Here is a 57,671-nt window from a genome sequence, read left to right as displayed (position 1 = left end):
GTCCAAAGGCTATTTTATTAAAAATTCTAGCAAACATCTTTTAACCTCCTCCTATATGTAAAGATTCTTTAATAAGCGGTACATATTTTCTCGAAATATATTCTTTCATTCCATTAGAAAAATGGGCACACATACTGCCGCTAAAAGACATTTCAAAGCTTTTAACATGCCCTAAATTTGCAAGTATTGACTTAGAAAATCTAGCAAACCGCTTTCCAGCTAACTGTTCCTCTAATTCATACAAACGAGCCTTCACTTCAAGACTCCCTTTCTTTGTTTGTGCCATAACTTTTCTTCCTTCTGTATAAAACCAATAAATATCATATAAATTCAATAAATAATACTGATGATCTAACACACCGACAATTTGATTCACAGTTCCTCCTTCTATTATTTTTAAAAGCTGCTGAATTTCATCTGTTACTTCACCTGTATTTATAATAATTTCTACTTCTTTTTGTGATGGGTCCAATTCGATGCGAACTTTCATCTATTTCCCACCCCCTTTACAATTTCATTTTTACATAAACCTGGAAATAATAAATATAATCCTGCGTAAGTGGTTTTTGTTTCGTCATAACTGTCTCTTAATACAACATAAAAAAACCTTGCATACGCAAGGTTCATTCATCCGCTGACATCTTCCTATATAGTTCTACAAATTCACTCGCTAATTCCTTCACCGTAATTGCATTCATTAAATGATCTTGCGCGTGCACCATCAGAAGGGTAACTTCGGTCTTTTCACCACCAGCTTCTTTCTGTATGAGCTCCGTTTGTACACGGTGCGCCTCTTTTAATTCCTCTAACGCTTCTTGTAATTTCGCTTCTGCTTCTGTAAATTCTCCACGCTTTGCACAATCAATTGCTTCCATTGAACAACTTCGTGCATTTCCCCCATGCAAAATTAAATGAAAAGCCTTCGTTTCTATCGTATCCATTTTAGTTCTTTACTCCCCCTTTTCTTCCGCCAACTTTTGTTTATCCCATATTTTTAAGAACGGTAAATAAATGAAGAATGCCAGCGCAAAATTAACAAGTTGTAACACAACACCTGAAATTTTCCCGCCCGATCCTAAATATCCACTAAAAAGAATCGGTGTCGTCCAAGGTACAGCAGCTCCGCTCGGACGGGCAACTAACCCCCATTCCATCGCAAAGTAAGAAACTATCGTTAACACAACCGGAACCAATATAAATGGAATTAGTAAAATTGGGTTCATGACAATCGGCATACCAAAAGTTACCATCTCATTAATATTAAATATACCAGGTGCAATTGACAATCTACCTAAACTTTTTAATTGCTGACTTCGTGCAAACAATAACATTCCAATAACTAAAGCAAGTGTCGCACCAGATCCGCCCATATAAATCCATAAATCAAAAAACTGTGCAGTAATCGTATTTGGTATATCTTGCCCTGCTTGGTAAGCAACTCGGTTTTGATCCATTAACGACAACCAAACCGGACTCATTACACCACCAACAATAGTAGCTCCATGAATTCCACATGACCAAAGAACATGAACGAGAATAACAGCTATTATTGCGCCCCAAAGACTAGCACCAAGTACACTAAGTGGTTCCTGTAAAATTTGCCCCACAATATTATGGATACTGCCAAAAGAAGTATTTTCTATAATTAAGCGTAAAATCCAAATAACCGTTACAACAATAAATCCTGGAACAAGCGCGGCAAATGAACGTGTCACAGCTGGCGGAACTGTCTCTGGCATCTTTATAATTATCTTTTTTTGTACAATAAACCGATAAAGTTCAGTAGATATAAGTGCAATAATCATTGCTACAAATAACCCTTGGCTTCCCATTAATGCAGCTGGGATAGCACCTTCTACAAGTACACTCTCTTTTGTACTTGGTATAATATATGCAACTTGAAATGGCGTCGCAAGTAAAAACGTCACAAGCGACAATGCCCCGGATGCTAAAGCGTCCACTTTATAATATTCTCCAAGTCTGTAAGCGATTCCAAAAACAGCTATTAAAGCCATTATATTAAAAGTTGCACTAACTGGATACCCCAAAGCCCTCTGCCAATTCTCCCCAAACAAACCTGCCATAAAATCATTATAACCTGGTATTGGTAAAGCGCTAATGATGAGGAAAAATGATCCTATAATTAAGAAAGGCATCGTCAATACAAGTCCATCACGAATTGCTAGCAAATGCCTCTGTTCTGCAACCTTTCCCGCTACTGGCATTACATATTTCTCTAAAAACCGTATCATCTATCCCACTCTCCTCATGGTTTCATTGACAAAGCTGCTTGTAAGATAGCTTCTCCATTACAAAGCCCGTAATGGACAGATTGAATGACATCAACAGGTACTCCCTTCTCCTTACATAACTCTTTCATTTTCGGTAATAAATAACGTACTTGTGGTCCAAGTAAAAGTACATCAGCTTCATCTATGTGACTATTTACTTCAGAACCTGATACTGCCCAAATCTTTACCTCTATCCCTCTTGCCTCTGCTGCTTTCTCCATTTTTGTAACAATCAAACTGGAAGACATTCCCGCTGCACAGCAAAGTAAAATATTCATCCCTTTTCCCCTCCCCCTTTTTGCAAACCTAAGTTACGGCGCATCCTTTGCCACCACTAGGTTACAAATATATATGTCTAGATTTCCTGCTGTATGCCGAGCTTAAAAACAAAAATTTCTCGGTTTTCACGCTATTCCATCTATCATTATTCTCCTAGTAAAGAGGACTCTAACTCGCTATAATAATTCAGTATGATTTTTTTAATTGATAGGAGGATATATTTATGAAGGCATATCGCTTTCCGCTTATTTTATTATCTTCTATCCTAATTGGTGGTTTCATTGGTTATTTCATGGGTGCCGATGCCGTTGCTTTAAAGCCGCTTGGTGACATTTTCTTAAACTTAATGTTTACGATTGTTGTACCTTTAGTGTTCTTTAGCATCGCGTCATCTATTGCTAATATGGATGGATTAAAACGTTTCGGTAAAATTATGTCTAGTATGGCTGGAACTTTCTTATTTACAAGTATTTTAGCTGCTATTTTTATGATTATTGTCGTGAAAGTATTCCCGCCAGCACAAGGTGTTGTATTAGAACTAACGCAGCCCGATAAAGCTGAAAAAGCTGTTAGTGTTGCGGATCAAATTGTTGGTATTATAACAGTATCTGATTTCTCGAAGTTACTATCTCGTGAAAATATGTTAGCTCTTATTTTCTTCTCTATTTTAATGGGGGTTGCAACTTCAGCAGTTGGTGAAAAAGGAAAACCATTCGCTACATTCTTACAAGCTGGTGCAGAAATTTCAATGAAAGTTGTATCTTTCATTATGTACTACGCTCCAATCGGACTTGCTGCTTACTTCGCGGCATTAGTTGGTGAATTCGGACCACAACTTCTTGGAACTTATTTCCGAGCAGCAATGGTATACTATCCAGCGTCTCTAATTTACTTCTTTGTATTCTTCACGTTCTATGCATACCTTGCGGGTCGCAAGCAAGGTGTACAATTATTTTGGAAGAACATGGTCTCTCCTACAGTTACATCTCTTGCAACTTGTAGTAGTGCCGCAAGTATTCCAGCGAACTTAGAAGCAACGAAGAAAATGGGTATCTCTTCTGACGTTCGTGAAACAGTTGTCCTTCTTGGATCTACACTTCATAAAGACGGATCTGTTTTAGGTGGCGTATTAAAAATTGCTTTCTTATTTGGTATTTTCAACATGGAATTCGAAGGACCGAAAACATTAGCAATTGCACTTGTTGTTTCTCTATTAGTAGGAACAGTAATGGGCGCCATTCCAGGTGGTGGTATGATTGGTGAAATGTTAATCGTTTCTCTATACGGCTTCCCGCCAGAAGCATTGCCAATTATCGCAGCAATTAGTACAATCATTGATCCTCCTGCAACGATGTTAAACGTAACAGCAGATAACGCTTGTGCCGTAATGACAGCTCGCCTTGTAGAAGGTAAAAACTGGATCAAAAATAAATTTGCTTAATAAAATGGAAAGAGGATGCTCCAAACGAGCATCCTCTTTTTTGTTGTGATAAATATATCGAAATAATCCATTCCGCCACAAATTTGTTATAATCTTCACAAATATTCCACACCTATTATCCATTCTCCGTACTATAATCATGTATGGAAAAGGAGATGGACATAATGACTCAAAGCGCACCAGAATTTAAAATTTTGCAAAGCATTGCATTCCTTGCTGTTGTTTTGCAAAGTTCCTTATTATATACAATGAATCAAGGAAATGTCTTACTTGAGCAATCCCTCATTATGGGCATGCTATTCAACCTTGCAAAATTTTCAGCACCTGCATTCATATTTATCGTTGGCTTTCACTTAATTCGGCAATATACAAAGCAACTAGCCTACACAGAATATATTTATGAAAAAGCCGCACATTTACTCATTCCTTATTTCTTCTGGTCTATTCTTTACTTATTAACAACAAACGATATGATTACACTACAAAGCGGAATAAAAAGTTTATTACTCGGAACAGCCGCGCCCCATCTTTGGTACGTGATTATGATGTTCCAAATTCATTTATTGTTCCCTTTGCTGTGCACACTATTTTATTGGTTTCAAAAACGAACAAAAAATAAAAAAGACATATATAAATATATGACCATCTTTGCTTCTCTATATTTCCTCTTAATGTGGTATTCTTCTCACTACATTTTTAATGGAGAGAAATTGACTAGCTCAACCATTTTACATTATACAGATCGTTCCTTCTTCTTCTACTCATTCTATTTCGTCATGGGAGGAATCGCAGCTGTCGCACTAAAAACTTGGCGTTTATTTGTCATGAAACATATCCCGCTTATAACAATGTTATTTTTCGTCTTATTTCTATTCATCAATTATGAGTTATTTAGTTTTTACGGAGCAAACTCTATTCATTTAACCGTTTCGACTTATTTAAAACCGTCTATGTTTTTATATATTGTATGCGAAATTATCATACTTTACGTTCTGTCTATTACAATCGTACAGCGACGCGGTTTCTTGTATAAAGCTTTACGATTTATCGGGAATTACACATATGGTGCTTATTTAGCTCACTTTTTCTTCTTACAACTATGTACAAAATTTCTTTCTGTATTTACACTGCAAGAAAACACAATATTATATAGCCTATTATTATTTACAATAACGGCCACAATCTCGATTTCAGCAATGGTCATTTGCAGGACACTACCACTTCATACGTGGATTACAGGACCTTCCCCTACAACAAATGTAAAATGGGCGAAGGTTGTACTTCGGAAAAATCACGAAAAGGTATTCAAACCATATCTTTGATATAATAGAATTCCATACAAGAAAAGAAAGTAGGACACACCTATGATTAATCAAATTGGACAAATTATGTTATATGTAAATAATCAAGATGAAGCAGTACAATTTTGGACTGAGACAGTAGGATTCCAAATTATTGCGGAAGAAAATAACGGACAAGGATTTCGCTGGATTGAAATTGCACCAACGAAAGAAGCAGGCACAAGCATCGTCCTTCACGATAAAGCGTTAATTGCGAAGATGCAACCTGAATTAAATTTAAATACACCTTCACTTATGTTCTTCTCTAATAACTTAGATCAATTGTATAAAGATCTTTCTGAGAAAAATGTTACCGTTGGACAGGTTGTAGATTTACCTACAGGTAGAGCATTCAACTTTGCTGATAATGAAAACAATTACTTTGCGGTAATGGAAAAGAAATAAGAAAAAGCTATCCGGAAAAATCGGATAGCTTTTTTCATTTTAAGAAACTTGTTCCGCATTCGCTTCCCTATGTTGTATGTGACTCGTGATCCAAGCAATTCCGCCGGCAACAACGAGATAGCATAACAATATTAAAATTTGCATTTGTAATTGTGACCAATCTCCTAAAGAGATAACATCTTGTAATCCTCTAAGAGAATGGGACATTGGGAGAAACTGTCCAATTTTGCTAAGAACAGCTATATTTAATTCTCCTGGGAAAGTCCCCCCGCTCGTCGCTAATTGCAGGACGAGAAGCGTTACTGCTAAGAACTTTCCAACAAGACCAAATACCGTTACTAGCATAAGAATAAATGTCATGAACGTAAAGGAAATAACGATACTTGATAAAACAAAGAGTGGCACACTTGCAACTTCTAATTTCATAACTCCTAGCACAGCCACATCCACAAGTAATGCTTGAATAAGTCCAATTAAATATACTAATCCTAGTTTATTAATAAAATGTACTGTTCCGCTTACCTTCATATTCTGTCTACGGCCAAGAGGTAAAATATTCGATGCCATAATTCCGCCAACATAAAATGCCAGTGATAAAAAGTATGGTGCAATGCCTGAACCGTAGTTAGGCACGTCAGAAACTGTCGACTTCACTAATTGAACCGGTTCTGAGAACATCGTATTGCGTGCATCATCATTGCGAACATCCGCTATCTTCTCTACGCCCTCTCCTAATTCCGTAGAAAGTTCTTTCGCACCATCGTCAAGTTTAACAAGTCCGTTCGTTAACTGATCAGCCCCGTGATTCAGCTCTGTTCCGCCACTTGCAAGATGATTTACACCTTCTTGCAGGGATGTAAATCCATTTCCCCACTTCGTAAATCCATCTGCTACATTTGCTGCACCATCTGCTATCTTTTTCGTTCCAGCAGTAGCTTCGCTTAACTTAACTCCGAATGTATTCATACCTTCTTCAATCTTATTCTGACCGTCAGCAAGCTTCTTCGCACCTTGTGTCAATTGTTGTTGGCTATTATTTAAAGTGTTTGCTGCCTTAGCTAATCCGTTAGAAGTAGCAATGATTTTTTGAAAAGCAGGATCTTGCTGCACTTCCGGATGACTTTTCACGTACTCTTCTAATTGTTGTTTTACACTATTTGCTGCATTGTCCGCTTTCACTTGCCCTTCAGCAAGTTTCTCACTTCCGTTCACCCATTCATTTGTACCAGCACTTAATTCACTAACCCCTGATTGTAAAGTTTTTTCACCTTGAGCTAATAACGCCATACCACTATGAAGTGAGGTTGCCCCTTCACTCAGCTCATTTGCGCCGCCACTTAAGGCAGATTGGCTAGAAGCAAGTTTTTCACTTCCCTCTTTCACTTTTGATGCCCCGTCACTTAAACGATGAATACCATCTGCAAGCTGATTCGCCCCACTTTTCGCATCTGTCGTTCCTTCATGCAGCTTCTCAGCACCATTACTTGCATCACTCAATCCTTGTGCTAAGTCTTGAAACTTTGAAAAGACACCTTCTGTATAAGATTTCGTAATACTATTTGAGATTTTTGTTTTCATATTTTCCACAGCTGTCGTTCCAATTTGGGCTGCTACAAAGTTTTTACCTGGATTTACTTTGTACTGCAATTGGGCCGGCTCTGGTTTCTCATCCATAAGCGTACTTACCTTTTTAGAGAAATCCTCTGGAATCGTAACAACCATATAATACTTATCTTCTTTTAACCCTTCATCAGCATTTTTTTCTGATACGAAATGAAAAGCTAGTTCCTTGTTCTCTTTTAAATTTTTAACAAAATCGTCTCCTGCATGAATTGTTTTTTCATCCATCGCAGCGCCCTTATCTAAATTCACAACCGCAACCGGTAATTTATCTAATCGTCCGTATGGATCCCAATATCCCGCTAAAAAGAATCCTGAATAAATTAAAGGAACGATTAACAAAAAAATTAAAGCGATACGTCCATGTTTATGGTGCCACATCGCTTTCCAATCTTTAAATATAAGTTGAATTCCCTTCATGAAACATACTCCTTCTCCTAATTTAACACCATTAGAATGGTTTAACAGATTTACTATACACGTCACTTTTCATACTGTATAATACATCTTTAATTATCAATTCATTCCTTCCGGTCTATAGAAAGGAGATTCAAAATGGAACTTCTTCAATTAAAATACTTTCAGACAGTTGCACGATTAGAGCATATGACAAAAGCTGCTGAAGAATTGCATATCGCGCAACCTTCGCTCAGCAAAACAATCGCTAGATTAGAAAAGGACTTAGGCGTCCCTTTATTTGATCGCCAAGGTCGACAGATCACATTAAACTCTTTTGGGAAAGTATTTTTAAAACGAGTAGAGCGTATTTTTCATGAATTAAGTGAAGGCGAACGAGAAATTAAAGACTTAGCTGAATTACAACAACGCTCTATTACACTGGCAGTTTCTATCCCGAGAATATTACCAGAACTACTCGGTTCTTTTTTACTAGAACATCCTAACGTTCGATTCCAACAGTTTCTCGCATCTACTCCTTCTATGAAACGACAACTAGATAATATAGAAATCGACTTTTGCATTTCTTCTGTGCCAATTGAAGGCGAGGAAATTATGTGGGAACCACTTATTACAGAAGAAATTTTCTTAGTCGTCCCTTCAGGTCATCGTTTATCAGGACGTGAAAGTATCTATCTGCATGAAGTAAAAGACGAACCGTTTATTAGTATGAATACTGGTTACGGATTTCGGCACTTAACGGATGAATTTTGTAAAGAAGCTGGCTTCACTCCACATATCGCTTTTGAAGTAGATGAACCAACCGTGATTAGCGACCTTATTAAGCAAGGTCTCGGCATCGCCTTTGTCCCAAGTTTAACTTTATTAAAAAACTCTACTTTAGCATTAAATAAGTTACGTATTATTGAACCCAATTGCGAGCGAACTATCGGATTAAGTTGGTCGAAGAAACGCTACTTATCAAAAACCGCTCAGCAATTCCGTAAATTCGTAATTGACTACTTCTCCAATATTAGAACGTAAAATTATATCGACTTAGTAAAAAATAAAAGGTGCCACCTCCAGAGGATGGCACCTTCTATTTCTTACTCTTCTCCAATTCCATTTCCGCTAAAAGCGGCAATACGTTATCGAAAATATGCGTATTATTATTTTCACCTGTTACGTATCCACCGTAATATCTACTAAATATATTGTCATTTCGGAATGTGGCCATATGATCATATAATTCCTTTGCAAACTTTGTATCACCTGTTTGTAGTACGTACAAAATCGTTAGTCCGTACGCGGCTGGCGATTCATAATTCACAGTTTGTTTTCCCGTTTCTAAATTGTAACGACCGTATAGTTTTCCATCCTCCTGGAACTTCTTCTTGATAAATTCCAAATAAGCATCTGATGAAAGGCCACCTAAACTTCGATGATATGCAACGTATGATTGGTCAATAAGATTTACTTCTTTAGCGTACGTAAATGTACCATCTTCTTTATACTCTTTTGGGAATGCCCAACCATGCCTTGGATAATTCGCTAAAAATTGAACGACTTCCTGATATTGCTGAGCAGAAACTTTGCCGTATTTTTTCATATACGAGAATGCGTGTGGATTTATGTATGATGTAGTTGCAAAACTATTTTGTTTACCTGCATCTGCATCATAATAATCAACGTAATAATTATCTTTCTTATTATAACGAATTACAGCGTCACTCAATTGATCTGCCAAGTTTTTATAACGCTCTTCCTTATACATTTCATAAGCACGATATAATTGTTCTATAATACGAAGATCGTCTATAAGTGCATTTGTAGCTGACTGCATTTCTCCCTTTTCAGAGATTTTCCATATAACAATATGATCCTTATGTACAAAGCTATTTTGAATAACCTTAACTTGTTCATCGAATAACGCTTGATCGTCTTTATCCAATGTATATTGTAGCCATAGTCCTGCTGATTCCGATAAAGCTTCACGGCCTTTCGCTTCACCCGTACCTGCCTTTGTATCCGCTAAACGATATGTGGCAAGCGCCCCATTTTCATTCACCATATGTCTTAAAATAAAATGTTCTGTACGGTTTCCTTGTATAGCTGACCAAAATACAATGCCACCTAAAGCGATTAAGAGAATAACTCCAATCCCTATATATAAACGTTTCCGCAATCTTTTCACCTCCCTAATAAGGCTAGCCTTAATTTTACCAGAACATACGTAAAATTAAAAAAGACAATCTATTAGATTGTCTCCCGTGCCTCTATCCCTCACAAGCCTCTTTAGAAGGTCTATATAGCGATGCCACAAGTCGATCATATTCACGACGCGTAATCTCTTTATTATACAGCTTCAATAATAAATCTCTATGCTCTTTTGAAAATGCCATCTTTTTAATGACTTCAGGATACATAAAACATCCTCTCCATTTCACATAAACTTCTTCACCTCGAAAAACAGAACTTATGTTCGCATAAAAGATTATAAAATATTCCTTACTAAAAAACAAACAAAATATTATTAAAAATTAACTTCTTTCTATTTAGAATATTCAAACATTACATTACCATATCCACTTTTTAAATACATATATATTTTTGGTAGTTTTTTTGAATAAATCTTCCAATTCAATCAGAAAATAATGGCAAAAAGAAGAGGAGTTTACATATGGATACGGTAACATTAGCAAGAGCATTTTTTGGTTCTTCATTAGCATTCCACATTATCTTTGCAACACTTGGTGTCGGACTTTCATTAATGATTTTTATAAGTGAAATACTCTATCACTGGAAGAAAGATTCCGATTACGCCATTATGGCGAAAAGATGGACGAAGGCTTTTGCCATCCTTCTCGGTGTAGCAATTCCAACTGGAACAATTGTTGGTGTGCAAATCTCACTTCTTTGGCCTGGTTTTGCCAAAATTGTTGGGCAGGTTATTTCTGTTCCCTTTCAAATTGAGATTTTCGCCTTCTTTTTAGAGGCGTTATTCATGTCTATTTATGTATATGCAGCTGACAAACTACCTCCATTCATGAGATTAATCTCGCTATTCTTTGTCATGATTGGTGCCACGGCATCTGCCGTGCTTATTACATCAGCAAATACATGGATGAATACACCCGCAGGCTTTTCAATGGGGCCAGATGGATCAGTTTTTAACGTTGATCCATGGAAAGCTTTCTTTAATCCGAGTTTTGGCACAAGCGCATTCCACGTTGTGATTACAGCCTATACAACTGGAGCGGCCGTCATTGCCTCTATCGCTGGATTTAAATTATTAAAGAAGAATTTAAGTAAACGTGAAATTGCTTATCATAAAAAAGGACTACTGTTAGGACTCGTCGTGACATTTATTACAGGTGCTACGATGTGGCTTTCGGGACACGAATCGGCGATTGCCTTACATAAGCATTCCCCTGAAAAACTTGCATCTGCCGAAGCTTTATTTGAAACGACATCACATGCACCGTTATCAATTGGCGGAGTTGTAGATCCTAACACACTTGAACTAAACTATGCACTAGAAATTCCGAACATGCTTAGCCTACTAGTGGGACTCGATCCTAACACCGTCGTAAAAGGACTAAAGGAATTTCCACAAGAAACGTGGCCACCATTTTACACACATACACTATTCAACTTAATGGTCGGCACCGCTGCCTTTACTTTTGCAGTTGCAGCAATCGCCCTCTTATATTGGTACTTTGTTTACCGAAAAAAAGGTGCAGAATTACCGAAGTGGCTTCTTTGGGGAGCTGCCGCATGTGGACCAATTATGATGCTCGGTATTGAATTCGGGTGGATTTTCAGCTGTAGTGGTCGTCAACCGTGGACCATTTATGGTATGCAACGGACAGTCGACGCTTCTACACGCGCTGATTTTGTCGGTCCTTTATTTATTCTATTCATCATTTTATATATTGGACTCGGCATTTTAACAGTTTTTGTACTACGGACATTCTTTAAGAAACATCCGCTTACAAATGATTTACATCACGAAGGAGGCGATTCTCGTGCATGAGGAAAGTATTGCAATCATCATCTTATGGGCTCTTATTTTCGTATATAGTATATTAGGGTCCATCGATTTTGGAGCAGGTTTTTGGGGCATGGTATACGCAAAACATCCAACGCTCGCTGCCAAGCTTGCCAATCGATACTTATCACCAACTTGGGAAGTAACAAATACATTTCTCGTCTTTGTCGTTGTCGCTTTTCTCGGTTTCTTTCCGAAAGCTGCTTTCACCCTTGCGACAGTGATGTTCGTGCCAGTTATGTTAATTTTAATACTCATTGCAATTCGCAGTACATTCATGGTATTTGCTTACTCTCTGCCAAAGTATCAATTCCTCCTTCGGGTGATTTCAGGTATTACTGGGCTCTTAATTCCAGCCTTATTAATTACCGTTTTACCCGTTACAGAGGGGGCTTATATTACAATGTCTGAAGGAAAAGAAGTACTCCTGTATGGAAAACTTCTTTCTAGCCCGGTTATCTACTGCTATATGCTCTTTGGGCTAACTTCGGAACTATTTCTCTCCTCTCTCTTTCTTGCTGATTTTGCGAGAGAGCAAGGTTCAGAAGATTCGTATAGAATTTATAGAAGAAACGCCATCATCCTTGGTCCTGCAACACTCGTTACAGCAATTATCGCCCTCGTTGTAATGGATCCGGAAACACACTGGCTTATGCAAGGACTAATAAAGCAATTCCCATGGTTTACAGTTTCTATCGTTTTATTCGTTATCGGATACTCTTCTCTTTGGTGGACAAACAAGAAGTATGGCACACTAGGATACCCTCGCATCGCCGTTTTAGCAGTCGTCGCTCAATATGCATTTGCAAGTTACGCTTACGGTGTCGCGCATTTACCTTATATTATTTATCCTGATGTAACTGTATTTACAAGTTTTACAACGACAGAAACATTCTATGCATTGCTTATCCTATACGCAATTGGAATCGCAATTTTACTACCAGGATTTATTTTCTTCTGGAATTTATTCTTGAAGGATCGAACTTTTTTGAAGGAAAAATAATATATTCGGGGGAGTCTGTTCCAAAAGGCATTTTGGAACGGACTCCTTTTTTCATGTTTTGTCGATAAGTTGATATATTTCAATAATCGTTGATATATTTTGAGTTGCGTTGATATATTTCAATAATTGCTGATAAAAATTTCATTTACTATCTTACTGCTCAAGCAATTTATAGACTCCTCTCACAATAGTTATTTCACTATTAGTGACACTTGTCCTTTAGCTTAAAAAACACATATTCGCTTTATTCCATTATATGTCTAGTTCTTCTTATTTTTTGCTGAATATACTATCAATACAAACTTGAGACAAGCTACATTTGTTCAAAGGAAAATAGAAAGGTAGGCAAAATATGAGCATTGAAATATGGATTACTATTATTGTATTCTTCTTAACAATGATTGTTGTCTTTTGGCGACCTCGTGGCTTAAATGAGGCGTGGCCGGCAGCAATTGGTGCTGGCATTATCCTGATTACTGGACTTGTATCAAAGCCAGACGTCATAGACATTATTAGTAAAATTGGCGGTGCCTCCATAACAATATTAGCGACCATCGTTATGGCGGTTATATTAGAAAGCTTCGGCTTCTTCCACTGGTCCGCAGCAAAACTTGCAAACTTAGCAAAGGGCTCCGGTCGCCGTTTATACTGGTATATTCAATTATTATGTTTTCTTATGACTCTTTTATTTAATAACGACGGTAGTATTTTAATTACAACTCCAATCCTAATTTTACTACTGAGAAACCTTAAATTAAAACCTCATCAACAAATCCCTTATTTATTAAGTGGTGCTTTAATCGCCACTGCCTCTAGTGCCCCCATTGGTGTAAGTAATATCGTAAACTTAATCGCATTAAATATTGTGAATATGACTCTTTATATGCATACTGCTATGATGTTTGTACCTGCAACATTAGGATTATTATTTATGTCATGGCTTATGTACACAGTTTTAAAGAAAAAACTACCAGAGAAATTACCTGTTTCTTCATATGATATCGAAGAAATGTTCTTCACGAAAAACTTCCATCCGTTAAAAGGAAAAAATTCTGTTGATACGAAACAAAAACGTACAAAATTCATGCTAAAAGTATTAGGCTTCGTCTTCCTTATGCGCTGTCTACTTTTCGTTGCATCCTTCTTATCCATCCCAATCGAAATTGTTGCTGTACTCGGTTCACTCGTTCTTCTCATCTGGAGATGGTACTACTTACGAACAAACCCAGTCGATATTTTGAAAAAAACACCGTGGCACATTTTAATTTTCGCTTTCTCTATGTATGTAATTATTTACGGGCTTCACAACGCAGGATTAACAGCAGCACTTGTAAATTGGCTTGAGCCAGTTGTAAGTCAGCATCTACTCTATGCCAGCTTTGCAATGGGCGGACTCGTTTCTCTCCTCTCTAACGTCTTCAATAACCATCCTGCACTTATGATTGGTACAATCACATTAACAGAAATGGGACTAGACCCAGTCACATTAAAAACTATCTACCTGGCAAACATTATTGGCAGTGACATCGGTTCACTATTATTACCAATTGGTACGTTAGCTTCCCTCATTTGGATGTATATCCTGAAACAAAACAAAATTAAAGTAAAATGGAAAGACTATTTAAGTGTATCCCTTATCGTTATTCCTCTCACAACAGTCGTCACATTATTCCTCTTATACTACTGGGTACACCTCTTCTTCGCCCTATAAACAACAGAAGCCCCCTTTGCTACCGTCTTAGTAAAGGGGGCTTCTTCTATATTTAAGTTAGGTACTACAGTGTGATCAATCAAGTAAAGAGGTGTAACGTATTATTGGTATAAATGACTACCAGTGTCTTTAAATTCTCTCGCTTTCTCTTTCATCCCTTTTTCAATTGCTTCTTTCGTTTCTAAATCATTGTCTTTCGCATATTCACGAATATCATGTGAAATTCTCATACTACAAAACTTCGGTCCACACATTGAACAGAAATGAGCCGTTTTCGCACCTTCTGCTGGCAGTGTTTCATCGTGATATTCCATCGCACGTTCAGGGTCTAAAGATAAATTAAATTGATCGCGCCAACGGAATTCAAAGCGAGCTTTTGAAAGTGCATCATCACGCTGATGAGCCGTTTTGTGCCCTTTCGCAAGATCAGCTGCATGTGCAGCGATTTTGTACGTAATAACCCCCGTGCGAACATCATCTTTATTCGGTAAACCTAAATGTTCTTTCGGCGTTACATAACAAAGCATCGCCGTTCCAAACCAGCCAATCATCGCCGCTCCAATTGCCGATGTAATATGGTCATAACCTGGTGCAATATCTGTTGTTAACGGCCCAAGTGTATAGAACGGCGCGCCCTGACAAATATCAAGCTCTTTCTCCATATTCTCTTTAATTAAATGCATCGGTACATGCCCAGGTCCTTCAATCATCACTTGCACATCATGTTTCCAAGCAATCTTCGTTAATTCACCAAGTGTTTCAAGCTCAGAAAACTGTGCTTCGTCATTTGCATCTGCAATCGAACCTGGACGTAATCCATCTCCAAGAGAGAACGAAACATCATACTGCTTCATAATTTCACATATCTCTTCAAAATGAGTGTATAAGAAGTTTTCTTTATGATGGAATAAACACCACTGTGCCATAATTGAACCACCACGTGAAACGATACCTGTCGTACGCTTTGCAGTAATCGGAATGTAACGAAGTAATACGCCCGCGTGAATCGTAAAGTAATCAACACCTTGCTCAGCTTGCTCAATTAACGTATCACGATACACTTCCCACGTTAAATCTTCTGCAATTCCGTTTACTTTTTCCAGCGCTTGATAGATCGGTACAGTCCCAACTGGTACAGGCGCGTTACGAATAATCCACTCACGCGTCGTATGAATATTTTTACCTGTAGATAAATCCATAATCGTATCTGCGCCCCAGCGCGTTGCCCACGTCATCTTCTCTACTTCTTCTGCAATAGAAGAAGATACAGCAGAGTTTCCGATATTTGCATTGACCTTTACGTGAAAGTTACGGCCGATAATCATCGGTTCTGCTTCCGGATGGTTAATATTCGCTGGTAAAATGGCATGACCTTCCGCGATTTCCTTACGAACAAACTCAGGCTCTACTCCTTCACGAATCGCAACATATTCCATCTCAGACGTAATGATACCATTACGTGCATAATGCATTTGCGTAACATTTGCACCATGCCTTGCTCTAAGCGGCTGGCGATCCATTTGCGGGAAAACAGGCGTATGTTTCGAAGCCACTTTCACACCGTCATCCTCTGGTTTTACTTCGCGCCCTTCGTATGCTTCTACATCTCCGCGCTCCAGGATCCAAGAGTGGCGCGGCGCCTGCAACCCCTTTTCCAGTTCCACTTTATACGCAGGATCTGTATAAGGACCGCTCGTATCATATACACGAATTGGCGGATTCGGAATACCGTTCGTTTCGCTTTGTTCAATCTCGCGCATTGGCACTTTCATACCCGTGCGTGGTCCATCCACATACACTTTCTTACTTCCTGGTAAACTCGATTTCAATTCAATTTGCTCAGCTGAAACAGACTGTTTCATAACCTTTGTTGCCCCCCTGTACGTGACAAGGACGAGATATGGCCAGCGTATGCCAAAATAAAAAGAGCCAGGTCCATAAAAAAATAAGGACCTGGCTCATAAAGACATCATTATGTAAAGCCGTTAACTTCCCTACGCTGGTACGAGCCAGATCAGGTCCAAAGGGTTAAGAAGTTCACACGCTTCTCTCTCAGCCTACGCATACGTTAGGCACCCCTAGTTTATCACTGATTTAATTTTCAATACTTTCTCATCATACACGATAATCTGAAAAATGCAAAGTTTATTTCTTTTGTTATTTATGGAATCATCCACGTTAAATAATATGCCTGTACATACGTCATAATACCAACAATAATTACGAAGAATAAACTATGCTTCACTGTAAATCGGAATAAATCTGATTCTTTTCCAGCAAGTCCAACTGCCGCACAAGCAATCGCAATCGATTGCGGAGAAATCATCTTTCCTGTTACACCGCCCGTTGTATTTGCTGCAACGAGAAGTACTTCAGATACACCGACTTGCTGCGCTGTAATCGCTTGTAAATTCGAGAACAGTGCATTCGCTGACGTATCGGATCCTGTTAAAAATACACCGATCCAGCCTAGGAATGGTGAGAAGAACGGGAATAGTCCGCCAGTTCCTGCAAGTGCTAATGCTAATGTAGAAGATAGACCAGAATAGTTTGCGATAAACGCGAATCCTAATACGAATCCGATAGATAGAATTGGCATCTTAAGTTCATGTAACGTTTCTTTAAATGTTACTACTGCATCTTTTGCACTCATTTTCAAAATAAAGATAGAAATGATACAAGCAATTAAAATTGCTGTTCCCGTCGCTGATAAAATATCTAATTTCAAGATTGCTTCATAAGGCGTCGGTTTATTTACAATTGGTTCTGCTTTCATTACTAAATTGTGTAAGCCTGGAACATCAAACTTAAACACAAGGCTTTCCAAAGCACCGCCTGGAGCAAATAACGCTTTAAAGAAACTTTGGCTCCAAATGACTACCATCACAGTTAAAATAATGAATGGAGACCATGCTTTTACTACTTTTCCTACCGTTAGTTTCGGCATAGATATCGCCGTTGCTGCTACTTCACTATTTGCTTCTTTAGACTGATAGATTTCTTTCGGCTGCCAAACTTTTAAGAATAGCGATAAACTCACTAAACTTACAAGTGCTGACGTAATATCCGGAAGTTCTGGTCCTAAGAACGTCGCTGTAATGAACTGCGTAATTGCAAATGAGCTACCTGCTACAAATAGAGCCGGCCATGTTTGTCTTACCCCTTTAAATCCATCCATTAAAAATACGATAAAGAACGGAACAAATAATGATAAGAACGGTAATTGATGCCCAGCCATTTGTCCAATTTTATGCGGATCAATACCTGTTACTTGTCCAGCAACTGTAATCGGAATTCCCATCGCTCCGAACGCTACTGGTGCCGTATTTGCGATTAAACAAAGACCCGCTGCATATAAAGGATTTAACCCAAGACCTGCAAGAAGCGCTGCGGTAATCGCTACTGGTGCACCAAATCCTGCTGCCCCTTCCAAAAATGCTCCGAATGAAAAACCGATTAAAATAACGAGTAAACGATGGTCATTTGTAATGGATAATACAGATGCACGAATCACATCGAATTGACCTGTTTTCACAGATATTTTATATAAAAATACCGACATAATGATAATCCAAGCAATTGGCCATAGTCCGTATAAAAAACCATATCCCGTCACTGCCATCGCCATCGTAAACGGCATCTTATAAGCGAATAACGCAACTAAAATTGTAAGTACAACTGTAATAAATCCTGCCACATACCCCTTCATGCGGAAAACTGCTAAAGCTAAGAAAAAAAAGATAATCGGAATAAGTGCGACCGCTGCCGAAATCCAAATGTTTCCGAACGGATCATAAACTTGTGTCCATGTGTTCATTGTTCTCTCCCCCTAAAGAATCCCCTTTTAAATAGAATAACCTCATCAATAGACTATCAGGTCATCATACCTTTAAGTCTAAAAAGAAAAAAAACGTTTAGGAAAACGTTTTCAAAACTTTCATTTATACTGTACCATAACAATTTCTATTAAAAAAGATTTTTTTGAAAATTTTATTATTTAATATAAAAATCTTACAAAAACGTCATGTTCTTGTAATGTTTATCGATAGGAAGCTCACTAAATCTCCTGCATAATAAAGGTATAACAACGAACATTATTTATGAGGTGATATATATGAACGGAAACAAAATATTAGCAGCTTTATCATACTTTAGTGTATTATTTGCCCCTATCTTATTCCCTATTATCGTGTGGATTGTGGGCGATTCTGAAACAAAACCACATGCAAAACGTGCTCTATGGACACATATTATCCCAAGTATTGCTACATTCATTGGTGTGATGATTTTAGGAATTATGGGTCTTGGATCTGAACAACCAGACGTAACATTCGGAATTGGATCCATCATCGTTTTATGTATTTGCAGCATCATTAGCTTATACTATTTCATTTGGAACATCGTAAAAGGTATTAAGGTACTGAAAGCTTAATTTTAAACAAACGTTTGATTAAAGCAGCACGCATAATGGCAAATGAAATTTCATCGGCGATACGATAACCTTTTAATAAGAAAAAACCGTCCCAAAATACCTTTTGGGACGGTTTTTTTATCTTCTGCGCTTCTTCTTTTTTCTCATCATTTTCTTGCGGCGCGTATTCACTTTATCCGCTATAATGTGAAGCGTGCTTGCCACAACAATTCCCATTATGAACGTTACAATTTCAACCTCATGTTCCTTCGCAATTTCTATTAAATTCCCGTCAAACGCAATTATATTTAATAGGAATAAAAACGGAGAAAATACAATTAACATGTATGCAATACGAATCACATCACCAAGTATAATTGTATGTGTAAAGAAGGAGCGATGCGGCATGACCTTCTTATACGGATACCAAAATATACGTAGGAACCCCCATTTATTATACGCATTACTATATGTATCTAAATCAGGCGTTAAAAATGAAGTACCTACTAAAAAGCCAATTGCAAAAGTTAATAAAAAATCCAAGTTTGTTAATCCATACGAAAAGAGCATAAACAAAACAACCGGAAGGGATATTAAGTTTATTTTCGTATGCGTTCTTCCTGATGGCATAATGCACTTCCTCGCTTACGTTCGCCCCGTCACCATATGACAGTTCTCACCTATTGATCTAATTTCTGATCGATAAAGGATGTGTCTATATCCGAACCAAACCATTCTGCCAACTTCACTCGTGCCTTATCTTTCACCTCTTCATTGACGTATAACGACGCTTGTAATAGAGCAGCCATTAACGCCCCTAAATCATCTGTATAACCAACTCCAGCAATGAAATCTGGGATGGCATCAATTGGTGCAATAAAATAAGCAAGTGCTCCAATCACAATAATTTTCACTCGCTTTGGAACATCAGGTCTTTGCAAAACATAAAACAATAATAAACTTGCATAAATGACCGACTGTCCTGCTTGCTTTGCAACATGTTTTGCTTTCTTCCAAAACGCTTCAACTGAAAATTTTTGTTCCATGTAAAAGCCTCCCTATTTTTTTAAAGAAATAAGCTACAATATGTTATCAGTAAAAGTTCATCAAAATTACACATAATCTATCAATGAACTTTCATTGTAACAAACAAACTAAAAAAGAACAAGTGTTCGTTAATTTTTACATACTTCCCTTCATATAATAGGTTTCTAGATAGCCGCTTACCCATTGTCATTTCTTATTTCTCAACACAGAAAATTTTCACTTTCACTTAACATTCTGCTCTACCTTTGTTATATTTTCTAGTTGACGGACGTATAAACGAATGTTAAAGTTTTCTCTGGTAGTGACAAATCTTATACAAAAAATGTAAAATGTTATAGTGTTTCTCAGAAATGAATTTTGTTGTATAATACAGAAATGACGTTATGCTTATGAGCAACACAAGAAACCAAAAGGGTATGCATAGTTATAGTCGTATATGGGTGAATATAGAACCTCTAATTATGGCCAAGAAAACTATGTATTTTTTATTTTAGCATTTTTCGCTCCAAAATCGACCAAGCCTGATAGAGAAAGGGTGGAAATGAATGAAAGAAACCTTGAAATCACAATTTCAAAATGTGCGTTTCACTGTATTCGTAGCTTTAGCTTTATGGCTGAAGACGTACCTTATTACACGCACAAGCTTTGATTTAAAACTTGAATCTTTCATGCAAGAATTCATTTTATTCCTTAGCCCATTAGCAGCATCATTACTGCTTGTTGGTCTTGCATTATTTGCAAAAGGGAAAAAACGTAACTATATAGCACTTGGAATTAATTTTGTTTTAACAATCGTTCTTGTTGGTAACGTAATGTTCTACGGATTCTACAATGACTTCGTTACTTTACCAGTACTAGGACAAACATCTAACTTTGGAAGTTTAGGTTCTAGTGTGAAAGAATTGTTTAACTACAAAATTATCCTTGCATTTGCTGATATTATTGTATTCTTCATTTTATTGAAGAAGATGAAGAATTTTGCACCGACAGAACGTGTAGCACGCCCAATGCGTTCCCTATACTTCGTGTCAACAGTTGCTATTTTCTTCGCAAACTTAGGACTTGCAGAAGCTGAGCGTCCTGAACTATTAACACGTTCATTCGACCGCGTTATGCTTGTTAAAAACTTAGGTTTATATGTACACCAAGTGTATGATCTTGGCTTACAAGCAAAATCAAGTTCACAAAAAGCTTTTGCTGACGGTAGTAAATTACAAGAAACAGAGAACTACGTAAAAACAACGCAAAGCAAACCAGATCCAAATATGTTTGGTACTGCAAAAGGGAAAAACGTAATTGTTGTCTCTCTTGAGTCATTACAAACATTCTTAATTGGTGCAACGGTTAACGGACAAGAAGTTACACCATTCTTAAACCAATTTACGAAAGAAAGTTATTACTTTGATAACTTCTTCCATCAAACTGGGCAAGGAAAAACATCTGATGCTGAATTCTTAGTAGATACTTCAATGTATCCACTAGACCGTGGTGCTGTATTCTTCACACACGGTAATAACGAATATACAGCAACTCCAGAAATTTTACGTGAGCAAGGATATCACACATCAGTATTCCATGCGAACAACGCAACATTCTGGAACCGTAACATTATGTATCCGGCACTTGGTTATGATCGTTACTACAACGAGCTTGACTACAAGATTACGCCAGAAACGAAATTAAATTGGGGATTAAAAGATATCGAATACTTCGATCAATCTATCGATATGTTAAAAGAAGTGAAGCAACCGTTCTATACTCGCTTCCTTACTTTAACAAACCATTACCCATTCACTTATGATGACAGCACGAAATTAATCGATGAATATAATTCTGGTGATGGCGTATTTGACCGTTACATGGTAACTGCTCGCTATTTAGATGAAGCAATGAAACACTTTATTGAGCGTCTAAAAGCAGAAGGTATTTACGACAACTCAGTTATCGTATTCTACGGTGATCACTACGGTATTTCTGAAAACCATAACCGTGCAATGGCACAGTTCTTAGGAAAAGAAGAAATCACTGCATTTGACCATATGAACTTACAAAAAACGCCGATGTTTATTCACGTTCCAGGTCAAAAAGAAGGTAAAACAATTTCAAAACCAACTGGTGAAATTGATATTAAACCAACAATTCTAAACTTACTTGGTGTAGATTCTACGAATCAAGTTCAATTCGGTCATGATGTATTCTCACCAGAAAATAAAGGATTCGTTGTTCTTCGTGACGGTAGCTTCGTTACAGATAAGTACATGTACACGAACAGTACATTCTACGACCGTACTACTGGCGAAGTTGTACAATTACCAAAAGAAGAATCTCAACCACTCATTGATCGTGCCCAAAATGAATTGAACATGTCTGACAAAATCATTGAAGGTGACTTACTTCGCTTCTCTGAAAGTAACAAGACCAAAACTGGTGAAGTAAAGACGGCTATTAAAGAAGAAAAGAAGAGCGCTGAGTAATCTCAGCCTCTTTTTTTTATATTTCTCCATACAATCACTTATATTCATTAACTTTAACATTACATAACCTTTACCAAATATTCACATAGAATTAACGAAACATCTCTATAATAAAATATGTAAACGAGGTTCTATATATTTCTTATCTCTCATCTTTACTAAGATCCCTTAAAGAAATATGTGAATCGTTTATTTCTACTTTCTTATAATTGTCTTTCAATATGTTTTGTTTCCATACACAAAACATTCAATAAGACGATGTCCCTATGAAAGATAGCTACCCTCCTTGTGCAGCATTCCATAAGAATGTTGCTTTTTTTTATTCAAAAGCAGGATTCTTATTTCTTATTTTCGAATTTGTATATACAAAATGCTGTAAAGTGAAACTTTAATCAGTGGGGGGGTGTTCACCCTACTGATTATCAGCCCTCACCAATCGGGCATTTACGGGCAGTTATTCGCCTGCTTCACTTCTTTGCCCCAGCTGAATTTTTAAGTGGGAGTATTACTGCCCACAAATAGCGGGGTAAATCACTACTACTTCTCTACCATTTACAAATACATATACGTCATATGTAAAGAAGTACTCACATAAAAATTACTATAGTGATTTTTATTCCAAATGAATGAAAGCTTCACTTTACTTATGCACTTACGAAAGGATGGGACAGAAATTGGCATACGAAAAATTTGTACTATGGAATGATGCAGTTATTGATACAACAAAACATCACGCGTACATAGATTTTGAAGAAAGAGGCTTGCAGTTTGGAGATGGTGTCTACGAAGTTATTCGCTTATATAAAGGGAACTTTCACTTATTAGATCCGCATATCACAAGATTATATCGCTCCATGGAAGAAATAGAATTATCACTCCCTTTCTCAAAAGCAGAACTGATTATCCTACTTTACAAACTAATTGAAAATAATAATTTCTACGAAGATGGAACGATTTATTTACAAGTATCTCGTGGTGTACAAGCTCGTACCCACACATTCTCATATGACGTCCCGCCGACAATCTATGCCTATATTACGAAGAAAGAAAGACCAGCGTTATGGATTGAATATGGTGTACGTGCTATATCAGAACCAGATACGCGCTGGCTACGCTGTGATATCAAATCATTAAATTTATTACCCAATGTATTAGCTGCTACGAAAGCTGAACGCAAAGGTTGCAAAGAGGCTCTTTTCGTACGAAATGGTACTGTAACTGAGGGAAGCTGTTCTAATTTCTTTCTCATAAAAAACGGAACTCTCTACACACATCCAGCCAATCACCTTATTTTAAATGGCATCATTCGTCAATATGTCCTTTCCTTAGCGAAAACCCTTCGTATTCCTGTACGAGAAGAACTTTTCAGTATTCGCGATGTTTATCAAGCAGATGAATGCTTCTTCACAGGAACAACGATTGAAATTTTGCCGATGACTCACCTTGATGGAACCGCAATTCAAGATGGTCAAGTTGGTCCTATAACTAAAATGCTGCAAAGATCCTTTTCTCAAAGCTTGTTACAATCCAATATGTCATCTTCTTAAACACGTATAATTTCTATCCTTTCTACATTCAATATATGTATTTAAATGGAAATCAAGGTATAGATTTATGCCTTGATTTTTTTTTGTAATCTTTTTGTCATATTCAGATTACCGCATAAGTCTTGACAGTAATCGACATGCTCTTTAGAATTTTTAACAGTTGGTAAATATTTCTTCACTACATTACAGACAGAAAGGAATCGACAAATTATGAAAAAATACCTTGCCGGTCTTGCGGCAGTGTCTGTAGCAGGAGGAGCAGCACCTACACTTGATAGTGTTCAAGCTGCCCCTGAACAAAATACACAAAAAGCTGCTACAACTGTCCAAGCTTCTGCATCAAACAGCTCATCTTATACGGTAAACACTAGCGTATTACATGTTCGTGCAGGATCAAGTACTTCTCACGACATCATCTCGCGTGTTTATAACGGTCAATCATTAAATGTGATTGGCGAAGAAAATGGTTGGTTCAAAATTAACATTAATGGACAAACAGGATTTGTTAGTGGCGAATTTGTATCAAAAAATGGAGCAAGCAATTCTAATGTAAGTACAACAGGTGGAAACAATAAAGTTACTGCTGATGTATTACGTGTACGTACAGCTCCAAACACTTCTAGTTCTGTTTCAGGACGTGTATATGAAGGACAAGCATTAAATGTAATTGGTCAAGAAAATGGTTGGGTGAAAATCAACCATAATGGACAAGTAGGTTATGTAAGTAGCCAATTTGTATCTGGCGCTTCTTCCAATACGGGTTCTTCAAACAACAATACAAATACGAACAACGAAACAACTGTAAAACCAGCAAGCGGAAACTATACAGTAAATGTATCTTCCCTTCGTGTTCGTACAGGCCCTAGCACTTCTCATACAACTGTAGGTTCTGTTACAAAAGGACAAGTTGTACAAGTTGTTGGCGAAGTTCAAGATTGGTTCAAAATCAATTATGCAGGACAAACTGCTTACGTAAGCAAAGACTACGTAACAAAAGGCGGTTCTAACGACAACGTTACACAAGGAAACAACCAAGATAACAAACAAGAACAAAATAATAATGTAACTGTTCAAACTGGCGGTACTTACGTTGTTAACGCAACATCTCTACGCGTTCGTACAGGCCCTGCTGCTTACCATAGTGTAATTGGTGGCGTGTTAAATGGTACTACATTAAACGTAGTTGGTTCTGAAAACGGTTGGTTTAAAGTAAACTATCAAGGGAAAACAGGCTTCGTTAGTAGCGAATTTGTAAAATTCGTTAAAGGTGGCACTTCTACTCCTGAACAACCGAAACAGCCTGAACAACCTAATCAAGGTGCAATTGGTGACTACTACATTAATGCTTCTGCACTAAACGTACGTAGCGGCGAAGGTACAAATTATAGAATCATAGGCGCACTTCCACAAGGACAGAAGGTTCAAGTAATCTCTGAAAACTCTGGATGGAGTAAAATTAACTACAACGGTCAAAATGGTTACATCGGAACACGTTTCCTATCTAAAACACCAGTTGGTGGCGCAGTAGATAATAAGCCTAACAACAACCAAAATAACAATCAAAACAATAACAACAATAATACAGGCAATACTAGTGGTGACAGTTCTTCCATACTTGCATATGCAAAAGGAATGCAAGGCGTACCGTACGTTTGGGGCGGTACTTCTGCTACTGGTGTTGACTGCAGTGGTTACATCTACCACGTATTTAAGAAATTTGGTCATAACATTAGTCGTCAAAGTGTTGCAGGATATTGGAGTAGCCTACCACAAACTTCAAATCCACAACCAGGTGACTTAATTTATTTCAAAGACACTTATAAAGCAGGTCCTTCTCATATGGGTATTTATCTTGGGGGCGGATCATTTATCCAAGCCGGAGATAAAGGTGTAGCAATCGCTTCATTAAGTAACTCTTATTGGAAGAGCCATTTCTTAGGATACACAAAAGCACCTTAAGTTATATTTTTAGAGCCTTCTAGATTACTAGAAGGCTCTTTTTAGTATGTGTCACCTATATCCAAGAAAAAATAATGTATCTATTTCCCTATTTCATACACTATATTCCACAAAAATAACCCATAACGTTATCATAATGTATATATTCTCATAAAAAACATAACCTATTTCATGTCTAATCATTTTATATGTGTTTTTTTGAAGAATTTTCTTTTTATTTAAACTTTTCGTTAGACGTTTGACCTCCGATGTCCATTATGATAAGTTACTTAAGATGTTATATTCGCAAACGTATAGACAACTGGTTTATACACTTTTTTACTATGAGGAAGGAGCATACACTGCATGAATCTTTTATGGGGAATTGGCGGCGTGATTGGAGTATTAGCAATTGCTTTTTTACTATCTTCCAACCGCAAAGCTATTAATTGGCGCACAATTTTAATCGCGCTAGCATTACAAATGTCATTTTCATTTATCGTATTACGATGGGATGCCGGAAAAGCAGGTTTAAAATACGCTGCTGATGGTGTTCAAGGATTAATCAATTTTTCTTACGAGGGAATTAAGTTCGTTGCTGGGGATTTAGTCAACGCAAAAGGCCCTTGGGGATTTGTCTTCTTTATTCAAGCACTACTTCCAATTGTATTTATTAGTTCATTAGTAGCAATCTTATATCATTTCGGTATTATGCAGAAATTTGTTAGTGTCGTTGGTGGTGCATTAAGTAAACTTCTTGGAACTTCTAAAGCAGAAAGTTTAAACTCAGTAACAACTGTATTTTTAGGACAAACTGAGGCACCAATCTTAATCAAACCTTACTTAGCACGGTTAACAAATAGTGAGTTCTTCACTATTATGGTAAGTGGTATGACGGCTGTTGCTGGGTCAGTTCTTGTCGGCTATGCAGCGATGGGAATTCCGTTAGAACACTTATTAGCAGCAGCAATTATGGCAGCTCCATCAAGTTTATTAATTGCAAAACTAATTATGCCAGAAACAGAAGAAGTAGATAATAACGTTGAGCTTTCTACAGAACGTGAAGACGCAAACGTTATTGATGCAGCTGCACGTGGTGCATCTGAAGGTATGCAACTTGTTATTAATGTAGCAGCAATGTTAATGGCTTTCATCGCATTAATCGCTTTATTAAATGGTCTATTAGGATTAATTGGCTCTCTGTTCCATATTAAACTTAGCCTTGATTTAATCTTCGGTTACTTACTATCACCATTTGCAATCTTAATCGGGGTTTCTCCTGGTGAAGCTGTACAAGCAGCAAGCTTTATCGGTCAAAAACTTGCAATCAACGAATTCGTTGCATACGCAAACTTGGGACCACACATGGCAGAGTTCTCTGCAAAAACAAACTTAATTTTAACATTCGCAATCTGTGGATTCGCAAACTTCTCTTCTATCGCAATTCAATTAGGTGTAACAGGAACGTTAGCTCCTACTCGCCGTAAACAAATTGCACAGTTAGGGATTAAAGCAGTTATCGCTGGTACATTAGCAAACTTCTTAAATGCAGCAGTTGCAGGTATGATGTTCCTATAAAATGATGCAAAGTCTCCTCTTTCTAAAGAGGGGGCTTTTTATTATATGTTGTATATTTTTTTGGTATATATTAAATACTTTATGCTTAAATATAAGAACATTATGATACAATAATTAGTAAGTCTGTTTATTTTTTCTTGCAAAAGAGAGATACTACTTGTGGTTACTCTCCAAAATAACCTAGTCATCCGGTCTATTTCTTAATAATTGCGCATACTACAAGTATCCTTGCATGAATTACCTTTAAGGAGGAAAGTTTTGTGAAAAATAACTTCTATAAAGTCCTCTCTATGTGGATTTTACAAATTTTATTTTATTTTACAACTGTACATGTAACGCAATATGAGCATGCTCTCATTTTCACAATTATATATGTAATTGTTAATGTACTATTTCTATTATTGACTGATAAAACCGCATTTGTTCTTTTTATATTAGGAACCATTACTTCTGTATTCTATCTGTTCTACCAAGCATGGCTTTACTTGTGGAGTACATCAGAACAATGGGAATACATTATTACTCACTTCCTAATGGTAGCAAATTTCTTCATCGTATATATCTCAACTCATTTATTAAAAAAGGTTATTCATGAAAATAAAGAATTAACCGAACGTGTGAGAACGTTAGAACAATACATTGGAGAATCAAAATTATTAACAAGACAAGAATTCGAAAGACGACAAGCATTATTAATCACTGCAATGAATCGTCGTAATGAAACAGGCGTTATTATTTACTTTGATTTCAATTCCTTTAGTAAATATACAAAGGAAAGTGTTATAGACCGTGTAGCTTCATTATTAGTTGAAACGATAAGAGATGAATTTGATCTTGCTGCTGAATACGATAATAATAAGCTCGTTATTTTATTACAAAACACAAATGAAGCCGGTGCTGACATTGTAATGAACCGTCTAAAGCCAAAAATGGAGCAATGGCTTGCTGCTGAAGCGATCAAAGATATACAAATTTCACGCGAGCAAATTGGGAACAAAGGAAAGACGTTATTATGATGACACTCGTTATACTGCTTTTATTCCTTCTGTTTTGCGTACTCGTTTTTTGGATTAGTATCACATTTTCGATTAAATATATACTTATCTTTACAGCCTTTCTATTCTCTGCCTTACTTGTTTACTATTCTTTCTTAACACTCGCAGGCTTAATTCACCGAAATAGTAAACGAAAAGATCGTACGCTAGAACATTATCCAAGCGTCGATATTTTAATACCTGCCCACAATGAAGGTGTCGTTATTAAAGATACTTTAGAGGCGATGGCGAAGATTGAATATCCAGGCAAACTAACTGTTTATTTATTAAACGATAACTCTCAAGATGAGACACCTGAAATTGGTGATGATTTTGACAAAGCTTATGCTCATATTCGTCACATTCGTGTTCCGGCGGGTGAACCAAAAGGGAAATCGCGTGTATTAAACTATGGTCTTAGTATTTCAGATGGTGAATACTTCTGTGTGTATGATGCAGATAACCAGCCTGAACCACATGCACTGCGAATGCTTGTAGAACACGCTGAAACAACCGAGGATGCTGTTGGAGCTGTTGGTCACGTTCGTACTGTAAATGAAAAAAGAAACTGGCTAACACGAATGATTTCGTTAGAATTTCAAATCTTCCAGCTCCTTATGCAATCCGGACGCTGGTTACTATTCCAAACAGGTTCACTAACAGGAACAAACATGCTTCTTCGCCGCTCTGCATTAGAAGAGCTTGGCGGTTATGATCCGTATGCAATTGCAGAAGACGCTGAATTAACATTACGAATTACACAAAAAGGCTATCTCTTACCAATCGTTCCAGAATCGATTACATGGGAACAAGAACCTGAGCATTTAAAAATCCTTATTAAGCAGCGTACACGTTGGCTCCAAGGGAACTTGTACATTTTAGAAAAAATGTTTTCTTCCTTAAGTTTCTTTAAAGGAAAACTTCTCGTCCATTCCTTACAACAAGTTTTAGTTTATGTTGTATTTTGGCTATTCTTAATCATTTCGAACGTTTGGTTTGTAATTGGGTTACTCGGGATATTCCAAATTCAATATAGCATTCCGCTACTATTTATGTGGTATGTCGCATATATTACATATGTTTCTCAATTATTTAGTGCCCAGAGTGTGGAACGAACCTTTACACCAACTAATATTTTTATTAGTGTTATCATGTACTTTACGTACGCACAGCTCTTTACGTACTTATTCATTCGCAGCTTAATTTTATACTTACGTGCAAAGAGCAAGAAACAAGTCATTGGCTGGGATAAAACAGTTCGATTCAAAAAAGAAAAGTAAAACTTTAATCAGTGGGAGTTCTCCCACTGATTTTTATTTACAAAATAAAAATCAGCACAGAGCGCCGTATGCTCTGTGCTGATTTATTGCCGTATAAATTATATATATCAGACAATACCCCTTAGCTGAAAGTAATTTCACGTCCATCCCCCAACGAACGATCGACCTTCATTTATATACGAAAAAGTGATTGCTATTTTTGTAGAACCAATTGCTTCTCTTGCTGTTCGTTGCGCGTTTCAGTCTTAGGTTCCGTGTTTTCTTGGACACTACGATGTGCCACACGTTTCAAACAAATATGCTTCCACTTTCTTTCGTAACGTTTCATTATTCTTGATGTCCCCCTTGAATGCGCTTTAAAACTATTTGAAATCGCTTACAGGAAATAATATAGCACATATACATAAACGTGACAACACATTTCCGACAATTTTTTGTCAAAAATACGAATAGAACCCACAAGATATCGAATATTGTCGAAATATATCGATTCTCCTTTGCGTAAAAGGCATACTACTTATATAGTAAAGTATTTTATTTCCCTTACTTGCAGTTCAAATTCCTTCTATATAAAAAAGAGCTGATACAAAATCAGCCCTTTTCCTTCTATTATTTATGACGCTTCATATGTCCTTCTTTTTGTAACTCTTTAAATAATGCCGCCATCATAAAGAAAATAACGAAGACGAATGGGAATGCCGCAATAATAGCTGCCGTTTGCAGTGCTTCTAATCCACCAACATATAATAAGGTGGAAGCTATCGATGCTAAAACGATACCCCAAACCATTTTAATGCGGTTTGGTGGATTTAAACTACCATGTGTCGTTAACATCCCTAAAACGAATGTCGCAGAGTCTGCAGATGTAATAAAGAATGTTGCAATAAGTAGAATACCTAATACCGATAAAGCTGATCCAAAGCTTCCCATCTGATCGAACATAGCGAATAACCCTACTTCTGTTCCCATCTCTTTCACTTTGTCGAAGATATGAGCATCACCAAACAGCTCCATATGAATACCAGTCCCGCCGAAAACAGAGAACCAAAGTGCACCAATTACGGTCGGTACGAGTAACACACCGATAACAAACTCACGAATGGTACGTCCTCGTGAAACACGTGCAATAAACGTACCTACGAATGGTGACCATGCAATCCACCATGCCCAATAGAAAATTGTCCATGACTGAATCCATTGATTTCCGCCTTCATCTAATGGACTTAAACGGAAGCTCATGCTTGGCAATTCCTGAATATAAGAACCAATTGTTGAAGTGAAGTAATTCATAATAAAGTTTGTTGGACCTGCAAATAATACAATAATCATAAGTGCAAACGCCAAAATAATATTCGCATTACTTAAATATTTAATTCCTTTATCAAGACCTGTTTGCGCAGATAACATGAAAAGAACGGTTACGATTGCAATAATAACTAACTGTGTCGGCAATGAATTCGGGATAGATGTTAAATAACTAACACCACCAGCAATTTGTTTCGCACCAAGACCTAATGATGTTGCAACACCAAACACAGTTGCGAAAACAGCTAACACATCAAATGAATGAGCAATACGTCCATGTTCCCCGCCTTTAAATAACGGACCTACTGTCGCACTAATCGTACTTGCTTTTCCTTTTCTAAAAGTAAAGTAAGCAATACACAGCGCTACAAATGCATATAGTCCCCACGGATGTAATCCCCAATGGAAAAATGAAAAACGTAGTGCAAGACGCGCACTTTCCTCAGTTGCACCTTCTCCAAACGGAGGTGCGTACAAATGGTTTAATGGTTCGGCAACGCCCCAGAAAACTAAACCAATACCCATACCAGCGCTAAATAGCATAGCAAACCATGTCATATAACTATAATCAGGTTCATCATCATCTTTACCTAAACGAATAGAACCGTATTTCGAAACAATTAAAAAGATAGACACACCTAATATAATAGAAACAGAAATAATATAGAACCATCCAAACTTACTAACTAATGCAGTTTGAATTGCGGTTGTTACATTTCCTAAGCTACCTTTTCCAATAATAGATTCGGGAATAATCCCCCAAATTGTAAATGCAATACATAATGTTAATGATACGATGAATGTTTTTGTCAGTTTCCTCATCAAATCCCCCTTCGTAGGTTTCACTTTTGTAAATAACATAAATTCCGATATGTAAAATCGGATAGAAAACTATAATTTTACGGTGATTTTCTTACTTTCACCTTCACCAATTCGAATTCTTATGGACAGCCTTACCTTCCGTATAACCTTTTCACTCTGCAAGAGCTACAAGATCGAAATACTGCTGTCAAATTGTGTGAGAAAAATGCGGATGGGAATGTATTTTCCCAAAAAAGGATGTGTTACAGATGTAAAAAAGGGCATTTTTCTTCCTTGCAACCCTTTCTTTTTGTAACAATTATGCGGTTTTTTTGCTAGTATATAGCACGTGTTTATAGTTTCACAAACGAAATGTTTATGTTTATATAACTATATTACCCATAAAACGGTAAAATACTCAAGGAATGTAATCGTTTAGTAAATATTATGTAACACTCCTGTAATATTTTTATTTACGCCGAAAAATATATGTTGTATTAAATATTTTGAATATAAGTAGAAACCTACTAATCACATAGAATGAAAAACGCTTTCCTATATTTTTTGTTATATTACAGGATGTTAACGACTGATTACGAATGGTTTGTAATTGTGTGTTTTCCCGAAATCCGAAAAAATCTGTTGCTATAATGAGGACACGAAAACAAACGCAATGGAGGCTATCATGAAAAAATTAATTGGAATAGCAACAGCAGCAGTTTTTGGTCTTGGGATTTTCACATCATCTGCTAATGCAGAAACTGTTGTAACAACAGACGTACTAAATGTACGCGAAAACCCTACTACGGAATCAAAAGTTGTCGGTAAATTACTAAACGGGAATAAAATAGATGTTCAAAATACAGAGAACGGATGGTCAAAAATCACTTTAGATGGTAAAGACGCATTCGTAAGTACAGAGTTTACAAAAAGCATCTACTACGTAACAGCTAACGTATTAAACGTACGTGCTGAAGCGAACACAAACTCAGAAATTCTTGGAACGTTGAAGAAAGACGATATGATCGAAACAACGAAACAAGTACAAAATGAGTGGTTACAATTTGAATATAACGGGAAAACAGCTTATGTTCACGTTCCTTTCTTAACAGGTACAGCACCTGTTATCGAGAAACAAGAACAACCTGCTCCTGCTAAAACTGTAGCACCAGCTAAAGCGCAAGCACCTGCAGCACAAGCAAAACCAGCTGCTAAGCCTGCTGTGAAAGCTGCTGAAACTAGCACACCTTCTGGTGGTCGTGAGTTAACAGTTGTAGCTACAGCATATACAGCTCATCCGAGCGAAAACGGTGGCACATACGGCGGCCGTGTATTAACTGCAATGGGTCATGACTTAACAGCGAACCCAAACATGAAAATGATCGCTGTTGACCCGAAAGTAATTCCATTAGGATCTAAAGTATGGGTAGAAGGTTACGGAGAAGCTATCGCTGGAGATACTGGCGGTGCAATTAAAGGTAACCGTATCGACATCCTACTTGGATCAGATAGCGCTGCTCAAAAATGGGGACGCAAAACTGTTAAAGTGAAAATTTTAAAATAACCAATGACTGCTAAAGCCAGTTCTCTTTATTGAGAGCTGGCTTTTATTTTTTTATAATACATATAAAGGAGGTTACACTCATGAATATACAAGCAAAAGTAGACTGGGTCGGTACACCCAAACCATATATATACAAAGATGAAGTCACATACGACGCTACTTCCATTGACTTTTCACTCGCTGGCGATGACAATCGATATAAATTAATTGTGCTCAGCTCTGAAGCAAATACACATTACAAAATTGTCCAATATGGAATTAAACCCGGCTCACAAAAGCCATTTCCTATCGATATTCCATTCGAACAAAACATGTTACCAATTGTAGAACAAATATTACATGATCCATATGTGCACGCGATTTTAAAGGAAACGCGCTCATAATTGTAAAAAAGGGATATCACCTCGTCGGATTTTTTCGGCTAAGTGATATCCTTTTTATTTTCCCTTCGTAAACACGAGCAGAGAAAAATATATCAACGATTCGACACGAAATATCGATTTACTGAACAAGATTGACAAGAGAAGTAAACTACAAAAAAGATGCCGTTCAAAAATATTGAAAAACACCTTTCCATCTCCATTCACAGTTACAATATGATAATCCCAATTTCATTTTTTCTGTTTTGAGCATTTTTTGTTTATAATGGTAAAGGAAAGAAATATGTGTACGGAGGAATATTATGCTGCAACACTCAATTACGAAAGATGAAATTATGATGATTGCGAATGAGTTCGTTCAAGGACTAGATCCACAGCAAACAGCTGATCAGGAACATGTCGCTACAGCTCGGCACCTATATCGTAGTGGTGTTGTCTACAACGTTGACTTTGATGGTTATACGCTATCAGGAACTGTAGATGCTGCAGGCAGCGTATATAGCGTCCATATCCCGATTCGTAACGTCGCTGAAAGCTATTGCGATTGCTTTGCACCAACGCAATGTGAGCATATGCTCGCTATTTTACTATCTGCAGCATCTAGTTTTGGGCAAGTAGGAGATGTATTAACTTTATTTAAAAATAATACGAAACCTTCCCTTCCTCCTATTCGAACTGCAAGACAAGTATTGCAATCATCAGCGTTTGAAGAAACGGATTATAAAAGTTGGCAATCGTATTTTGACAACGAATATGAATCATTTAAAAAAGAACAAGCTCGGCTTACTTATAAACAAATGTATTTTCTTATGAGTATTTTTACAGACTTCTATACGAAACTCGAGCGGAAAGCTCCGCGTATCGTTGCGATACATGAGTTGTTCAGGCTACACGCAGCGCTTTATTGCTTTCAAAAATTATTAGAAGAAATTCAGGACTTCGAAGCAAATAAAACGTATTCTTATCACCAGCCTGTTAACGTCGTTCGCTTATTTGTAGATAAAGTGGAATCCATCGTTCGGGACCTACAATCAGAAGCGATTCCTTCAGAGTCTGAAGCAATTTTGCAAGAAACAGCTCGTCTCGTTCACGAAGTATTCTTCTCCACTGACGCCTATACGCAAGAAAGATTTTTTATTTATCGTCACATATGGAGTGAACTCTTACACAATAAAGAGAAACTGCAAGAAGAAGAAAAGCGAATCGATACGAAAATCAATCCACTTTCCAAAGCATTAGCATCTTCTCATCTACTCTTTTTAAATGACGAAGACCTATTAGCGATGGACTTACTAAAAAAACAGCCTGCTTCTGTTGTAAGTCTGTACTTCTATTGGTTAGAAGAGCTATTAAATACAATGCAGTGGGATCGTGCGAAAAACTGGCTTTCCTTTACGTATAAACAAGTGAAGAAAACGATACATGAGCACGAAAATACAATTTTCATAAAAGATATCGTTCGCTTATTTGTCATCATGTATGAAACGTATGCAACCCATACAAATGAACAAGCCGGACTCGAAATGATTTTACAAGAGCTATTACCATATAGTTTCGCAAACTATGAGCAATACGTACTCGCGAAAAAGCAATATCGTACATGGGCAGAACTTCAGCTCTTACATGGGTTTGAAGCAATTGAACTTTTGAAAGAGCCACTGAAAGATATTGAAAAGGAAGCACCAGAAGCAGCCCTTCCTCTTTATCACCTTGCTGCTACCGAGGCCATTGAAGAGCGAAACCGCAAATCATATAGACGTGCAGTTCGTTACTTAAAGAAATTACGTACATTATATAAACGATTAAAGCGCACTGATGAATGGGATGCTTTCATTATTCACATCGCAAACTTACATTCACGTCTGCGTGCACTACAAGAGGAATTACGGAAAGGAAAATTAATCGATGATCAATCAAACTGAAGTAACAATTAGGCTCCAGCACGTTAGTCAAGGTTGGTTCCTTTGGGGAGAAGATGACAGCGGTACTCCATTATCCGTAACAAGTTGGAAACGAAATGCATTTACGTGGCACTCCACTTCCTTCTACGGCACGTTTCTAAAAGAAGCGACCTTTGAAGGAAAACAAGGTGTTATGCTAACAAACGCACAAGCATTTGAATACATCGCTAATAAACCGATGAACTCCTTTGCCCATATTCAAATGAATGGCCCTATTACAGCACTTACGAAAGATGCGAACGAATTATGGGATGCCTTCACAAGCGGTAGCTTCGTACCTGATATGGAGCGTTGGTCTCAGCAACCATCTTGGAAAGTGCAAAATACCCCAATCGAAGATGACACATTGGTATCTCTTTTCTCGACCGCGGTAAATGAAAGCATATTACAAGATAACCGTTCAAACGATGGGTGGGAAGATGCCAAGAGACTTTATGAACATTACGACTTTACGAAAAGACAATTGGATGCAGCACTACATGAAGAAGATTGGCTTCGAAAAATTGGTTACATTGAAGATGACCTTCCCTTTACAATCGGACTACGGCTACAAGAGCCGCAAGAAGAATTTGAAATGTGGAAGCTTGAGACAATTGTTACACCAAAGCGCGGGGCACATCGCATATATGTATATGAAAGTATCGATTCTTTGCCAAAACGATGGCACGATTATGAAGAACGTATTCTTGAAACACAAGAAGGATTCAGTAAGCTCGTACCGTGGTTAAAAGAAGGCGATACATTCCGAAGTGAGCTCTTTGAAACAGACGCGTGGAACTTCTTAACAGAAGCAAGTAACGAATTACTCGCTGCAGGTATTACGATTTTACTGCCATCCTGGTGGCAAAATTTAAAAGCGACAAAACCAAAATTACGTGTGCAGCTGAAGCAAAATGCCACGCAAACGCAATCTTTCTTCGGCATGAATACACTCGTTAACTTTGACTGGCGCATTTCAACGAACGGCATTGATTTATCCGAAAGCGAATTTTTCGAACTCGTTGAACAAAACAAACGGTTATTCAATATAAATGGTCAATGGATGAGACTGGATCCAGCCTTTATTGAAGAAGTACGAAAGCTTATGAACCGTGCCGATAAATATGGACTAGAAATGAAAGATGTCCTTCAGCAACATTTATCAAACACTGCTGAAACAGAAATTGTAGAAGAAGATAGTCCATTTACCGATATTGAAATCGAGCTAGATGGATATTATGAAGAGCTATTCCAAAAACTATTGCACATTGGAGATATTCCAAAAGTAGCTGTCCCTTCTGCACTAAACGCAACACTCCGTCCGTATCAACAACATGGCATTGAGTGGTTATTATATTTAAGAACGCTTGGATTCGGAGCATTATTAGCTGACGACATGGGACTTGGAAAAAGCATTCAAACGATCACTTACTTACTATATATAAAAGAGAACAATCTCCAAACAGGCCCTGCTTTAATCGTGGCACCGACATCTGTTCTTGGAAATTGGCAAAAAGAATTTGAGCGTTTCGCACCAAATTTACGTGTTCAGTTACATTATGGAAGTAACCGAGCGAAAGGCGAATCATTTAAAGACTTCCTTCAATCAGCAGATGTTGTATTAACATCTTATGCATTAGCTCAGCTTGATGAAGAAGAACTTAGTACGTTATGCTGGGATGCTGTTATTTTGGATGAAGCGCAAAATATTAAAAACCCACATACGAAACAGTCGAAAGCAGTACGAAACTTGCCAGCAAATCACAAAATCGCTTTAACCGGTACACCGATGGAAAACCGACTTGCCGAGCTTTGGTCTATTTTCGACTTCATTAATCATGGATATCTCGGCAGCTTAGGACAATTCCAGCGCCGCTTCGTCTCACCGATTGAAAAGGATCGTGACGAAGGAAAAATCCAACAAGTTCAACGTTTTATCTCGCCGTTTTTACTGCGTCGCACGAAGAAAGATCAAACCGTCGCATTAAACTTGCCTGATAAACAAGAACAGAAAGCTTACTGCCCACTTACTGGTGAACAAGCTTCCTTATATGAACAACTTGTTCAAGATACATTGCAAAATGTAGAAGGATTAAGTGGGATTGAAAGACGCGGATTTATATTACTAATGCTGAACAAACTCAAACAAATTTGTAATCATCCCGCTCTTTATTTAAAAGAAACAGAACCAAAAGACATCATTGAACGTTCCATGAAAACGAGCACGCTAATGGAACTAATTGAAAATATAAAAGATCAAAATGAAAGTTGTTTAATCTTCACACAATACATCGGTATGGGGAACATGCTAAAAAATGTGTTAGAAGAACATTTCGGTCAGCGCGTCCTCTTCTTAAACGGTAGTGTACCGAAGAAAGAACGTGACAAAATGATCGAGCAGTTCCAAAACGGAACGTATGACATTTTCATCTTATCGTTAAAAGCAGGTGGAACTGGCTTAAACTTAACCGCTGCCAACCATGTCATTCACTACGACCGTTGGTGGAATCCAGCTGTAGAAAACCAAGCAACAGACCGCGCATATCGTATTGGTCAAAAACGCTTCGTTCACGTTCATAAACTTATTACAACAGGGACACTCGAAGAGAAAATTGATGAAATGTTAGAAAGAAAACAATCATTAAACAACGCCGTCATTACAACCGATAGCTGGATGACCGAACTATCTACAGATGAACTAAAAGAATTACTTGGTGTATAAACAAAAGGAGCTAATCTCAAAAGATTAGCTCCTTTTTCTATTCCAAAACCAATTGCTTATTATAATTCCTGTTAATCCGCCGCACGTATCCAGTAATGAATCTTGCCACATCGGTGTACGATCTCCCGTAGTCCATTGATGAATTTCATCAAATGTTGCATATCCCGCAACGAATAGAAGAGCGTATAGGAAGCACCTTTTTCTCGAATAACCCGATCGATGAAAAGCATAATACGTCAATGAACCGAGCATAAAGAACACCATAAAATGAGCACCTTTACGAAGGAAAAACTCAATAAATCCGCCTACACCTTTATTTGCAATGCTAACAGGTGTACCACCACCATAATCGATAGATACCCACGAAAAATGCTCTTCCACAAACTCAACATTTACATATTGTTCAATATCCGAACGCATATCCTGCTTTTTATATGGTTGTGCCGAGGAATAGAAAATCAACCCCATCCATAGTAAAACAGGAATCCAAAATAACCATTTACGATTCATTCTTCCGAAACCCCTCTCTTAGTCTTTTAAGCGTACCAAAAAAAAGAATAAATTTCACGCCAAAACATGACATTTGCGCCCTATTTATAAAGTGAAAGGGGGTGATAAACATGGCAGTCGAAACAATCGTAACGGACTTAACTTTACGTCTTGTCTTAAACAGTGGATTAGATAAGAACGGAAAAACAGCTTTTAAGCAAAAACAATTTAAGCGTGTTAAAACAAACGCAAACTTAGAGCAAGTACAAAACGTAGCACGTGCTCTTGCTTCTTTACAAGCATCACCGCTTCACGCTATACAACTTGTTAGCACATCAGATCTTTCTACCCTATAAGGTTAAACTTTACTCAGTGGGGGGCATCCCCCGCTGATTACACCGATCGCCCTACCCGCATATAACACGATAAATAAAAAGGAGGAAATAAAGTATGCAAGTACTAGAATTAATTTTTGCGAAAGAAGATGGAAAAACAGTTGTTTTTTCTATCGAAAAACCGATCACACCCGTCGATGCACAAGTCGTAAATCAAGTAATGGATACCATTCTTGCCTCATCTGTATTTTCAACAATTAATGGTAATACCCGAAAAAAAGGTGCTCGTCTCGTAGAAAAGAATGTATCTGAAGTTCCTATTACCTTATAAACAAAAAGACGAATCTGCATCATTTTGCAGATTCGTCTTTTTTCTTCGGCATTTCAATCGGAATAAAGATTTTTGAAAAACCGACGCATACATATTTATAATGTTCTCCGCCTATATCAAACTCAGTCGTATATGTTGAGAAGAAAATATAATCATTTCGCTTTGTATAATTCTCGATTAATAATCCAACTTGTGGCTCAACATATTTTTTCGCCAACTTCTTACCAGCCGATGCTAAATCGCCAAGGAGACCCTCTTCATTTTCCTTTTGAACTTCGTCTAGCTTCTTACTTACATCATTACGTTTCATAAACTGCTTTGCTGCCCAGTCCGTATATTCACCTTTACTCGGATTACTATTTGCTAAATATACTAGAAGCACGACAACTAGAGCCATAATAATATACTTTTTCTTCATACTATCTCACCGCCTACTCTTTTCTATTTTCATATATATGTACAAGCGATGCAAATTAGAAAGACTAACATCTATTGATTGTAAACGAATAGCCAAAATTTACAATATGAAACGGAATATTAACAATTAATTTACTTAATTCGTATATAATTATATTTGGTATTACTATCATTTATAAGGGAGGAATCAAATTTATGAATGAAGAAAATGATATTATTATTTCTAATTCTACAATGATGCTGGAACCTTACAAGCACCCTTATTATCAAACAAAAATTATCGAAAGTAGCGGAAACCATCTTTACTCCTGTCAAACTGCTCTCCAACTCATCAAGCAATCTTGTCTAACCAATGTTCACTCTACTTATCAAGGTAGACGTAATGCAGTCCAAACAAACTTTAAATTTAAACAAAATGTCCCAATTCCGATTAATCATCGAGAATATATTTGTGCTTTCCCGACAGAATCTCCTTCTTCTCCAAACTGTATATGGCTATTTTATAACCATATAGATGACATAGAATTTTTCAAAAAGAGTAAAAAAGCTAACATTCATTTTTCAAATGGCACTACTACAACAATACATATCAGTCCCCATAAGTTAAAACAGCAATTATTAAAAGCTGGATACGTATTATCACGTATGAACATGCAAGATTCACTACAATTTAAAAACCTCTTATTACATTTACTACCTTAACAGAATAAGTAGAATGGAAAGCAATATCCATTGCCTTCCATTCTTATAATCATATTTATTCTCTTAAACTATTTCGCATTTTCTCAAGTGCTTGCCGATACACCCACCTCACTTGATAATAGGTCATTTCCATCTCGTTAGCGATCTCCCCCATCGTCTTCCCTACAAAAAAACGTTCGAAAATAATATACTTCTCCTTCTCATCTAATACACTCATAAAATCCTTTGCTCTCATTTCAATATCTTCAAAATGGAAGATATCCTCATATTCCCCTACACATACACACTTTTCTTGCACTGCAAACTCTTTCTTCAATCTTTCTAATATATAACCACGCACAGTTATAACTGCATATGCAGGAAAACTTCCTTTCTCCGCATCATACCTTTCATATGCATGCCAAAGACCAATTAAACCACATTGATAATACTCTTCATGATCTTGATAAATACCTAACTTCTTTATTTGATTTACAATCATTCCTTCATACAACACAACTGTCTCTGTAAACGTCGCTGGCTTCACACAGTACCTGTTTCTAAAAGGTATACCTCTTTGTTATTCCGCCGGTACCTCCACAATATAAAAATAAAGAAGCGATTTCACTGTGAGTAATTTTAAATACTACCGCCGAAATTTTAAATTACACGAAGTAGAATTTGAAATTCTGCTAGTCGTATTTGAAATAAGGGTAAAAATAAAAAAGGTGACTCTCGAGAGAGCCACCTTTTAGTCCAATCATATTATGCGCCAAAACTGTTTCCTAAACCTTTTAGAAAACCTAGTCCTATCGTTAAAATAAAGAAAATTACAATTAAAATTGTCGCTTGTTTCTTGCTTAAGCCAGCCACAATATGTAACCCTAATCCTGTTAAAATTAAACTCCAAATATTAAAAATCTCAATTGAAGATGCAATGCCATTTAAAACTGTTCCTTTTTCAAATAAAGGAGCTAAACTTGTATAAGCATCCGTTCCATTTCCTTCAAAAATCAAACCTAATCCTACATTTAACAAGCTCCCAATGTAGAAAACAAGATTAGCGTATAAGTAAATAGATAATATCTTCATGTAAGGAGTATCATTGCCCATTAACATCATAATCACTTTATAGAAACCTGCTGCAATAAAGAGGCCGATAGGTGTTCCAAATAAACCAAAAAGTGCTCCGCCACCAAGTGCAAACCATTTTATCATTTCCCCATCTTGGCCATTCATTTCTTTTGCCACTTCTGGGGTATTAACCACTGATAAATAAAATACCGCAGCTGTCGTAACCGTCCCAATTAGAACAAATAAAAGGAAAGCTATCCAAACCGGACTTTTCGTCTTCATTCGCTCAAACTGTTCACCTGGAGATGTAATCATCCCTAATAATGACGGCTTTTTCGAATCTACATCTTGCGTATTAATATTCGTTTCCATTATAACGCCCCCTTATTTATACTGGCATATTTGGTAAAAATGCTGTAATTAACATAACAATCGCTGCTAAGAATAACGCTTTAATGATGAATAAGACGATAATTGGAATAGCTGCTTTCACTTTACTTACTCCCGCTGTAATTTGCAGTCCTAACCAAATTAAAACGATATTCCATAAATAGAATACTTCAATCGAACTCCCTATTCCATAAGCAACTGAACCTGTCTCAAATAGTGGTCCTAAGCTTGTATATGCAGTTGGTGCGACACCTAAAATTAAAGCTATAATAGCATTAATAAATCCACCAATAATAACAACAATGTTCGCATATACAATAATCGTTATTAATTTTTTATAAGAGGTATCATTCCCATAGAACATCATAAACACTTTATAAATAGCTGCAACGACGAATGTTACCAACATACCACCTATAGTACCCGACACAATGCTGGAAATAACATCGGATGTCAGTGAACTCTGTCCTGCAAATTCACCTAGTTCTTTTTTCATTTTCACCATCTCAGGTGACGTATTCGTAACGTATGTAGTAAAAGCACTTAACAACCCTTGTAATAGCGCCATTAGGAAGAACATACCCCAAACTTTCTCGCTCGTCTTCATTCTCTCAAACTGTAAACCAGGAGAAGTGATCATTCCGAACAATGATGGCTTCTCTCCGCCAGCTTTTTGCGTATTCAAATTCGCTTCCATTATAACGCCTCCTTCTATTTATATAACCCGTTCTAACGGGCGGTTCACTTCCTCAACATAGAGGCTACGAACCGCCCACTAGAACGGTAATGTGTAGTGGAGAGCTCCCTCTCTATTACACTACTAACTTATTCATAACGTAATGCTTCAATTGGATCTAATTTCGCAGCTTTATTTGCTGGAATTAATCCGAAAATAATACCGAGTGTCATAGAGAATAGTACGCCACCAACGACAACTTCCCATGAAACGAGCGGTGGCCATTTCGCAAATGTGGAAACGATATATGCCCCGCCATATCCAAGACCAATTCCGATCAAACCACCTAGAAGCGTTAACATAACTGCTTCAATTAAAAACTGTAATAAAATTTTACTACGTGTTGCCCCAAGCGCTTTACGTATCCCAATTTCACGCGTACGCTCCGTTACAGATACGAGCATAATGTTCATAACACCAATACCACCAACGACTAATGAAATACCCGCAATACCACCGATAATCATCGTCATAATACCAGTTACTTTAGAAACATTTTCTTGGAATTCTTTTAAATTCACTAGTTCATATTTACCTGGAATTTCACTTGGCTTACGACTATTTAATACATCAACAGCTTGTTTCCCAGCTGCTTCTAAATCGTCTACATTTTTAGCTTGAATTGCGATATTTTGAATATCATCTGTTCCGAATAAAACAGGCCATAATGTAAGGGGGATTAACGCTTCTTCCATTTCAAATCCCATAAACTCATTATCAGATGTATACACACCGACAATCTGCATCGGTTGTCCTTTCATCTCAATAATTTGCCCAACTGGGTTTACGTCCTTAAATAACGTCTTTTCTGTTTTTGTACTAATCATCACAACGTTATTTGCATGAGAAATATCTGATTCATTTAAAGTACGTCCCTTTACGACCTTTACTTTATTAACCGCAAAATATTCATTATCAAGACCAATAACATTCAGATTTGCTTTTTTATCATTTACATCTAGTATCTCTGTCGTCGAATTTGTCGTAATAACATGTGAAACATCTTTCACTTGTTTTACTTCTAAAATATCCTCTTCCGTTAACTTCGGTATTTCAAATCCGCCTATAGCAAACTCATCATTCATATCTGGTTTAAATTGAATTGGCATAAGGTTATTACCACCAGAACCTGCGAATTTCGACTTCAGCATCGCTTCCCCGCCTTGCCCAATCGCAACGACAGTAATAATAGAACCAACGCCGATAATAATACCGAGCATCGTAAGAGCTGAACGCAGTTTATGAGCTAAAATAGAAGATAGGGCAATTTTTATACTATCTAGTAAACTCATACCGCACACCTTCTATCTTCTGTAATTTTCCCGTCTCGCAGTACAATGCGGCGGGAAGAATACGCTGCTACTTCCTCTTCATGCGTAACCATAACAATCGTTGTACCTTCTGCATTAAGCTTCGTGAAAATATCCATAACTTGCTCACCAGACTTCGTATCAAGCGCGCCTGTAGGCTCATCGGCCATAATGAACGTTGGATTATTCGCAATCGATCTTGCAATCGCTACACGCTGCTTCTGTCCACCTGATAATTCATTCGGTAAATGATGAACCCTATCTGACAAACCGACTTTACCAAGCGCTTCTAGAGCCCTTTGACGACGCTCTGCTTTCTTCACACCACCGTATACGAGCGGAAGTTCAACATTTTCTACTGCCGAAAGACGTGGAAGCAAATTAAAGTGCTGAAACACAAAACCGATATATTCATTACGAATTAAAGCAAGCTTTGACTCGTCTGCTGTTAAGATATTCACATCATTCAGCATATATTCGCCTTCAGTTGGGCGATCTAAACAACCGATAATATTCATAAGCGTTGATTTACCAGAACCAGACGGTCCCATAATCGAAACGAACTCACCGCTTTGAATCGTTACACTAATATCATGTAAGATTGGCACTGCCAATTTTCCTTGATAATACGTTTTAGCAATATTATTTAACGTAATCATTTCTCTTTCACTTCCATTCCGTCATACACGTCGTCGGAAGGATTTTTAACCACCTTTTGCCCCACTTTTGCGCCTTCAACAATCTCTGTCCAGTCTCCATCAGTAGAACCTTTTTTCACATTTTGTTTACGAAGCTTTCCTTTATCCTCAACATAAACAAATGCATCACCATCTTTTTCTACAATACTCTTAGTCGGAACTGCAATCATCGTCTTATTCTCTAAACTTACTTGCAGAGAAACGTGATAACCCGGAGATAAACCATCTTGACTATCAAGACTTGCTTTATATGTATATTGGGACATATTTTGAGTCGCTTCACCCATACCACCAGCTTGAGCCATCTCTGCACTCGTTGGGAATTCACTTACCTCTGTAATTTTACCTGTCCACTTCTTCTTATTATTCGCTTTTGCAGTGACAGTAAATGTTTGATCTGGTTGAATTTGTGACTTCTGAAGCTCAGTTAACGTCCCTTGCACTTGGAATGGATCTTTAGACGCCACTTGTAAAAATGCTTTCCCTTGACCACCTAACGCTTGAGATGAACTTTGCGCCGCATCTTTATCTAACTTTTGAACGACACCAGTAAAATTACTATAAATCGTAAGCTCTTTCTGCTTTTTACTTAACTCTTCTTTCTGCAACTTCCCTTTTTCTTTCTCAAGATCAGTTGTCTTTTGTGCCATCTCTAACTCACTTACTTGCTCGTCCATCGGATCCGTTACTTCTTTCCCAGCTCCGCTATCCTTTGCCTTCTTAATTTCTTTCTTCAACGAATCAATCTTCTTCTTCCCTTGATCATAACGCATATCCGCCATCTTCTGATCAAGCTCAGCTTGCTTCATTTGCAAGTTAATCTCTTCATTATCATAAGAGAATAACTTCGTACCTTTCTCTACCTCTTGTCCTTCTTTCACTGCAATATCTTTCACTTTCCCTTTAGTCGGATCCGCATAGAAACTTTCAATATTCCCTGGTTTCACCTGGCCAGAAATTAATTTCGTATTATTAAGCTTTCGCTCCGTTACCTTCTCAAAGCTCACAGCATCAGCAGATGTTGATGCCCCCTTCTTCTTGCCTTGCATAATAAAAATATTAACTGCTGCTACAATAACAATTAGTGCAATAACCCCGATAATAATCCATTTCTTCTTCTTGTTTGGAGTACGAACCGTATTTGGTACCATATTCTCTCTCCCTTTATAACTTAATAGTTTAATATAAAAATTGTATAAAACTTTCTGAAAACAAATTACATATTATTACATTCTTTTTACAAAGTTTTACACATCCATTTATATTGTAACAAAAATTCCAATGATTAGAAATATGACATCTTGTCTTTTAAGATAGATTTAAGGAAAGGTTATATTAATATAAGAAAAGCCATTCCTTATTAATAAACTCCTTACCAAGATAAATTATTAAAATCATTTTCCTAATTGCACCATTATCATTTTTGTCACATATATTTGACATTTCATTTATTCAATTATAAAATGTCATATATAAATGACATTTCTAATGCACGAGGTCTACAATTATTAATAGGAGGTTTATATTTGAATAACGTTAAACAATATCGAAAATCTGAAGGTCTATCGCAGCTAGAATTAGCTAAAAAAGTTAATGTAGCGAGACAGACAATAAACTTAATTGAAAACAATAAATATAACCCCTCTTTAGCCTTATGTATCGAATTAGCAAAAGCACTAAAAACAGATTTAAACAGTCTATTTTGGGAGGGAGATTAAATGATGAAAATTGAATGGAAAGAAAGAGTTTATAATAATTTTGTTGGAACAATGAGTGAGAGAGATGAATATCAAAAACAAGAAATCAATAAAGAATTATCTGTAGCTGGAATTGGTTTATGGTGGTTAAATATGTTGGTAATGCTTATTATGTTACTTGTTGATACTATGAACCACACAATATCTATAGGAACTATATTAGTTTTTCTATCTAATATGATTTATGCTAATTATTTAACATTTAAGCTTAAGAAAAAAGGTTTAAATGAGACTGAATGTGCAACAAAAGAAGAGTATTTGCAACATAAGAAAAAATTAAGAAAAGCGGGCTTAAAAGCAGGTGTACTTTGGGGCTTTCAAATGTTTGTTTTTATGAATTATATCCTTCCCTATGTAGGTTCAGAAGAAATCTCTATTTCTTTATTTAAGGTTGTAATTTTCATCTGTGGCGGCGGATTTTTCGGTCTAACTATGTACATAATTGGTTTATTAAATCTTAAAAAATTATATTAATTAACAAAAATCATTTACACATTAAACTGCAATTTTACATACTGTTTGTTTTTCCTAAATAAAAATCTAAAAGCTATCCAATATAATAATTGGATAGCTTTTTCAAATAAAATATTATGCTACCTTAGAAGCTTTTCTCTCATGTCCCATTTGAACAATCAGTAAGAATATTGTTGCTAATACACCACCTGCTAACAGTAACATGAAGCAACCATCCCAGCCAGAACGATCAACAATAATACCAATTGCTGCGTTTGCTACGAAGCTTCCTCCCACATAACCAAACAGACCACACATACCAACCGTTGTACCTACTGCAAATTTCGGTACTAATTCCATTGCACTTAAACCAATTAAAAATTGTGGTACATAAATTAAACAACCGATAATAGAAACTGCGATACTCACAACAAGAACATTAGTTGCTTGCCAATATACGATTGTTCCAACAACAACTCCAGCCATACTCATAACACATAATGGCATACGTTTTCCCTTGAATAATTTATCGCTTAAAAAACCGACAATTAAAGAACTCGGAATTGCTGCTGCCTCAAATATTGAATACGCTGCATGCGCTTCTGTTTTTGTAAAACCTTTAACTGTTGTTAAGTAAATTGGTACCCAGTTAATAACACCGAAACGAATTAAGTAAACAAATGCATTCGCAATACATAAGAACCAAACAAATTTATTTTTCACTACATATTTCATTAAAATTTCTTTTGGTGACATTTTGTTAGCATTATCTGCTTTTTCAAGATCTTCATAGTCATTACGATATTCGTCAATTGGAGGAAGACCTTCTGATTCTGGCGTATCCTTCGCATTAATCCAAACAAGAACGGAAATTACCATTGCGATAATCGCTGGGAAAATAAACACGCCGCCTTGCCAATGGCTTTCACCAAAAATACCTACACCAATTCCAATGAATGGTGGAACAAGTAATCCACCAACGTTATGTGAAATATTCCAAAGACCTGTTTTCGTACCACGTTCTTTCTTTGAAAACCATTTCGTCATAACAATACTACAAGGAGGTGCTCCCATACCTTGTACAATACCGTTTAGAACAAGTAATGTTAAAATCATCCCAAATGAAGATGCATAGCCGAAACAAATATTAACAAGCCCAGATAAAAATAAACCTACTGCAATAAATCGTTGAGCAAATGCCTTATCCGATAAATTACCCATAAAGAATTTACTAAGCCCGTAAACAACAGCCATTACTGCGCCCAATAACCCAATTTGTGTAGTGCTAAATCCGAACTCATCAACTAAATACGTAGTAGATAAATTAAAATTACTACGAACTAAATAATAAGCAGCATATCCAACTGAAATCCCAATCAATACACGAATACGTAGTAATTTATATACTTGATCAATCATATCCGCTGGCAAACGTTCAATCGCCGGTGCTGGCTTAAGCCATTTAAACATATTCTTTCGTCTCCTTTTCTCACTTCTGAGAGAGACGCTGTCTATTCCATATCTCGATTATTCCGCTATTTGATATATTTTGGTTTGTTCTTCTAACCGGCTGTCCTTCTATTTCTTTCTCGTTCTTCGCAAACATTGTTGGTACGCCAAACGAAACTTTTTCTAAAATGTGACCCGCTTCTTCTGATAAACAATAATCAATAAATAAATCCGCAATAATACCATTCGGTGCACGTTTTAGTTTCGAAATCGCATTAACAGATAACCCTGTTTGCTCAGGTACAATACTTACAATTGGAAAGCCTCGTTTTTGAAGCATTCTCTGGTCTCCCATGAAATTGATGCCTATCATATACTCACCACTCGCAACAAGCTCTACTGGTATGTAACCATTCACCGTTACTTCACCAACTTGTCCTGCGAGTTTCTTCACATATTCCTTCGCTTCCTCTTCACCTACAGTATCAATGAGTGATTGAAAAAACGTATATGCTGTTCCTGAAACATTTGGATCTGGCATAACAATCTTTCCCTTATATACTGGATTTAATAAATCTTGCCACCTTGATGGATAGGGAAGTCCGAGCGGTGCTATTTCTTCATTCCACTGCTCTTTATTGATCGCAATTGCCAGCTTCTCCACTTCATAACCGTACCAATAACCGTCTTTATCTTTAACAGTTTTTGAAATACGGTTCGCATGCTGACTCGTAACAGGAATAGATAGATTTTTTTGCTTCATCATTTGATGCGCGTCTACCGTACCGCCAATAATAATATCTGCTTTCGGATTTCCAGCTTCCTCTTCTACCCTCCGAAGAAGCTCTTCTGTCGAAAGACGAATAAATTCATACGTACAGCCGCGTGGTTTACAAAATGATGACAGCAAAGCTTCACCAACTTCTTCACGAGCTGCTACATACGCAACAAGATGACGATCATCCAAAATAGGGAGACCACTTTTATTATATTTAATAGAGGTTGTATCTCGAGAGCAACTAGACATCGCTCCTCCAATTACTAGCAAAAAGAAGAAAAAGGCTATCTTTCTCATGACACATTCTCCTTTACAAATAAATTTGCGAGGGAGCTTTTCATATACATAACATTCCCGTTATTATCGCCGAGATATTGCACAACAAAGTAAGATGGATACACAGAAATAGTAAGAATGTCTTCTCGCTCATTCTTTATACGCTTCCCTGTTTTATAAGCGGTAATATAAGCAATCGGTTCATTCTGTGATTGTAATAATTTCTGTATTTCTCCGTAATCTGTAATTTGCTTTGCGTACCGAATCGAATCAAGTATGTGCGTAAGATTCATCGCACGTTCTACATCACCTTGGCGTACTATAACATCCTGTGCTGACGCAAAAAAATCACTAATACGTTCTGGTGTGTAATACAGGCTTAACAAATACGTTTGAAATGCTGAAATCATTGGGTCCGTACCATTCTTTCCGTACATATCAGCCCCGTACTGGAACAAGTCACCTACTGCAAAAGTACGTTTATGTCCATTCAAGTACGTTACTTCTCCAGTAAATACTTGTTCTTGATTCTTAGCTTCTCTCGGTTCTATTTGAATTCGGTCAAAGAATGAAACAATCGTATGCAAACGAACTTCATCCGTTATAACAATTTCTCCCCACTTTTCATGCCTAACCTTCATTTCAGTAGGCAAGGATTCATTCACTCTTTGTAAAACAGTTTGTTTGTCATTCACTATTGTGATCCGATTATATATTTGCTTCTCCATCACATAAAACAAAATAAGAGAAACGATTATACAAAGGACAAACATAAGAATTTGAAATGATAGCCTTTTCATTTCTGCCTACCTCCAAGATAAAAAAACGTTGTTTCGAAAATACCGCATAATTGTTTCATAAATGTATCATTTAACCGCTTTCAAGTTTTTTATGTCTTCCATCCGTTTCGGAAGTAAAAATGTAATAAATATCGTAGTACCCATCTCTTCACTACTCTCAATTCGCATACTTCCGCCCTGCTTATTCATAATCTCCTGACAAATATACAAACCGTAACCATTCCCGTAACTAGAAGGAAGTACCTTCCCTCCTGGCGATTCATTCCACTCTGCAAGCACACCTTCATCTATACCAATACCATCATCATGAACAAAAATCTTCGCCTCATGCTCACTTACGATTACATTCATACGAATTTGCGTAGCATCGCTATATTTAATCGTATTATCAAGTACATTTAAGAATATTTGCTTCGTTTTATCAAAGTCTGCAACAACATGTACATCCGTTAACTCATTTATAACTTCAATTTCAAATTGCTGCAGGCGAGGTTTCACAATTGAAACGGCTTCTTCTGCTAATTCTTTTATATTCACAACTGTAGGTGACACTTCAAACGTACTCGTCCCGTACTTTGAAGACTTAAGTAATTCCTCTACAAGTGATAATAAACGCTCACTTTCTACAGCCACATAACGCAGGCTTTCCTGTACATCTTCCTTCGCCTTTAACTTCGGAATTAAATCCACATAGCCAATAATTGCCGTTAGCGGTGTTTTTAGCTCATGCGTAATGTGGTCTAAGAAATCTTTCTGCTTCTCTTTCTCCTCTTTCAATTGCTTAATATGTAGTTCAATTCCATCAGCCATCGCATTAAAAGATGCTGAGAGCTGAGCAATTTCCACATATTCATTTAGCTCAATCTTACTTTTATAATCTCCATTCGCAAGCCGCTGTGCCATTTGTCTTAACTGATCAATCGGCTTATGAAGAGACCTTGCCAAACGAATCGCAAAGAAAATACCCGCAGCTACTAGACAAAGAGACGTCATTAAGAACGTCCAGCCAACATTTGTTAAAACTTCCTTCTCACCCGTTAACTCATTTATAAAACGAACACTTCCAATGACATCGTTTCCATAATAAACTGGGCTTGAAAACAAAAGAATTGGAGCTGGGTCTCCCTCTTCAAAAACATAAGATTTCTTCCCCTTCAAGGAACTCTCAATATCAATATTCCGATGAAGAAGTGCTCCTTTTTGCGTATCTGCAACAACATCTCCATTCTTCCCAATCATCTGTACACGTACATCCATGCGCTTCGCTAAATACGAAGCAATTAAAAGTGAATTAGGACCGAGCGTCTCCACTTCTGCTTCCTTCTCTAAATAATTCATCGTATAAATTTGTGCTTCTACACTTAACTTTTCCAAAGAATTTGCCGCATTATGATACATATTCTTTTCTAACGTAATATAAACAACTGCGTACAAAAGAACAAAAATCGGAATTAACAGTCCAACTATTCCAAACACCATATTTCTTTTTAAAGACATACCATCACCACTTAACAATCCAGTTTATAGCCAACGCCATAAATTGTCTTAATATATTCTCCGCTCTTCCCTAACTTCTTCCGCAGCCTTTGTACCATAATATCAACTGCTCTCGTATTTCCGATATACTCAAACCCCCATACTTTCTCAAGTAACTCATCTCTCATAAATACACGCTGCGGATTTGAAACAAACAACTGACATAAATTAAACTCTCGGTACGTTAACTGAATTTCTTGTCCACTAACATGCACCTTTCTTTCCTTAGGACAAATCGTTATCTCTCCCGCCCCGATTACTTCATGACTTACCGTTACCTCTGCCTTCTTCACGCGCCGCGTCATATTCTTAACCCGAAGAATAAGCTCCGCATAATTAAATGGCTTCGTCACATAATCATCCGCACCAAGCTGCAAGCCAAGCAATTTATCATTCATCTGACTCTTCGCAGTTAACATGAGTACTGGAATATCCCTATCCTTTTCACGGAACAAACGAAGCAATTCATACCCATCTGTATCTGGAAGCATAACATCCAAAATCAATACATCCGGCCCTTCATTCCATTTCTCTAAAGCTTCTCTCCCATCAGCCGCTGTCAACACTTCATACCCTTCCATCTCCAACTGCATCCGAATCAAATTACGAATACTCGATTCATCATCAACTACAAGTATTTTCATTATGTTCCTCCTTCCATCCCGTATTATAGTACAGTTTAGTATAGCAAAAATCCTATAAAAAAAGAGAGGGTATTGTCGAACATATTTTGTCGACGATACTCTCTCCACTTATATTTTTCGCTTACACGCTCGCAATAATAAATTCAGCACGTCCTACAACTCTATATTCCCCAAAATCGCTTGGTAATATGAGGTGATCCCCTTGTTCAAATTGATACTTTTCAGTCCCATGTATTAACTCTCCTTCTCCATCTATTACACTTAAGAGAAGAAATGGACTATTTTGTGTTAAGTTAACCATCCCGTCTAACTCCCATTTTCTCACTGAAAAATAAGAGCACTCAATAAGTTTTGTTACATGTAAATCTTCTATTTCTTCATATTGTACAACTTGTTGTTTTGAAACAAATGGTGTTTCTATTACTTCCATACTTTTCTCAAGATGAAGTTCACGCAATTCCCCCTCTGAATCTCTTCTATTATAATCATATAATCGATAAGTAGTATCAGAGTTTTGTTGCGTTTCTAATATTAAAATACCTTCACCAATTGCATGAACCGTGCCGCTTGGAACAAAGAAGAAATCACCCGGTTTCACTTTTACACGTTGTAATAGCTTGTCCCACTCTTCTTGTTCAACCAAATTTACTAGTTCATCCTTTGTTTTTGCATGATGCCCATAAATAATCTCAGCACCTTCTTTGCAATCGATGACATACCAGCATTCAGTCTTTCCTAGTTCACCATTTTCATTTATACGTGCATATTCATCATTCGGATGCACTTGAACAGATAAGTCACGATTTGCATCTAAAATTTTTGTAAGAAGAGGGAAGCAATCCCCCTCCATATTTCCAAATAACTCTCGATGATTATTCCACAATTGTCCTAAAGATAATCCTTCATACTTTCCGCTCTTAACTACACTTTGTCCGTTCTGATGTGCAGCAAAAGCCCAACATTCTCCCGTTTGTTCTGATGGTATTTCATATCCGAAAGAAGTTAATTTCGTACCACCCCAAATTCTTTCTTTAAAAATGGGTGCAAAAAATAACGGCTCTGTCATGATTAAAATCCTCCATTTTATACGATGTCACCTAATAATTTATGTGCTTCCTCTTTCGTTTGGACAGATATTAATCTCTCTCTATAACTATCATCCATAAGTTTTCGTGAAAGCATTTGAAGAATCTTCAAGTGTTCATTTCCTTCACTCTCTTTTGGAACTGCAATCATAAATACTAACTTTGCATCCGTTCCGTCTAAACTTTTCCAATCTACACCCGATTGTTTAATCCCAAATACAACACTCGGTTTTTTTACTGCATCCGACTTCCCATGAGGAATCGCAATATTCATTCCAATACCTGTACTACTCTCTGCTTCGCGACTCATAATAGCTTGCTTAAACTCCGAATCAGAATGTAAAGCACCGACAGCATTTAATTTCCCGATCATTTCATCAATAATATCGTCACGTGTCTCTCCTGCTAAATTAATATCTATTAAATCCAGGCTCGTTATATCTGTTAATTTCTGAATTTCAATCTTTTCATCTTTCTTTTCTATTACTTGCTCTTGAACTTCCGTTACTTCCTTTGTTGCTGACACTTCTTTCATTTCTTTTAATTCCTGTACTTCTTCAACTTTTGAAATATCTTTCTTTAATACATTTACAATAACTGCTGTAACAAGAGAACCTACAATAATGGCAACAAAGAACATAAATACGTTATCTACCGCTCCTAGTACCGCAACAATCGGTCCACCATGTGCTACTCTATCTCCTACGTTACCAATCATTGCAATAACTGCACCTGTCATAGAACCAGCCATAATACTTGGAATAACACGTAATGGATCCTGCGCTGCAAAAGGAATAGCTCCTTCTGTAATACCGAATAAGCCCATCGTAAATGAGGCTTTCCCCATTTCCTTTTCAGCTTCTTGGAACTTTCTCTTTCCTATAAACGTAGCAAGTCCCATCCCGATTGGCGGAATACAAATTGCTGCTGCAATCGGTCCCATAATTTCATAATTTCCTTCTCCAATCATTGCGGAACCAAATAAGAATGCTACTTTATTTACTGGACCACCCATATCGAATGAAATCATTGCACCTAAGATTAACGCTAAAAGAATTGAACTTGAACCTTGCATACCAGCTAACCAAGCTGTTAATGATTCAAATACTTGTGCTACAGGAGCACCGATAATAAATACAAATGCTAAACCAACAATAAGTGATGTAAATACCGGTATAATAATAATCGGCATAATTGGTTGAAGCGCTTTTGGCACTTTTAACTTTTTAATCCCTAAAGCTACATAACCAGCTAAGAAACCTGCGATAATACCGCCTAGGAAACCTGCTCCACTCTCACTACCATAAAAACTTCCTGTTGCTGCAATATATCCGCCGATCATACCAGGAACAAGTCCAGGTTTATCAGCTATACTATACGCAATATAACCAGCTAAAATTGGAACCATAAATGCAAATGAAGCTCCACCTATTTGCTCAATTGTTTTCCAAAAAGAACCTTCTGGTATTACTAAACCACCAGGAGTCTTTTCGCCGCCAAGTGTTAATGCAATTGCGATTAATAATCCCCCTACAACAATGAAAGGAACCATGAATGATACACCATTCATTAAATGACGGTATATAGGATTTTGTTTTTTTCCTTGTGAGTCATCCCTTGCCTCTTTCACATCTGAATGATAAACAGGAACATTACCCTCTACTACTTTTTGAATGAGCTCCTCTGGTTTACGAATACCATCTTTAACTCCTACAACTAGTAACTTTTTACCTATGAATCTATCTTTATTTACAGCACGATCTGCAGCTATAATGATGCCATCCGCTTCACGAATTTCTTGCTCAGTAAGTTCATTTTCAACACCTATACCACCTTGTGTTTCAACTTTCATTTGAATTCCTAATTTATCCGCTGCTTTTTGCAAGTTTTCTGCAGCCATATACGTATGGGCAATCCCATTCGGACACGATGTAATCGCTAGTACTTTCATTTTAATCCTCCTCAACCCTTATGTAAGCGCCTACAAATACTATATATCAATATTTGATTCATAAAAGTTTTCTTTTTTACCGTAACCTCCGGAAAAATATTATTTTTCCAAAGCAAACAAAAAAGTAAGGCTTCTCGCCTTACCTATTCATATCTTAAATAAGATAAAAACTTCATTATATTCTTTTCCTTTATAAGCTTCTGCACAAAAACAGGTTGTTCACTTATAAAAGACAACTCATGAAATAACTGTTTCGTAACTTCCTTACCATCACTCTTAACTGCTAACATAAATACGAGCGATACTTTCTCTACTCCCCAGTCCAGCGGCTCCTTCAGCGTAGCCACTGCAATTACGGATTGTTTAATTAACTTAGGACTTCCGTGCGGAATAGCAACTCCTGCACCAATTGTCGTTGCTGACATTCTATCTCTAGCAATCGCACTTTCAATATACTCTTTCTCTACATATCCCTTTTCATAAAGAGATTTCGCCATTCTTTCAATTAATTCGTAACGATGCTCTACTTCCTGTTGTAAAAAAACTAAAAAAGGAGTTGTATAATTCAATAAAACAAAGTCCTTATTTTCGTTAGATGGTAGTTCATCTAATTTCTTCATAAAATCCTCTAATTTACTTTCTTCACTCCGCTCTAATAAAGGAGATACAACACAATGAGGAATCTTTAACTGTGGAAGATCTATCGTAGAAATAATAAGCTCTACCTTTTTATTTTTCATTAAGTATTCTTCCAAATCGGACTTTGCGATACAATCCATCACATGGACATATCGGAATTTCCTTTCAATTTTTGTCCGTAATAATTGAGACATCCCTATCCCCATATGACAAACAATAATCACATTTTTTGATACCTTTTTATCATTCAAACGCTCCATTGCCGCCTGAAAATGCAAAGTAAGATAGGCCGCTTCTTCCTCAGGGATTTGTAAACTTAATGATGTATTAATATCATCCAGCTCATGAATTAACATATCAAACATATACGGATACATGCGCTTAATTTCATGAAGCATCGGATTCGAGACAGAAAGATTATATTGCAAACGATTTAATGTCGTGTACAAATGCATCTGTAATCCCTCTACTAAAAATGTATCCTTATCGAAATCGATTTCATTCAATTTAGACATACGATCTATTAAATGCGATACAACTTGTGAAAGCACGGGGCTACTCACATTTAGCTTACTTTTTTCCCATTCATCTTGATAGCGAAATTTCCCACCTAAAATATGAATGGCTAAATAAGCTATCTCTTCTTCAGTAAAATGAACAGTAAATACAAACTCTAACCTTGTTAAAAAGTCTAATGTCCACCCATACTCTTTCGTCTCTCGCACAATGTTTAAATCATCTGTAGACATTGAAATTGGTTGTTTTAACTTCATCCTCCGCACCATAATTAACGTATGTAATAAAAGATTTTCTAACGTATCATCTGTAAAGAATATAGCGTATCTTTTTTGTAACGCTTTCAATTCTGTCATTACAAATTCAATTTCATGATACAAAAACTGCTCTTTAATAAATTGATTCATTAATTCCCGATTATGAATTAAATCTGATAGTTTAGCTAATGCTTTCCTCTTATTTCTCTCATCGCCTTCTACCGTTAAGCCTACTCTCTGCTTTAAAATTAACTCTAATCCCAGTTCCTCAAGCCATTTTTCAATTCTATCTAACTCTCTCTTAACCCTAGCTCTATTAACGAAATACTGCTCAGCAAGCTCCTGCACCGTAACTGGCTTAACATTCATCAACAAACTATACGCTATTTGTAACACTCTCTCCTCGTCTGATGCATAGCTTACATCCTGTTTTACAGCATACAATTTATTGAACAAACTCGACTTATCATAATCCTTAATTTCTAAACAGACACCTAAACCCGGTTTCCGA

52 protein-coding genes and 1 riboswitch (2 of these 53 cut by a window edge) are annotated in these 57,671 nt (G+C 37.0%); of the genes, 23 read left to right on the top strand and 29 right to left on the bottom strand.

Features of this window, described 5'->3' with window-relative positions:
* The 5 genes from AC3WTA_RS20590 to AC3WTA_RS20570 all read right to left on the bottom strand — a co-directional run.
* Positions 1-37, bottom strand: the 5' portion of a protein-coding gene (locus AC3WTA_RS20590; protein ID WP_000457997.1) for a DUF3021 domain-containing protein. It extends 368 nt beyond the left edge of the window; 37 of the gene's 405 nt are visible here — the first part of the coding sequence; the start codon lies at positions 35-37; its stop codon lies beyond the left edge, outside the window.
* 3 nt (positions 38-40) lie between these two features.
* A complete protein-coding gene (locus AC3WTA_RS20585; protein ID WP_000868211.1) occupies positions 41-490 on the bottom strand; it encodes a LytTR family DNA-binding domain-containing protein in 450 nt (149 codons plus the stop codon).
* Positions 491-623: 133 nt separating this feature from the next.
* Positions 624-941, bottom strand: coding sequence for a PTS sugar transporter subunit IIA (locus tag AC3WTA_RS20580; RefSeq protein WP_000379643.1), 318 nt, complete (start codon positions 939-941; stop codon positions 624-626).
* A 9-nt stretch (positions 942-950) separates the two neighbouring features.
* Positions 951-2,252: a PTS cellobiose transporter subunit IIC gene (celB, locus tag AC3WTA_RS20575; protein WP_000617771.1), complete on the bottom strand. Its 1,302-nt coding sequence runs from the start codon at positions 2,250-2,252 to the stop codon at positions 951-953.
* Positions 2,253-2,266: 14 nt separating this feature from the next.
* Positions 2,267-2,569 (bottom strand): PTS sugar transporter subunit IIB, encoded by a 303-nt coding sequence (locus AC3WTA_RS20570; protein WP_001023539.1) that lies wholly within the window; start codon positions 2,567-2,569, stop codon positions 2,267-2,269.
* A gap of 224 nt (positions 2,570-2,793) precedes the next feature.
* Between AC3WTA_RS20570 and AC3WTA_RS20565 the strand changes: the two genes are divergently transcribed.
* From AC3WTA_RS20565 to AC3WTA_RS20555, 3 genes are all read left to right on the top strand, one after another.
* Positions 2,794-4,011 carry a dicarboxylate/amino acid:cation symporter gene (locus tag AC3WTA_RS20565; RefSeq protein ID WP_000649365.1) on the top strand — a complete coding sequence of 406 codons (1,218 nt, stop codon included), beginning with the start codon at positions 2,794-2,796 and terminating at the stop codon, positions 4,009-4,011.
* A 164-nt stretch (positions 4,012-4,175) separates the two neighbouring features.
* Entirely contained in the window at positions 4,176-5,333 is a 1,158-nt protein-coding gene (locus AC3WTA_RS20560) for an acyltransferase (protein ID WP_492333002.1), read from the top strand.
* A gap of 42 nt (positions 5,334-5,375) precedes the next feature.
* Entirely contained in the window at positions 5,376-5,756 is a 381-nt protein-coding gene (locus AC3WTA_RS20555; RefSeq protein WP_000609846.1) for a VOC family protein, read from the top strand.
* A gap of 39 nt (positions 5,757-5,795) precedes the next feature.
* On the opposite strand, the gene AC3WTA_RS20550 is transcribed toward AC3WTA_RS20555, so the two are convergent.
* Positions 5,796-7,796: a YhgE/Pip domain-containing protein gene (locus tag AC3WTA_RS20550; RefSeq protein ID WP_000676348.1), complete on the bottom strand. Its 2,001-nt coding sequence runs from the start codon at positions 7,794-7,796 to the stop codon at positions 5,796-5,798.
* Positions 7,797-7,931: 135 nt separating this feature from the next.
* Here AC3WTA_RS20550 and AC3WTA_RS20545 point away from each other — a divergent pair, with 135 nt between their 5' ends.
* A complete protein-coding gene (locus AC3WTA_RS20545) occupies positions 7,932-8,816 on the top strand; it encodes a LysR family transcriptional regulator (protein WP_000421920.1) in 885 nt (294 codons plus the stop codon).
* A gap of 55 nt (positions 8,817-8,871) precedes the next feature.
* On the opposite strand, the gene AC3WTA_RS20540 is transcribed toward AC3WTA_RS20545, so the two are convergent.
* A complete protein-coding gene (locus AC3WTA_RS20540; protein ID WP_001231679.1) occupies positions 8,872-9,957 on the bottom strand; it encodes a hypothetical protein in 1,086 nt (361 codons plus the stop codon).
* Positions 9,958-10,048: 91 nt separating this feature from the next.
* Positions 10,049-10,198: a hypothetical protein gene (locus AC3WTA_RS20535; protein WP_000283173.1), complete on the bottom strand. Its 150-nt coding sequence runs from the start codon at positions 10,196-10,198 to the stop codon at positions 10,049-10,051.
* A 254-nt stretch (positions 10,199-10,452) separates the two neighbouring features.
* Between AC3WTA_RS20535 and cydA the strand changes: the two genes are divergently transcribed.
* The 3 genes from cydA (at position 10,453) to AC3WTA_RS20520 (ending at position 14,537) form a co-directional block, all read left to right on the top strand.
* A complete protein-coding gene (gene cydA, locus AC3WTA_RS20530; RefSeq protein ID WP_000381969.1) occupies positions 10,453-11,808 on the top strand; it encodes a cytochrome ubiquinol oxidase subunit I in 1,356 nt (451 codons plus the stop codon).
* Complete coding sequence (locus AC3WTA_RS20525; protein ID WP_000544166.1) at positions 11,801-12,826, top strand: cytochrome d ubiquinol oxidase subunit II; 1,026 nt, start codon at positions 11,801-11,803, stop codon at positions 12,824-12,826. Before cydA ends, AC3WTA_RS20525 begins: the two co-directional genes overlap by 8 nt.
* Before the next feature lie 352 nt (positions 12,827-13,178).
* Positions 13,179-14,537 carry an arsenic transporter gene (locus tag AC3WTA_RS20520; protein ID WP_000021148.1) on the top strand — a complete coding sequence of 453 codons (1,359 nt, stop codon included), beginning with the start codon at positions 13,179-13,181 and terminating at the stop codon, positions 14,535-14,537.
* 101 nt (positions 14,538-14,638) lie between these two features.
* Here the strand turns inward: AC3WTA_RS20520 and thiC are convergent, their stop codons facing one another.
* Together thiC and lldP are read right to left on the bottom strand one after the other, a co-directional pair.
* A complete protein-coding gene (thiC, locus tag AC3WTA_RS20515) occupies positions 14,639-16,399 on the bottom strand; it encodes a phosphomethylpyrimidine synthase ThiC (protein ID WP_097860399.1) in 1,761 nt (586 codons plus the stop codon).
* Positions 16,400-16,511: 112 nt separating this feature from the next.
* A riboswitch (TPP riboswitch) is annotated at positions 16,512-16,627 on the bottom strand.
* A 71-nt stretch (positions 16,628-16,698) separates the two neighbouring features.
* On the bottom strand, positions 16,699-18,354 hold the full coding sequence (gene lldP, locus AC3WTA_RS20510) for an L-lactate permease (RefSeq protein ID WP_001099330.1): 1,656 nt from the start codon (positions 18,352-18,354) through the stop codon (positions 16,699-16,701).
* A 297-nt stretch (positions 18,355-18,651) separates the two neighbouring features.
* Between lldP and AC3WTA_RS20505 the strand changes: the two genes are divergently transcribed.
* Positions 18,652-18,969, top strand: a complete 318-nt coding sequence (locus AC3WTA_RS20505) for a magnetosome magnetite crystal formation protein family (RefSeq protein ID WP_001014112.1) — start codon at positions 18,652-18,654, stop codon at positions 18,967-18,969.
* 117 nt (positions 18,970-19,086) lie between these two features.
* On the opposite strand, the gene AC3WTA_RS20500 is transcribed toward AC3WTA_RS20505, so the two are convergent.
* Positions 19,087-19,578 carry a metal-binding protein gene (locus AC3WTA_RS20500; RefSeq protein WP_001139085.1) on the bottom strand — a complete coding sequence of 164 codons (492 nt, stop codon included), beginning with the start codon at positions 19,576-19,578 and terminating at the stop codon, positions 19,087-19,089.
* Positions 19,579-19,628: 50 nt separating this feature from the next.
* Positions 19,629-19,994 carry a YkvA family protein gene (locus tag AC3WTA_RS20495; RefSeq protein ID WP_000435500.1) on the bottom strand — a complete coding sequence of 122 codons (366 nt, stop codon included), beginning with the start codon at positions 19,992-19,994 and terminating at the stop codon, positions 19,629-19,631.
* 546 nt (positions 19,995-20,540) lie between these two features.
* Here AC3WTA_RS20495 and AC3WTA_RS20490 point away from each other — a divergent pair.
* The 6 genes from AC3WTA_RS20490 (at position 20,541) to AC3WTA_RS20465 (ending at position 29,846) form a co-directional block, all read left to right on the top strand.
* Complete coding sequence (locus AC3WTA_RS20490; RefSeq protein WP_000665355.1) at positions 20,541-22,469, top strand: LTA synthase family protein; 1,929 nt, start codon at positions 20,541-20,543, stop codon at positions 22,467-22,469.
* Between the two features lie 662 nt (positions 22,470-23,131).
* Positions 23,132-24,016, top strand: coding sequence for a D-amino-acid transaminase (locus AC3WTA_RS20485; RefSeq protein ID WP_078183253.1), 885 nt, complete (start codon positions 23,132-23,134; stop codon positions 24,014-24,016).
* A 210-nt stretch (positions 24,017-24,226) separates the two neighbouring features.
* A complete protein-coding gene (locus tag AC3WTA_RS20480) occupies positions 24,227-25,975 on the top strand; it encodes a C40 family peptidase (protein WP_000760305.1) in 1,749 nt (582 codons plus the stop codon).
* A gap of 345 nt (positions 25,976-26,320) precedes the next feature.
* Entirely contained in the window at positions 26,321-27,532 is a 1,212-nt protein-coding gene (locus AC3WTA_RS20475) for a NupC/NupG family nucleoside CNT transporter (protein WP_001051032.1), read from the top strand.
* 260 nt (positions 27,533-27,792) lie between these two features.
* On the top strand, positions 27,793-28,548 hold the full coding sequence (locus AC3WTA_RS20470) for a GGDEF domain-containing protein (protein ID WP_088107480.1): 756 nt from the start codon (positions 27,793-27,795) through the stop codon (positions 28,546-28,548).
* Positions 28,545-29,846: a glycosyltransferase family 2 protein gene (locus AC3WTA_RS20465; protein ID WP_000988743.1), complete on the top strand. Its 1,302-nt coding sequence runs from the start codon at positions 28,545-28,547 to the stop codon at positions 29,844-29,846. The genes AC3WTA_RS20470 and AC3WTA_RS20465 overlap by 4 nt, the downstream gene beginning before the upstream one ends.
* Before the next feature lie 609 nt (positions 29,847-30,455).
* On the opposite strand, the gene opuD is transcribed toward AC3WTA_RS20465, so the two are convergent.
* Positions 30,456-31,973 (bottom strand): glycine betaine transporter OpuD, encoded by a 1,518-nt coding sequence (gene opuD / locus AC3WTA_RS20460; protein WP_001229111.1) that lies wholly within the window; start codon positions 31,971-31,973, stop codon positions 30,456-30,458.
* Between the two features lie 664 nt (positions 31,974-32,637).
* Between opuD and AC3WTA_RS20455 the strand changes: the two genes are divergently transcribed.
* From AC3WTA_RS20455 to AC3WTA_RS20440, 4 genes are all read left to right on the top strand, one after another.
* A complete protein-coding gene (locus tag AC3WTA_RS20455; protein WP_000733335.1) occupies positions 32,638-33,516 on the top strand; it encodes a cell wall-binding protein EntA in 879 nt (292 codons plus the stop codon).
* Positions 33,517-33,596: 80 nt separating this feature from the next.
* On the top strand, positions 33,597-33,899 hold the full coding sequence (locus tag AC3WTA_RS20450; protein ID WP_001025274.1) for a DUF3910 family protein: 303 nt from the start codon (positions 33,597-33,599) through the stop codon (positions 33,897-33,899).
* A gap of 299 nt (positions 33,900-34,198) precedes the next feature.
* A complete protein-coding gene (locus AC3WTA_RS20445; protein WP_098653688.1) occupies positions 34,199-35,818 on the top strand; it encodes a hypothetical protein in 1,620 nt (539 codons plus the stop codon).
* Positions 35,802-38,558: a DEAD/DEAH box helicase gene (locus AC3WTA_RS20440; protein WP_492333001.1), complete on the top strand. Its 2,757-nt coding sequence runs from the start codon at positions 35,802-35,804 to the stop codon at positions 38,556-38,558. The genes AC3WTA_RS20445 and AC3WTA_RS20440 overlap by 17 nt, the downstream gene beginning before the upstream one ends.
* A gap of 24 nt (positions 38,559-38,582) precedes the next feature.
* Here the strand turns inward: AC3WTA_RS20440 and AC3WTA_RS20435 are convergent, their stop codons facing one another.
* Entirely contained in the window at positions 38,583-39,068 is a 486-nt protein-coding gene (locus AC3WTA_RS20435) for a VanZ family protein (protein WP_001080699.1), read from the bottom strand.
* A gap of 110 nt (positions 39,069-39,178) precedes the next feature.
* On the opposite strand from AC3WTA_RS20435, the gene AC3WTA_RS20430 reads away from it, so the two are divergent.
* A complete protein-coding gene (locus AC3WTA_RS20430; RefSeq protein ID WP_000257711.1) occupies positions 39,179-39,403 on the top strand; it encodes a DUF1659 domain-containing protein in 225 nt (74 codons plus the stop codon).
* 94 nt (positions 39,404-39,497) lie between these two features.
* Positions 39,498-39,713 carry a DUF2922 domain-containing protein gene (locus AC3WTA_RS20425; RefSeq protein WP_492333000.1) on the top strand — a complete coding sequence of 72 codons (216 nt, stop codon included), beginning with the start codon at positions 39,498-39,500 and terminating at the stop codon, positions 39,711-39,713.
* A gap of 19 nt (positions 39,714-39,732) precedes the next feature.
* On the opposite strand, the gene AC3WTA_RS20420 is transcribed toward AC3WTA_RS20425, so the two are convergent.
* Positions 39,733-40,131: a DUF4359 domain-containing protein gene (locus AC3WTA_RS20420; RefSeq protein ID WP_000731403.1), complete on the bottom strand. Its 399-nt coding sequence runs from the start codon at positions 40,129-40,131 to the stop codon at positions 39,733-39,735.
* Positions 40,132-40,325: 194 nt separating this feature from the next.
* On the opposite strand from AC3WTA_RS20420, the gene AC3WTA_RS20415 reads away from it, so the two are divergent.
* Positions 40,326-40,832: a competence protein ComK gene (locus AC3WTA_RS20415; protein WP_001001399.1), complete on the top strand. Its 507-nt coding sequence runs from the start codon at positions 40,326-40,328 to the stop codon at positions 40,830-40,832.
* Between the two features lie 55 nt (positions 40,833-40,887).
* Here the strand turns inward: AC3WTA_RS20415 and AC3WTA_RS20410 are convergent, their stop codons facing one another.
* From AC3WTA_RS20410 to AC3WTA_RS20385, 6 genes are all read right to left on the bottom strand, one after another.
* On the bottom strand, positions 40,888-41,358 hold the full coding sequence (locus tag AC3WTA_RS20410) for a sigma-70 family RNA polymerase sigma factor (protein WP_098094156.1): 471 nt from the start codon (positions 41,356-41,358) through the stop codon (positions 40,888-40,890).
* Between the two features lie 218 nt (positions 41,359-41,576).
* Positions 41,577-42,257 carry a YknW family membrane protein gene (gene yknW, locus AC3WTA_RS20405; RefSeq protein WP_000449616.1) on the bottom strand — a complete coding sequence of 227 codons (681 nt, stop codon included), beginning with the start codon at positions 42,255-42,257 and terminating at the stop codon, positions 41,577-41,579.
* 16 nt (positions 42,258-42,273) lie between these two features.
* Positions 42,274-42,972: a YknW family membrane protein gene (yknW, locus tag AC3WTA_RS20400; RefSeq protein WP_000387950.1), complete on the bottom strand. Its 699-nt coding sequence runs from the start codon at positions 42,970-42,972 to the stop codon at positions 42,274-42,276.
* A gap of 128 nt (positions 42,973-43,100) precedes the next feature.
* Complete coding sequence (locus AC3WTA_RS20395; protein ID WP_000054368.1) at positions 43,101-44,303, bottom strand: ABC transporter permease; 1,203 nt, start codon at positions 44,301-44,303, stop codon at positions 43,101-43,103.
* On the bottom strand, positions 44,300-44,980 hold the full coding sequence (locus tag AC3WTA_RS20390; RefSeq protein WP_000631612.1) for an ABC transporter ATP-binding protein: 681 nt from the start codon (positions 44,978-44,980) through the stop codon (positions 44,300-44,302). Before AC3WTA_RS20390 ends, AC3WTA_RS20395 begins: the two co-directional genes overlap by 4 nt.
* Entirely contained in the window at positions 44,977-46,170 is a 1,194-nt protein-coding gene (locus AC3WTA_RS20385; RefSeq protein WP_000249029.1) for an efflux RND transporter periplasmic adaptor subunit, read from the bottom strand. Before AC3WTA_RS20385 ends, AC3WTA_RS20390 begins: the two co-directional genes overlap by 4 nt.
* 375 nt (positions 46,171-46,545) lie before the next feature.
* On the opposite strand from AC3WTA_RS20385, the gene AC3WTA_RS20380 reads away from it, so the two are divergent.
* The gene (locus tag AC3WTA_RS20380; RefSeq protein ID WP_001067016.1) at positions 46,546-46,737 is read left to right on the top strand and encodes a helix-turn-helix transcriptional regulator; all 192 of its coding nucleotides are present in this window, start codon (positions 46,546-46,548) and stop codon (positions 46,735-46,737) included.
* Positions 46,738-47,250 carry a DUF3278 domain-containing protein gene (locus AC3WTA_RS20375; protein ID WP_000975582.1) on the top strand — a complete coding sequence of 171 codons (513 nt, stop codon included), beginning with the start codon at positions 46,738-46,740 and terminating at the stop codon, positions 47,248-47,250.
* 114 nt (positions 47,251-47,364) lie between these two features.
* Here the strand turns inward: AC3WTA_RS20375 and AC3WTA_RS20370 are convergent, their stop codons facing one another.
* The 8 genes from AC3WTA_RS20370 to AC3WTA_RS20335 form a co-directional block, all read right to left on the bottom strand.
* Positions 47,365-48,699 carry an MFS transporter gene (locus AC3WTA_RS20370; protein WP_000477576.1) on the bottom strand — a complete coding sequence of 445 codons (1,335 nt, stop codon included), beginning with the start codon at positions 48,697-48,699 and terminating at the stop codon, positions 47,365-47,367.
* Between the two features lie 19 nt (positions 48,700-48,718).
* A complete protein-coding gene (locus AC3WTA_RS20365; protein WP_001225607.1) occupies positions 48,719-49,753 on the bottom strand; it encodes an ABC transporter substrate-binding protein in 1,035 nt (344 codons plus the stop codon).
* Positions 49,750-50,532 (bottom strand): DUF3919 family protein, encoded by a 783-nt coding sequence (locus AC3WTA_RS20360; RefSeq protein ID WP_000826638.1) that lies wholly within the window; start codon positions 50,530-50,532, stop codon positions 49,750-49,752. Before AC3WTA_RS20360 ends, AC3WTA_RS20365 begins: the two co-directional genes overlap by 4 nt.
* A gap of 66 nt (positions 50,533-50,598) precedes the next feature.
* The gene (locus AC3WTA_RS20355; RefSeq protein WP_492332999.1) at positions 50,599-52,029 is read right to left on the bottom strand and encodes a HAMP domain-containing sensor histidine kinase; all 1,431 of its coding nucleotides are present in this window, start codon (positions 52,027-52,029) and stop codon (positions 50,599-50,601) included.
* 11 nt (positions 52,030-52,040) lie between these two features.
* Positions 52,041-52,712: a response regulator transcription factor gene (locus AC3WTA_RS20350; RefSeq protein WP_000699564.1), complete on the bottom strand. Its 672-nt coding sequence runs from the start codon at positions 52,710-52,712 to the stop codon at positions 52,041-52,043.
* Between the two features lie 121 nt (positions 52,713-52,833).
* Entirely contained in the window at positions 52,834-53,778 is a 945-nt protein-coding gene (gene manA, locus AC3WTA_RS20345) for a mannose-6-phosphate isomerase, class I (RefSeq protein ID WP_000138683.1), read from the bottom strand.
* A 17-nt stretch (positions 53,779-53,795) separates the two neighbouring features.
* Complete coding sequence (locus tag AC3WTA_RS20340; protein ID WP_492332998.1) at positions 53,796-55,748, bottom strand: PTS fructose transporter subunit IIABC; 1,953 nt, start codon at positions 55,746-55,748, stop codon at positions 53,796-53,798.
* 143 nt (positions 55,749-55,891) lie between these two features.
* Positions 55,892-57,671: the 3' portion of a BglG family transcription antiterminator gene (locus AC3WTA_RS20335; protein WP_001042647.1), read on the bottom strand. Its footprint extends 167 nt past the window's final position; 1,780 of the gene's 1,947 nt are visible here — the last part of the coding sequence; its start codon lies beyond the right edge, outside the window; the stop codon is at positions 55,892-55,894.

It is taken from the genome of Bacillus sp. EB106-07-01-XG149, assembly GCF_058791555.1.
Note: the sequence above shows the minus strand (reverse complement) of the source record. Positions and strands in the feature narration are given on the sequence as shown.

What these genes read in the sequence shown, in the direction of transcription:
- AC3WTA_RS20585 (WP_000868211.1), bottom strand. Translation starts at nt 490, where the DNA reads ATGAAAGTTCGCATCGAATTGGACCCATCACAAAAAGAAGTAGAAATT.
- AC3WTA_RS20580 (WP_000379643.1), bottom strand. Translation starts at nt 941, where the DNA reads ATGGATACGATAGAAACGAAGGCTTTTCATTTAATTTTGCATGGGGGA.
- celB (WP_000617771.1), bottom strand. Translation starts at nt 2,252, where the DNA reads ATGATACGGTTTTTAGAGAAATATGTAATGCCAGTAGCGGGAAAGGTT.
- AC3WTA_RS20570 (WP_001023539.1), bottom strand. Translation starts at nt 2,569, where the DNA reads ATGAATATTTTACTTTGCTGTGCAGCGGGAATGTCTTCCAGTTTGATT.
- AC3WTA_RS20565 (WP_000649365.1), top strand. Translation starts at nt 2,794, where the DNA reads ATGAAGGCATATCGCTTTCCGCTTATTTTATTATCTTCTATCCTAATT.
- AC3WTA_RS20560 (WP_492333002.1), top strand. Translation starts at nt 4,176, where the DNA reads ATGACTCAAAGCGCACCAGAATTTAAAATTTTGCAAAGCATTGCATTC.
- AC3WTA_RS20555 (WP_000609846.1), top strand. Translation starts at nt 5,376, where the DNA reads ATGATTAATCAAATTGGACAAATTATGTTATATGTAAATAATCAAGAT.
- AC3WTA_RS20550 (WP_000676348.1), bottom strand. Translation starts at nt 7,796, where the DNA reads ATGAAGGGAATTCAACTTATATTTAAAGATTGGAAAGCGATGTGGCAC.
- AC3WTA_RS20545 (WP_000421920.1), top strand. Translation starts at nt 7,932, where the DNA reads ATGGAACTTCTTCAATTAAAATACTTTCAGACAGTTGCACGATTAGAG.
- AC3WTA_RS20535 (WP_000283173.1), bottom strand. Translation starts at nt 10,198, where the DNA reads ATGTATCCTGAAGTCATTAAAAAGATGGCATTTTCAAAAGAGCATAGA.
- cydA (WP_000381969.1), top strand. Translation starts at nt 10,453, where the DNA reads ATGGATACGGTAACATTAGCAAGAGCATTTTTTGGTTCTTCATTAGCA.
- AC3WTA_RS20520 (WP_000021148.1), top strand. Translation starts at nt 13,179, where the DNA reads ATGAGCATTGAAATATGGATTACTATTATTGTATTCTTCTTAACAATG.
- thiC (WP_097860399.1), bottom strand. Translation starts at nt 16,399, where the DNA reads ATGAAACAGTCTGTTTCAGCTGAGCAAATTGAATTGAAATCGAGTTTA.
- lldP (WP_001099330.1), bottom strand. Translation starts at nt 18,354, where the DNA reads ATGAACACATGGACACAAGTTTATGATCCGTTCGGAAACATTTGGATT.
- AC3WTA_RS20505 (WP_001014112.1), top strand. Translation starts at nt 18,652, where the DNA reads ATGAACGGAAACAAAATATTAGCAGCTTTATCATACTTTAGTGTATTA.
- AC3WTA_RS20500 (WP_001139085.1), bottom strand. Translation starts at nt 19,578, where the DNA reads ATGCCATCAGGAAGAACGCATACGAAAATAAACTTAATATCCCTTCCG.
- AC3WTA_RS20495 (WP_000435500.1), bottom strand. Translation starts at nt 19,994, where the DNA reads ATGGAACAAAAATTTTCAGTTGAAGCGTTTTGGAAGAAAGCAAAACAT.
- AC3WTA_RS20490 (WP_000665355.1), top strand. Translation starts at nt 20,541, where the DNA reads ATGAAAGAAACCTTGAAATCACAATTTCAAAATGTGCGTTTCACTGTA.
- AC3WTA_RS20485 (WP_078183253.1), top strand. Translation starts at nt 23,132, where the DNA reads ATGGGACAGAAATTGGCATACGAAAAATTTGTACTATGGAATGATGCA.
- AC3WTA_RS20480 (WP_000760305.1), top strand. Translation starts at nt 24,227, where the DNA reads ATGAAAAAATACCTTGCCGGTCTTGCGGCAGTGTCTGTAGCAGGAGGA.
- AC3WTA_RS20475 (WP_001051032.1), top strand. Translation starts at nt 26,321, where the DNA reads ATGAATCTTTTATGGGGAATTGGCGGCGTGATTGGAGTATTAGCAATT.
- AC3WTA_RS20465 (WP_000988743.1), top strand. Translation starts at nt 28,545, where the DNA reads ATGATGACACTCGTTATACTGCTTTTATTCCTTCTGTTTTGCGTACTC.
- opuD (WP_001229111.1), bottom strand. Translation starts at nt 31,973, where the DNA reads ATGAGGAAACTGACAAAAACATTCATCGTATCATTAACATTATGTATT.
- AC3WTA_RS20455 (WP_000733335.1), top strand. Translation starts at nt 32,638, where the DNA reads ATGAAAAAATTAATTGGAATAGCAACAGCAGCAGTTTTTGGTCTTGGG.
- AC3WTA_RS20450 (WP_001025274.1), top strand. Translation starts at nt 33,597, where the DNA reads ATGAATATACAAGCAAAAGTAGACTGGGTCGGTACACCCAAACCATAT.
- AC3WTA_RS20445 (WP_098653688.1), top strand. Translation starts at nt 34,199, where the DNA reads ATGCTGCAACACTCAATTACGAAAGATGAAATTATGATGATTGCGAAT.
- AC3WTA_RS20440 (WP_492333001.1), top strand. Translation starts at nt 35,802, where the DNA reads ATGATCAATCAAACTGAAGTAACAATTAGGCTCCAGCACGTTAGTCAA.
- AC3WTA_RS20435 (WP_001080699.1), bottom strand. Translation starts at nt 39,068, where the DNA reads ATGAATCGTAAATGGTTATTTTGGATTCCTGTTTTACTATGGATGGGG.
- AC3WTA_RS20430 (WP_000257711.1), top strand. Translation starts at nt 39,179, where the DNA reads ATGGCAGTCGAAACAATCGTAACGGACTTAACTTTACGTCTTGTCTTA.
- AC3WTA_RS20425 (WP_492333000.1), top strand. Translation starts at nt 39,498, where the DNA reads ATGCAAGTACTAGAATTAATTTTTGCGAAAGAAGATGGAAAAACAGTT.
- AC3WTA_RS20420 (WP_000731403.1), bottom strand. Translation starts at nt 40,131, where the DNA reads ATGAAGAAAAAGTATATTATTATGGCTCTAGTTGTCGTGCTTCTAGTA.
- AC3WTA_RS20415 (WP_001001399.1), top strand. Translation starts at nt 40,326, where the DNA reads ATGAATGAAGAAAATGATATTATTATTTCTAATTCTACAATGATGCTG.
- yknW (WP_000449616.1), bottom strand. Translation starts at nt 42,257, where the DNA reads ATGGAAACGAATATTAATACGCAAGATGTAGATTCGAAAAAGCCGTCA.
- yknW (WP_000387950.1), bottom strand. Translation starts at nt 42,972, where the DNA reads ATGGAAGCGAATTTGAATACGCAAAAAGCTGGCGGAGAGAAGCCATCA.
- AC3WTA_RS20395 (WP_000054368.1), bottom strand. Translation starts at nt 44,303, where the DNA reads ATGAGTTTACTAGATAGTATAAAAATTGCCCTATCTTCTATTTTAGCT.
- AC3WTA_RS20390 (WP_000631612.1), bottom strand. Translation starts at nt 44,980, where the DNA reads ATGATTACGTTAAATAATATTGCTAAAACGTATTATCAAGGAAAATTG.
- AC3WTA_RS20385 (WP_000249029.1), bottom strand. Translation starts at nt 46,170, where the DNA reads ATGGTACCAAATACGGTTCGTACTCCAAACAAGAAGAAGAAATGGATT.
- AC3WTA_RS20375 (WP_000975582.1), top strand. Translation starts at nt 46,738, where the DNA reads ATGATGAAAATTGAATGGAAAGAAAGAGTTTATAATAATTTTGTTGGA.
- AC3WTA_RS20370 (WP_000477576.1), bottom strand. Translation starts at nt 48,699, where the DNA reads ATGTTTAAATGGCTTAAGCCAGCACCGGCGATTGAACGTTTGCCAGCG.
- AC3WTA_RS20365 (WP_001225607.1), bottom strand. Translation starts at nt 49,753, where the DNA reads ATGAGAAAGATAGCCTTTTTCTTCTTTTTGCTAGTAATTGGAGGAGCG.
- AC3WTA_RS20360 (WP_000826638.1), bottom strand. Translation starts at nt 50,532, where the DNA reads ATGAAAAGGCTATCATTTCAAATTCTTATGTTTGTCCTTTGTATAATC.
- AC3WTA_RS20355 (WP_492332999.1), bottom strand. Translation starts at nt 52,029, where the DNA reads ATGTCTTTAAAAAGAAATATGGTGTTTGGAATAGTTGGACTGTTAATT.
- AC3WTA_RS20350 (WP_000699564.1), bottom strand. Translation starts at nt 52,712, where the DNA reads ATGAAAATACTTGTAGTTGATGATGAATCGAGTATTCGTAATTTGATT.
- manA (WP_000138683.1), bottom strand. Translation starts at nt 53,778, where the DNA reads ATGACAGAGCCGTTATTTTTTGCACCCATTTTTAAAGAAAGAATTTGG.
- AC3WTA_RS20340 (WP_492332998.1), bottom strand. Translation starts at nt 55,748, where the DNA reads ATGAAAGTACTAGCGATTACATCGTGTCCGAATGGGATTGCCCATACG.